This window comes from Staphylococcus sp. AC872 (assembly GCF_979255425.1).
The window spans coordinates 151,359-209,029 of sequence record NZ_CEEDKW010000004.1; the positions used below are offsets into that span (position 1 = coordinate 151,359).

General features: G+C 32.5%; 52 protein-coding genes, 1 tRNA gene and 1 pseudogene (1 of these 54 only partly in view). 42 read left to right on the forward strand and 12 right to left on the reverse strand.

Annotated elements, in window-relative coordinates:
• Nucleotides 1-142: 142 nt before the first annotated feature.
• The 7 genes and pseudogenes from nrdI to ACZ267_RS07980 all read left to right on the forward strand — a co-directional run bounded on the left by nrdI (nt 143) and on the right by ACZ267_RS07980 (nt 7,892).
• Nucleotides 143-541 (forward strand): class Ib ribonucleoside-diphosphate reductase assembly flavoprotein NrdI, encoded by a 399-nt coding sequence (nrdI, locus tag ACZ267_RS07950; protein ID WP_002467572.1) that lies wholly within the window; start codon nt 143-145, stop codon nt 539-541.
• A complete protein-coding gene (gene nrdE, locus ACZ267_RS07955; RefSeq protein ID WP_002467571.1) occupies nt 504-2,609 on the forward strand; it encodes a class 1b ribonucleoside-diphosphate reductase subunit alpha in 2,106 nt (701 codons plus the stop codon). Before nrdI ends, nrdE begins: the two co-directional genes overlap by 38 nt.
• A gap of 244 nt (nt 2,610-2,853) precedes the next feature.
• Nucleotides 2,854-3,828, forward strand: a complete 975-nt coding sequence (gene nrdF, locus ACZ267_RS07960) for a class 1b ribonucleoside-diphosphate reductase subunit beta (RefSeq protein WP_002450939.1) — start codon at nt 2,854-2,856, stop codon at nt 3,826-3,828.
• Between the two features lie 226 nt (nt 3,829-4,054).
• Nucleotides 4,055-5,023 carry an ABC transporter permease gene (locus ACZ267_RS07965; RefSeq protein WP_002467010.1) on the forward strand — a complete coding sequence of 323 codons (969 nt, stop codon included), beginning with the start codon at nt 4,055-4,057 and terminating at the stop codon, nt 5,021-5,023.
• A pseudogene (locus ACZ267_RS07970) lies at nt 5,013-5,976 on the forward strand (iron chelate uptake ABC transporter family permease subunit). The gene ACZ267_RS07965 and the pseudogene ACZ267_RS07970 overlap by 11 nt, the downstream one beginning before the upstream one ends.
• Nucleotides 5,973-6,746 carry an iron ABC transporter ATP-binding protein gene (locus ACZ267_RS07975; protein ID WP_002467009.1) on the forward strand — a complete coding sequence of 258 codons (774 nt, stop codon included), beginning with the start codon at nt 5,973-5,975 and terminating at the stop codon, nt 6,744-6,746. Before ACZ267_RS07970 ends, ACZ267_RS07975 begins: the two are co-directional and overlap by 4 nt.
• Nucleotides 6,747-6,857: 111 nt before the next feature.
• The gene (locus ACZ267_RS07980; protein WP_002467006.1) at nt 6,858-7,892 is read left to right on the forward strand and encodes a ferrated catecholamine ABC transporter substrate-binding lipoprotein SstD; all 1,035 of its coding nucleotides are present in this window, start codon (nt 6,858-6,860) and stop codon (nt 7,890-7,892) included.
• A gap of 57 nt (nt 7,893-7,949) precedes the next feature.
• Here ACZ267_RS07980 and ACZ267_RS07985 read toward each other — a convergent pair whose 3' ends face one another.
• The 3 genes from ACZ267_RS07985 to ACZ267_RS07995 all read right to left on the reverse strand — a co-directional run bounded on the left by ACZ267_RS07985 (nt 7,950) and on the right by ACZ267_RS07995 (nt 9,977).
• Nucleotides 7,950-8,264: a CHY zinc finger protein gene (locus ACZ267_RS07985; protein ID WP_015365279.1), complete on the reverse strand. Its 315-nt coding sequence runs from the start codon at nt 8,262-8,264 to the stop codon at nt 7,950-7,952.
• A 25-nt stretch (nt 8,265-8,289) separates the two neighbouring features.
• Nucleotides 8,290-9,216 (reverse strand): UDP-N-acetylmuramate dehydrogenase, encoded by a 927-nt coding sequence (murB, locus tag ACZ267_RS07990; RefSeq protein ID WP_026088896.1) that lies wholly within the window; start codon nt 9,214-9,216, stop codon nt 8,290-8,292.
• Between the two features lie 233 nt (nt 9,217-9,449).
• A complete protein-coding gene (locus ACZ267_RS07995) occupies nt 9,450-9,977 on the reverse strand; it encodes a GrpB family protein (protein ID WP_002467004.1) in 528 nt (175 codons plus the stop codon).
• 114 nt (nt 9,978-10,091) lie between these two features.
• Between ACZ267_RS07995 and ACZ267_RS08000 the strand changes: the two genes are divergently transcribed.
• The 3 genes from ACZ267_RS08000 (at nt 10,092) to ACZ267_RS08010 (ending at nt 12,942) form a co-directional block, all read left to right on the forward strand.
• Nucleotides 10,092-10,982, forward strand: coding sequence for an EMYY motif lipoprotein (locus tag ACZ267_RS08000; RefSeq protein WP_015365277.1), 891 nt, complete (start codon nt 10,092-10,094; stop codon nt 10,980-10,982).
• 147 nt (nt 10,983-11,129) lie between these two features.
• Entirely contained in the window at nt 11,130-11,450 is a 321-nt protein-coding gene (gene ytxJ, locus ACZ267_RS08005) for a bacillithiol system redox-active protein YtxJ (protein ID WP_002450931.1), read from the forward strand.
• A gap of 367 nt (nt 11,451-11,817) precedes the next feature.
• On the forward strand, nt 11,818-12,942 hold the full coding sequence (locus tag ACZ267_RS08010; RefSeq protein WP_463680306.1) for a glycerate kinase: 1,125 nt from the start codon (nt 11,818-11,820) through the stop codon (nt 12,940-12,942).
• Between the two features lie 64 nt (nt 12,943-13,006).
• On the opposite strand, the gene pepT is transcribed toward ACZ267_RS08010, so the two are convergent.
• The 4 genes from pepT to gdpS form a co-directional block, all read right to left on the reverse strand.
• Entirely contained in the window at nt 13,007-14,236 is a 1,230-nt protein-coding gene (pepT, locus tag ACZ267_RS08015; RefSeq protein ID WP_015365275.1) for a peptidase T, read from the reverse strand.
• A gap of 13 nt (nt 14,237-14,249) precedes the next feature.
• A complete protein-coding gene (locus tag ACZ267_RS08020) occupies nt 14,250-14,744 on the reverse strand; it encodes a threonine/serine exporter family protein (RefSeq protein WP_002450928.1) in 495 nt (164 codons plus the stop codon).
• A gap of 15 nt (nt 14,745-14,759) precedes the next feature.
• Nucleotides 14,760-15,521 carry a threonine/serine exporter family protein gene (locus ACZ267_RS08025; protein ID WP_079449039.1) on the reverse strand — a complete coding sequence of 254 codons (762 nt, stop codon included), beginning with the start codon at nt 15,519-15,521 and terminating at the stop codon, nt 14,760-14,762.
• 290 nt (nt 15,522-15,811) lie between these two features.
• On the reverse strand, nt 15,812-16,882 hold the full coding sequence (gdpS, locus tag ACZ267_RS08030) for a GGDEF domain-containing protein GdpS (RefSeq protein ID WP_002467014.1): 1,071 nt from the start codon (nt 16,880-16,882) through the stop codon (nt 15,812-15,814).
• A gap of 452 nt (nt 16,883-17,334) precedes the next feature.
• Here gdpS and ACZ267_RS08035 point away from each other — a divergent pair, with 452 nt between their 5' ends.
• The gene (locus ACZ267_RS08035) at nt 17,335-18,420 is read left to right on the forward strand and encodes a glycosyltransferase family 4 protein (protein WP_002467467.1); all 1,086 of its coding nucleotides are present in this window, start codon (nt 17,335-17,337) and stop codon (nt 18,418-18,420) included.
• A 74-nt stretch (nt 18,421-18,494) separates the two neighbouring features.
• On the opposite strand, the gene ACZ267_RS08040 is transcribed toward ACZ267_RS08035, so the two are convergent.
• Nucleotides 18,495-19,136 carry a YigZ family protein gene (locus ACZ267_RS08040; protein WP_002467465.1) on the reverse strand — a complete coding sequence of 214 codons (642 nt, stop codon included), beginning with the start codon at nt 19,134-19,136 and terminating at the stop codon, nt 18,495-18,497.
• Between the two features lie 139 nt (nt 19,137-19,275).
• On the opposite strand from ACZ267_RS08040, the gene fakB1 reads away from it, so the two are divergent.
• From fakB1 to whiA, 19 genes are all read left to right on the forward strand, one after another.
• Nucleotides 19,276-20,142 carry a fatty acid kinase binding subunit FakB1 gene (fakB1, locus tag ACZ267_RS08045; RefSeq protein ID WP_002467468.1) on the forward strand — a complete coding sequence of 289 codons (867 nt, stop codon included), beginning with the start codon at nt 19,276-19,278 and terminating at the stop codon, nt 20,140-20,142.
• 16 nt (nt 20,143-20,158) lie between these two features.
• Nucleotides 20,159-21,502, forward strand: coding sequence for a DEAD/DEAH box helicase family protein (locus tag ACZ267_RS08050; RefSeq protein ID WP_463680307.1), 1,344 nt, complete (start codon nt 20,159-20,161; stop codon nt 21,500-21,502).
• Entirely contained in the window at nt 21,502-22,176 is a 675-nt protein-coding gene (locus ACZ267_RS08055) for a ComF family protein (RefSeq protein ID WP_015365273.1), read from the forward strand. The genes ACZ267_RS08050 and ACZ267_RS08055 overlap by 1 nt, the downstream gene beginning before the upstream one ends.
• Before the next feature lie 61 nt (nt 22,177-22,237).
• On the forward strand, nt 22,238-22,813 hold the full coding sequence (gene hpf, locus ACZ267_RS08060) for a ribosome hibernation-promoting factor, HPF/YfiA family (protein WP_002450920.1): 576 nt from the start codon (nt 22,238-22,240) through the stop codon (nt 22,811-22,813).
• A 572-nt stretch (nt 22,814-23,385) separates the two neighbouring features.
• Nucleotides 23,386-25,920, forward strand: coding sequence for a preprotein translocase subunit SecA (gene secA, locus ACZ267_RS08065; protein ID WP_079449041.1), 2,535 nt, complete (start codon nt 23,386-23,388; stop codon nt 25,918-25,920).
• A gap of 282 nt (nt 25,921-26,202) precedes the next feature.
• A protein-coding gene (gene prfB / locus ACZ267_RS08070) for a peptide chain release factor 2 (RefSeq protein WP_102949347.1) occupies nt 26,203-27,310 on the forward strand; the annotation gives its coding sequence in 2 pieces (ribosomal slippage) (nt 26,203-26,274 and nt 26,276-27,310; 1,107 coding nt in all).
• A gap of 379 nt (nt 27,311-27,689) precedes the next feature.
• On the forward strand, nt 27,690-28,493 hold the full coding sequence (locus ACZ267_RS08075) for a COG3942 and LysM peptidoglycan-binding domain-containing protein (protein ID WP_002465360.1): 804 nt from the start codon (nt 27,690-27,692) through the stop codon (nt 28,491-28,493).
• A 180-nt stretch (nt 28,494-28,673) separates the two neighbouring features.
• Nucleotides 28,674-29,315 (forward strand): YfbR-like 5'-deoxynucleotidase, encoded by a 642-nt coding sequence (locus ACZ267_RS08080; RefSeq protein ID WP_002465357.1) that lies wholly within the window; start codon nt 28,674-28,676, stop codon nt 29,313-29,315.
• A 5-nt stretch (nt 29,316-29,320) separates the two neighbouring features.
• Nucleotides 29,321-29,548, forward strand: a complete 228-nt coding sequence (locus tag ACZ267_RS08085) for a CsbA family protein (protein WP_002450915.1) — start codon at nt 29,321-29,323, stop codon at nt 29,546-29,548.
• Between the two features lie 331 nt (nt 29,549-29,879).
• Nucleotides 29,880-31,865 carry an excinuclease ABC subunit UvrB gene (uvrB, locus tag ACZ267_RS08090; protein ID WP_002465354.1) on the forward strand — a complete coding sequence of 662 codons (1,986 nt, stop codon included), beginning with the start codon at nt 29,880-29,882 and terminating at the stop codon, nt 31,863-31,865.
• 7 nt (nt 31,866-31,872) lie between these two features.
• On the forward strand, nt 31,873-34,719 hold the full coding sequence (gene uvrA, locus ACZ267_RS08095) for an excinuclease ABC subunit UvrA (protein WP_019235823.1): 2,847 nt from the start codon (nt 31,873-31,875) through the stop codon (nt 34,717-34,719).
• Between the two features lie 284 nt (nt 34,720-35,003).
• The gene (gene hprK / locus ACZ267_RS08100; RefSeq protein WP_015365270.1) at nt 35,004-35,936 is read left to right on the forward strand and encodes an HPr(Ser) kinase/phosphatase; all 933 of its coding nucleotides are present in this window, start codon (nt 35,004-35,006) and stop codon (nt 35,934-35,936) included.
• Nucleotides 35,937-35,943: 7 nt separating this feature from the next.
• Nucleotides 35,944-36,771, forward strand: coding sequence for a prolipoprotein diacylglyceryl transferase (gene lgt / locus ACZ267_RS08105; protein WP_015365269.1), 828 nt, complete (start codon nt 35,944-35,946; stop codon nt 36,769-36,771).
• Nucleotides 36,772-36,787: 16 nt separating this feature from the next.
• Nucleotides 36,788-37,270, forward strand: coding sequence for an acyltransferase (locus ACZ267_RS08110; RefSeq protein ID WP_002465356.1), 483 nt, complete (start codon nt 36,788-36,790; stop codon nt 37,268-37,270).
• A gap of 18 nt (nt 37,271-37,288) precedes the next feature.
• Nucleotides 37,289-38,728 carry a tetratricopeptide repeat protein gene (locus ACZ267_RS08115; protein ID WP_015365268.1) on the forward strand — a complete coding sequence of 480 codons (1,440 nt, stop codon included), beginning with the start codon at nt 37,289-37,291 and terminating at the stop codon, nt 38,726-38,728.
• Between the two features lie 64 nt (nt 38,729-38,792).
• Nucleotides 38,793-39,734 (forward strand): thioredoxin-disulfide reductase, encoded by a 942-nt coding sequence (gene trxB / locus ACZ267_RS08120; protein ID WP_002450908.1) that lies wholly within the window; start codon nt 38,793-38,795, stop codon nt 39,732-39,734.
• Between the two features lie 181 nt (nt 39,735-39,915).
• Complete coding sequence (gene rapZ, locus ACZ267_RS08125; protein ID WP_463680308.1) at nt 39,916-40,827, forward strand: RNase adapter RapZ; 912 nt, start codon at nt 39,916-39,918, stop codon at nt 40,825-40,827.
• Nucleotides 40,824-41,822 carry a gluconeogenesis factor YvcK family protein gene (locus ACZ267_RS08130; RefSeq protein ID WP_002466714.1) on the forward strand — a complete coding sequence of 333 codons (999 nt, stop codon included), beginning with the start codon at nt 40,824-40,826 and terminating at the stop codon, nt 41,820-41,822. Before rapZ ends, ACZ267_RS08130 begins: the two co-directional genes overlap by 4 nt.
• Nucleotides 41,823-41,963: 141 nt before the next feature.
• Nucleotides 41,964-42,908, forward strand: a complete 945-nt coding sequence (whiA, locus tag ACZ267_RS08135; protein WP_002466716.1) for a DNA-binding protein WhiA — start codon at nt 41,964-41,966, stop codon at nt 42,906-42,908.
• Nucleotides 42,909-43,088: 180 nt separating this feature from the next.
• On the opposite strand, the gene ACZ267_RS08140 is transcribed toward whiA, so the two are convergent.
• Nucleotides 43,089-43,160: transfer RNA gene (locus ACZ267_RS08140), tRNA-Arg, on the reverse strand.
• Between the two features lie 189 nt (nt 43,161-43,349).
• Here ACZ267_RS08140 and clpP point away from each other — a divergent pair.
• The gene (gene clpP / locus ACZ267_RS08145; protein WP_002466718.1) at nt 43,350-43,940 is read left to right on the forward strand and encodes an ATP-dependent Clp endopeptidase proteolytic subunit ClpP; all 591 of its coding nucleotides are present in this window, start codon (nt 43,350-43,352) and stop codon (nt 43,938-43,940) included.
• A 108-nt stretch (nt 43,941-44,048) separates the two neighbouring features.
• Here the strand turns inward: clpP and ACZ267_RS08150 are convergent, their stop codons facing one another.
• Both ACZ267_RS08150 and ACZ267_RS08155 read right to left on the reverse strand, forming a co-directional pair.
• Nucleotides 44,049-44,237: a hypothetical protein gene (locus ACZ267_RS08150; protein ID WP_015365266.1), complete on the reverse strand. Its 189-nt coding sequence runs from the start codon at nt 44,235-44,237 to the stop codon at nt 44,049-44,051.
• A gap of 19 nt (nt 44,238-44,256) precedes the next feature.
• A complete protein-coding gene (locus ACZ267_RS08155; RefSeq protein ID WP_002466713.1) occupies nt 44,257-45,156 on the reverse strand; it encodes a TIGR01777 family oxidoreductase in 900 nt (299 codons plus the stop codon).
• Between the two features lie 792 nt (nt 45,157-45,948).
• On the opposite strand from ACZ267_RS08155, the gene ACZ267_RS08160 reads away from it, so the two are divergent.
• On the forward strand, nt 45,949-46,632 hold the full coding sequence (locus ACZ267_RS08160) for a DUF4887 domain-containing protein (protein WP_002466709.1): 684 nt from the start codon (nt 45,949-45,951) through the stop codon (nt 46,630-46,632).
• Between the two features lie 118 nt (nt 46,633-46,750).
• On the opposite strand, the gene ACZ267_RS08165 is transcribed toward ACZ267_RS08160, so the two are convergent.
• On the reverse strand, nt 46,751-46,972 hold the full coding sequence (locus tag ACZ267_RS08165) for a hypothetical protein (RefSeq protein ID WP_002466717.1): 222 nt from the start codon (nt 46,970-46,972) through the stop codon (nt 46,751-46,753).
• 422 nt (nt 46,973-47,394) lie between these two features.
• On the opposite strand from ACZ267_RS08165, the gene ACZ267_RS08170 reads away from it, so the two are divergent.
• From ACZ267_RS08170 to rnr, 10 genes are all read left to right on the forward strand, one after another.
• Nucleotides 47,395-48,408, forward strand: coding sequence for a sugar-binding transcriptional regulator (locus ACZ267_RS08170; protein ID WP_002466710.1), 1,014 nt, complete (start codon nt 47,395-47,397; stop codon nt 48,406-48,408).
• A 52-nt stretch (nt 48,409-48,460) separates the two neighbouring features.
• Nucleotides 48,461-49,468, forward strand: a complete 1,008-nt coding sequence (gene gap, locus ACZ267_RS08175) for a type I glyceraldehyde-3-phosphate dehydrogenase (RefSeq protein ID WP_002450898.1) — start codon at nt 48,461-48,463, stop codon at nt 49,466-49,468.
• Between the two features lie 134 nt (nt 49,469-49,602).
• On the forward strand, nt 49,603-50,793 hold the full coding sequence (locus ACZ267_RS08180) for a phosphoglycerate kinase (RefSeq protein WP_031463920.1): 1,191 nt from the start codon (nt 49,603-49,605) through the stop codon (nt 50,791-50,793).
• A 102-nt stretch (nt 50,794-50,895) separates the two neighbouring features.
• Nucleotides 50,896-51,657: a triose-phosphate isomerase gene (gene tpiA / locus ACZ267_RS08185; protein ID WP_015365264.1), complete on the forward strand. Its 762-nt coding sequence runs from the start codon at nt 50,896-50,898 to the stop codon at nt 51,655-51,657.
• 2 nt (nt 51,658-51,659) lie between these two features.
• The gene (gene gpmI, locus ACZ267_RS08190) at nt 51,660-53,177 is read left to right on the forward strand and encodes a 2,3-bisphosphoglycerate-independent phosphoglycerate mutase (RefSeq protein ID WP_058714625.1); all 1,518 of its coding nucleotides are present in this window, start codon (nt 51,660-51,662) and stop codon (nt 53,175-53,177) included.
• Nucleotides 53,178-53,318: 141 nt separating this feature from the next.
• The gene (gene eno, locus ACZ267_RS08195) at nt 53,319-54,623 is read left to right on the forward strand and encodes a surface-displayed alpha-enolase (RefSeq protein ID WP_002450894.1); all 1,305 of its coding nucleotides are present in this window, start codon (nt 53,319-53,321) and stop codon (nt 54,621-54,623) included.
• Nucleotides 54,624-54,840: 217 nt separating this feature from the next.
• Nucleotides 54,841-55,299: a hypothetical protein gene (locus ACZ267_RS08200; RefSeq protein ID WP_002450893.1), complete on the forward strand. Its 459-nt coding sequence runs from the start codon at nt 54,841-54,843 to the stop codon at nt 55,297-55,299.
• A gap of 68 nt (nt 55,300-55,367) precedes the next feature.
• Complete coding sequence (gene secG / locus ACZ267_RS08205; RefSeq protein ID WP_002450892.1) at nt 55,368-55,601, forward strand: preprotein translocase subunit SecG; 234 nt, start codon at nt 55,368-55,370, stop codon at nt 55,599-55,601.
• Between the two features lie 134 nt (nt 55,602-55,735).
• Nucleotides 55,736-56,476: an alpha/beta hydrolase gene (locus ACZ267_RS08210; protein ID WP_015365262.1), complete on the forward strand. Its 741-nt coding sequence runs from the start codon at nt 55,736-55,738 to the stop codon at nt 56,474-56,476.
• 33 nt (nt 56,477-56,509) lie between these two features.
• On the forward strand, nt 56,510-57,671 hold the 5' portion of the coding sequence (rnr, locus tag ACZ267_RS08215; RefSeq protein WP_079449043.1) for a ribonuclease R. The gene runs 1,214 nt beyond the window's last position; the window shows 1,162 of its 2,376 coding nt (coding positions 1-1,162); the start codon lies at nt 56,510-56,512; its stop codon lies beyond the right edge, outside the window.

Sequence of the window (57,671 nt, forward strand, 5' to 3'; positions counted from 1 at the left end):
GATAAGGTCATATAGTTTTTATAAACTTTTCTTTTAGTGACTCATTTCATTCTACAACACTATATTTTGTAGGAAGCTTTCCTGTTATGATGGGAGAACTTCTTTTTTAATTGTTTAAAGATTGGTGAAAGAAGGCGATCCAATGAAAGTAGTATATTTCTCATTTTCAGGTAATGTACGCAGATTTATTAAACGTGCTGAAATCGAAAATGTAATGGAAATTACATCAGATAATTGTACGGATCCTATTAATGAACCATATATTTTAGTTACTGGAACAATAGGTTTTGGTGAAGTACCACAACAAGTACAATCATTTCTAGATGTAAATCATTCATATCTTAGAGCGGTAGCTGCCAGTGGTAATAGAAACTGGGGTCAAAATTTTGCTAAAGCAGGGCGCTCTATTTCTGAAGACTATAATGTACCGTTGTTAATGAAGTTTGAAGTGCAAGGCACTAATAAAGACGTTATCGAATTTAAAAACAAGGTGGGTAATTTTAATGAAAACTATGGACGAGAAGAAGTACAATCACATTGAATTAAATAATGAAGTTACAAAACGAAAAGATAATGGTTTTTTCAATTTAGAAAAAGACCAAGAAGCGCTCAAAGTATATTTGGAAGAAATCCACGACAAAACGATTTATTTCGATAGCGAAATTGAACGTTTACACTATCTTGTAGACAATAACTTCTACTTCAATGTATTTGCAAAATATAGTGATTCAGACTTAGTAGAAATCACAGAATATGCCAAGTCAATAAACTTCCAATTTGCTAGTTATATGTCTGCAAGTAAATTTTATAAAGACTATGCACTTAAAACGAATGATAAACAACAATATTTAGAAGATTATAATCAACACGTTGCCATCGTTTCAATGTACTTAGCTAATGGCGACAAAGATCAAGCGAAACAATTTATTTCAGCCATGGTAGAACAACGTTACCAACCTGCAACACCGACATTTTTAAATGCCGGAAGAGCAAGACGTGGTGAACTAGTTTCATGCTTCTTATTAGAAGTAGATGATAGTTTAAATTCTATCAACTTTATTGATTCAACCGCGAAACAATTAAGTAAAATTGGTGGCGGCGTAGCAATTAATTTATCTAAATTACGTGCACGTGGTGAAGCAATTAAAGGTATTAAAGGTGTAGCTAAAGGTGTACTACCTGTTGCTAAATCACTCGAAGGTGGATTTAGTTATGCAGATCAATTAGGCCAAAGACCTGGTGCAGGTGCTGTATATTTAAATATTTTCCACTATGATGTTGAAGAGTTTTTAGATACTAAAAAAGTAAATGCAGATGAAGATTTACGTTTATCAACTATTTCAACTGGATTAATCGTGCCTTCTAAATTCTTTGACCTAGCAAAAGAAGGTAAAGACTTCTACATGTTTGCACCACACACAGTAAAACAAGAGTACGGTGTGACTTTAGATGATATTGATTTAGAAAAATATTATGATGACATGGTTGCAAACCCTAATGTAGAGAAAAAGAAAAAAGATGCACGTGAAATGTTAAATACCATTGCTCAAACACAATTACAATCTGGTTATCCATATTTAATGTTCAAAGATAATGCGAATAAAGTTCATGCTAATTCAGATATTGGTCAAATTAAAATGAGTAATTTATGTACTGAAATTTTCCAATTACAAGAAACATCTATTATAAATGACTATGGTACAGAAGATGAAATTAAACGAGATATTTCATGTAACTTGGGATCATTGAATATTGTGAATGTCATGGAATCTCAAAAATTTAGAGATTCAGTTCATACAGGTATGGATGCATTAACCGTTGTTAGTGATGAAGCGAATATTCAAAACGCACCTGGTGTAAAAAAAGCTAATAGTGAGTTACATTCTGTAGGACTTGGTGTAATGAATTTACATGGTTATTTAGCCAAAAATAAAATTGGTTATGAGTCAGAAGAAGCTAAAGATTTCGCTAATATTTTCTTTATGATGATGAACTATTATTCAATTGAACGTTCAATGCAAATTGCTAAAGAACGTGGAGAAAAATACCTTGATTTTGATAAATCAGATTATGCAAATGGAAAATATTTCGAATTCTATACTTCACAAGAATTTGAACCACAATTTGAAAAAGTACGCGAATTATTCAAAGGTTTTGAAATTCCAACAGCAGAAGATTGGAAAGCATTACAAAAAGATGTAGAGCAATATGGACTATACCATGCATATCGTTTAGCAATTGCACCAACACAAAGTATTTCTTATGTGCAAAATGCAACAAGCTCAGTAATGCCTATCGTTGATCAAATTGAGCGCCGTACTTATGGTAATGCTGAAACATTTTATCCAATGCCATTTTTATCACCTGAAACAATGTGGTATTATAAATCAGCATTTAATACAGACCAAATGAAATTAATTGATTTAGTTTCAACAATTCAAACGCATGTTGACCAAGGTATTTCAACAATTTTATATGTCAATTCAGAAATTTCTACACGTGAACTTTCTCGATTATATGTATATGCACATCATAAAGGTTTAAAATCTTTATATTACACACGTAATAAATTATTAAGTGTAGAAGAATGTACAAGTTGTGCAATTTAAAACGATAAATAAACATGATACATTAGATATTAAGTATTATTTTTGAAGTGGATTATAGAATATTAATATATAGAAAAGGTTGGGACACTACGTTGACTAGAGTGAGGATAATTAGTTTTCATCAAAGTATTCAACGTAGATGTTCTAACCTTGAAATACATAACCTTAATAAGGATTTTGGTAGTTTAATTAATTATCTATGGCTATCTATCATCTTAATTAAAGGATAGGAGGATTATTATTCATGAAGGCCGTCAATTGGAATACCCAAGAAGATATGACAAATATGTTTTGGCGTCAAAATATCTCTCAAATGTGGGTAGAAACAGAATTTAAAGTATCAAAAGATATAGCAAGTTGGAAAACTTTATCTGAAGCCGAAAAAAATACATTTAAAAAGGCATTAGCTGGTTTAACAGGTTTAGATACGCATCAAGCAGATGATGGTATGCCATTAATCATGCTTCACACAACTGATTTAAGAAAAAAAGCCGTTTATTCGTTTATGGCAATGATGGAACAAATTCATGCTAAAAGTTATTCTCATATTTTTACTACATTATTACCATCTAGTGAAACGAACTATTTATTAGATACATGGGTAATTGAAGAGCCTCATTTAAAATACAAATCAGACAAAATTATCGAAAACTACCATAAATTATGGGGTAAAGAAGCCTCAATTTTTGACCAGTATATTGCTAGAGTATCAAGTGTTTTCTTAGAAACATTCTTATTCTATTCTGGATTCTATTATCCTCTTTATTTAGCTGGTCAAGGCAAGATGACGACATCTGGCGAAATTATTCGTAAAATATTATTAGATGAATCAATACATGGTGTGTTTACAGGTCTAGATGCACAAAGTTTAAGAAATGAACTTTCGGAAAGTGAAAAACAACGTGCGGATCAAGAAATGTATAAATTGTTAAAAGAACTTTATGATAACGAAGTTTCATATACACATCTTTTATACGATGATATTGGTTTAGCTGAAGATGTGCTTAATTATGTTAAATACAATGGCAATAAAGCATTATCAAATCTTGGCTTTGAGCCATATTTTGAAGAACGTGAATTCAATCCAATTATTGAAAATGCTTTAGATACAACAACTAAAAACCATGATTTCTTCTCTGTAAAAGGTGATGGTTATACATTAGCTTTAAATGTTGAAGCATTACGAGATGAAGATTTCATATTTGATGATGAAAAATAATATAGATTTAGCCCTAATTTTACTTTATTTGTGTAGACACAATTAAAGCGAAATTAGGGTTTTTTTTATGTCAGATGAATTTAAAACATAAAAATAATCTTATTTATAACAATATTTATAGATAACCTATTGAAAATGACAAGGAAATTCTGTAACATTTTAATTGATAACGATTATCATTATCGTAAAATCGTTACCAAGGATAACTATTCAAGGAGAAAGTGTTATGAAGTTTTTATTAAAGGGATATGTTTTACTCATCTTTCTCGTTGTGTTTACGATTCTCTCTCTATTTGTCGGTGTTAGCCAAATATCTATTTCCGATATTTTCCATCTTACCGATGATCAATTAAATATCATTTTATCGAGTCGTATTCCTCGAACAGTTAGTATTCTCATATCAGGTAGTACGCTGGCAATAGCCGGTTTAATCATGCAACAAATGATGCAAAATAAATTTGTGAGTCCAACAACAGCTGGCACAATGGAATGGGCTAAGTTGGGGATTCTTTTATCACTCATATTATTCCCCAAAGGCCACATACTTATTAAATTAATATTTGCTGTTATTTGTAGCATTGGAGGTACATATTTCTTCGTGAAATTAGTACAACTAATTAAAGTGAAAGATGTCATTTTCATACCGTTATTAGGTATTATGCTTGGAGGTATTGTTTCAAGTTTTACAACATTTATCGCATTGAGAACTAATGCAGTACAAAGTATTGGAAATTGGCTAAATGGAAATTTTGCTATTATTACAAGTGGTCGTTATGAAGTTCTATATTTAAGCATACCGTTTTTATTAATTATATATATATTTGCTAATCATTTTACGATTGCTGGAATGGGCAAAGATTTTAGCCATAACTTAGGTGTGAATTATGAAAAAATTATTAATATCGCATTGTTTATAACTGCAACTATCACTGCACTTGTGGTCGTTACTGTTGGGACTTTACCATTCCTAGGACTCATTGTTCCTAATATCATCTCAATATACCGTGGAGACCATTTAAAACATGCCTTGCCGCATACGATGATGTTAGGCGCTATATTTGTGCTTATTTCAGATATTGTAGGACGTTTAATTGTTTATCCATATGAAATTAACATAGGTCTAACTATAGGTGTGTTTGGAACAATTATATTCCTTATCTTATTGATGAAAGGTAGGGAGAATTATGCTAACTAATCTTAATAAAAAACTCTTTTTACTAGGGTTAATTACATTAATGATAGCGATTTTGTACTTAATTTTAGGCATTGATTTTGAAATATTTGATTATCAAATTCAAAGTCGTTTAAGAAAATTTATCTTAATTATTTTAGTGGGTGGTGCAATCGGTACGTCGGTTGTTATTTTTCAATCGATTACAACTAATCGCTTATTAACGCCTTCCATTATCGGTTTAGATTCAGTCTATTTATTTGTAAAAATATTACCAGTTTTTTTATTAGGTACACAATCTACAATCGTTAATAACGTGTACATTAATTTTATGATTACGTTAATCACGATGGTGTTATTTGCTTTAATTCTATTTCAAGTTTTATTTAAAATGGGTCATTTTTCAGTCTATTTCATCTTATTGGTTGGTGTAATACTTGGTACATTTTTTAGAAGTATTACGGGTTTTATCCAATTAGTGATGGATCCAGAGTCATTTTTAGCTGTTCAAAATACCATGTTCGCTAATTTTGATGCTTCTAATTCTAAACTTGTTGGATTTTCATCTATTTTATTAACCATTTTAATAGTCATAACTTTTGCACTATTACCGTATTTGGATGTGTTATTGCTAGGAAGAGCACAAGCCATCAATTTAGGTGTGAATTATGAAAAAATAACGAGATTAATGCTTATTCTTGTCGCTATTTTAGTGTCTATTTCGACAGCATTAGTTGGTCCAATTACATTTTTAGGATTACTTACTGTCAATTTAGCTCATGAATTCATGAAAACGTATGAACATAAATATATTTTACCTGCCACAATATGTTTTAGCTGGATATGTTTATTTATTTATTGCTCAATGGTTGGTTGAACATCTTTTTGAAGCGACTACAGAAGTAAGTATTATCATTGATCTCATAGGTGGTAGTTACTTTATTTACTTATTAGTTAAAGGGAGAAATGTAAATTGATCCAAATACAAAATTTAAATAAATCAATTCAAAAGAAGTCAATATTAAAAGATATTAATGTCAACATTGAAAAAGGGAAAATAACCTCTTTGATAGGGCCTAATGGTGCAGGAAAAAGTACTTTGCTATCTGCAATTACAAAATTAATGAGTATTGATAGTGGTACAGTCAAAATTGAAGATAAAGACATGTTGCTTTATAAGACGGATGAACTTGCTCAAAAGATTTCAATATTAAAACAAACTAATCATACTGATATGAATATTACAGTAGAGCAATTAGTGAATTTTGGACGATTTCCATATTGTAAAGGCCATCTTAAAAAAGAAGATAAAGCGCAAGTTAGATATGCTTTAGATTTATTACAGTTAAATGAAATTAAAGATAGGAATATTAAAACATTGTCCGGTGGTCAACGTCAGAGAGCATATATCGCTATGACAATTGCACAAAATACAGAATACATTTTGTTAGATGAGCCATTAAATAATTTAGACATGAAGCATTCAGTTCAAATCATGCAGACATTACGTTCATTAGCTCAGAAATTAAATAAAACAATCGTTATTGTATTACACGATATTAATTTTGCGTCATGTTATTCAGATTACATTATTGCATTAAAACATGGCGAACTAGTACGTGCAGGAAAAAATGTGGACGTATTACAAACTGAGGTATTAAGAGAATTATATGAAATGGATGTCAAAGTAGAATCGGTTAATGGACAACGTATATGTTTATATTACGATGAACAAATACTTTCATAAAGTGAACGTTACAACCATTAAGGGAGTGATGCTTATCGTGAATGAATAATTGAGAAATAAGTACCCGTTACTCAGTCAATCGTGAAAATTTACAAAAGGAGTTACTACATAATGAAAAAATCAATTTTAGTCTTAATATTATCTATAGTTTTTATATTAGCAGCATGTGGTAATCAATCTAATAATAGTCAATCAGATTCCAAATCAGAGAAAAATGAATCAAAAGATACTGTTAAAATAGAAAATAACTATGAAGCACAGGGTAAAGAAAAAGATGGCAGTGATGCTAAAAAGGTTAAAGAAACGGTCGAAGTTCCTAAAAACCCTAAAAATGCTGTCGTTTTAGATTATGGTGTATTAAATGATATGAAAGAAATGGGTCTTTCAAGTAAAGTTAAAGCATTACCAAAAGGCGAAGGTGGAAAATCCCTACCGGATTTCTTAGAAGATTTTAAATCAGATAAATATATAAACACTGGTAATTTAAAACAAGTTAATTTTGATAAAGTGGCTAAAGCAAAACCAGAAGTGATTTTCATTTCAGGTAGAACAGCTAATCAGAAAAATTTAGATGAATTTAAAAAAGCTGCACCAAAAGCAAAAATCGTATATATGGGTGCGGATAATAAAAATGTTATCAATTCTATGAAAGACAATACTGAAAAATTAGGTAAAATCTACGACAAGGAAGACAAAGCTAAAGATTTAACTAAAAAATTAGATAACAAAGTAGAAGCAATGAAAGATAAAACTTCTAAATTTGATCAGAAAGCCATGTATCTATTAGTCAATGAAGGTGAATTATCTACATTTGGTCCAGGTTCAAGATTTGGTGGATTAGTATTTGATACATTAGGATTTAAACCGGTTGATAAAGATGTAAGTAAAGGGCCACATGGTCAGAATGTTAATAATGAATATATTAACAAGAATAACCCTGATGTGATTTTAGCTATGGATAGAGGACAAATTGTGGCAAATAATGCAACAGCTAAGAAGACATTAAACAATAAAGTATTGAAAAATGTTAAAGCTGTAAAAGACCATAAAATTTATGAACTTGATCCAAAACTTTGGTATTTCTCATCTGGTTCAACAACTACAACAATGAAACAAATTGATGAATTAGAAAAAGTAGTAAAATAAATAAAGAAAGCGCTAAAGGCATTAAATCATATGCTTTTAGCGCTTTTACTTTATATATTAAATTTCAAAATATAGATGGTAATGAAATTTGCATCTATGATTGAAGTGTGATTGACATCTTGGACAAGATTCTACCATCATGTATTCATTGATTGACATCTGATGTTTACAAACACCGCACATAACGACTCGTTGGTCGAATTCATCTACACTCCAACGTTGAATAGGGTGTGCTTCATGTTCATTATGACACTGATAACAAGGATAATATTTATCACAACATTTAAATTTAATAGCGATAATATCTAAAAAGGAGTGATAATGTATGCACCTTGTTTCATTATCAATCATTGAACCATAGACCTTAGTCATTGAAACAAACCTCCGATATTAATCATTAATCAGCGTCTGGATGTTCGCCAATGATACGTACTTCAGTGTTTAACTCTACATCAAATTTATCTTTAACTGTTTGTTGTACAAAATGGATTAAGTCTTCATAGTCTGTCGCAGTACCATTATCCACGTTGACCATAAATCCAGCATGTTTAGTAGAAACTTCTACACCACCAATACGATGGCCTTGTAGATCAGAATCTTGAATCAATTTACCCGCGAAGTGACCTGGTGGTCTTTGGAAAACACTACCGCATGAAGGATACTCAAGAGGTTGCTTAGATTCACGACGTTCAGTTAAGTCATCCATTTTCGCTTGAATCTCTTTTAAATTGCCTGGTTCTAGTGTGAAGGCTGCTTCTAAAACGACCAGATGTTTTTTCTGTACAATACTATTTCTATAATCTAGTTCTAATTCTTGCGTAGTTAATTTGATTAAATCTCCATTTTCATTAACGCATAACGCATAATCAATACAATCCTTAACTTCACCACCATAAGCACCGGCGTTCATGAATACGGCACCACCGATAGATCCAGGAATACCACATGCAAATTCTAATCCTGTGAGTGCATAATCTCTTGCAACACGTGAGACATCAATAATAGCTGCACCACTGCCAGCAATAATGGCATCATCTGACACTTCGATATGTTTAAGTGATAACAAGCTTAATACGATACCTCTAATACCGCCTTCCCGGATAATAATATTCGAACCATTTCCTAGATATGTGACAGGAATATTATGTTGGTTTGCATATTTTACAATGGCTTGTACTTCTTCATTTTTAGTAGGTGATAGGTAAAAATCTGCTTTACCACCAGTTTCAGTATAAGTATATTTTTTTAGGGGTTCATCTACTTCGATAATGTCGTTTGGAATAATTTCTTGCAAACCTTTTAAAATGTCGTTTTTATTCACTATCCGTACGTCCTTTCTATAATCAATGCTAACAATTTTATTATATCAATTTTAGTTGTTATTTGCGAAATATGAAGATATTTAACACTAAGATAATTGATTCCTGATGTATATAATGCATTGTTCTTTTAATTCTAAATATATGTTATATAATTAGAATGCATAATTCATTTAATTTCGATTTACAACGTAGAGATTGATACTAGAACTAACTTTATTAATGTCTTTATACATATTTATCCTTGGTGACTATATTGTTTATAAATTTTTTCGAAAATAGATTGTTTTTGATTTTCGTATTGTCTTATTGAATCAATATGCTGCAATAGTTGTCCTTTTTTAGTGGCAAATTGATTAGCGATATCCTGATGATGACTTAATATGTCATCGACTTTTTGATATTGTTCAAATAAAGGTGTATCTAACTGAATGATATGTAAGCGTACTTCTTGCTTTAAGTCTTTAAGATTATTAAACTTAGCCATCATGACTTTCTTTTTATAAGAATGATGTAGACGATAAAATCCAGCATAATTTAATCGTTTTTCGTCTAGAGCCGTAATATCATGTAAATTATCTACGCCTATAAGTATGTCAAGAATAGGTTCTGTATCATAATTGAAATGTCGAGTACCACCAATATGTTGCGTATATTTAACCGGTGAATCTAGTAAGTTGAATAATAATGTACGCGTTTCTTGATACAGCGTGTCGAAATAGTCATTATTTTGATATTTAATAAGGGGTTGAACATGACCGTACATAGTTTTTCTCCTTTATGTTGAATTAATAAGGTATAAAGTCTGAGATACTATAACATAATTCATTTTCTTAATAAATACGTTTTTATATAATGTTCTATGGTAAGGGGTGCAAATATGAAAAAAATAGTAATTATCCCAATGATATTTTTACTTATTGTTGCTTTAACAGCATGTAGTAATAAAACAGATTCTGATTTAAGCCATTTCGAAAGTAAATTAGATGAAGTTAATAATAAACAAGATAAGCTTGAAAAAGTGATGGATGAGATCAATCTAAAAGAATTGGATCATTTAAGTAAGACAGATACAACTGATAAAAATAGAAAGGAATTTATTCAACTTCAAGATGATATAAATAAACAATTGATCCCTGCATTTAAAGAATATGAAAAATCAGCGAAGCAATTACCTGCTGAAACACATGATGTAAAAGTGTTAAAAGCAAAATACCTTAAAACAGTAAAAACAAAGAAAAAGTCGATATATGATGTGAAAAAATTTGTGGATTTATGTAACGATTCAATCAAAGATAATGAAGATATTTTAGATTACACAAAGTTATTTGAAAAAAATCGTTCACAAGTTGAAAAGAAAATCAAAAATGCATCGAACCAAGAAGATGCTAATCAGTTAACTTCAAAATTGGAAAGTAATAATAAAGATTTAAAAGAGACAGCTCAAAAGCATCTAGATACATCATCAAGTAATGCGAAATCAGCGAAGAAAGCAATCAAAAATTATATTTCTCCATTAATTGAAAAACAAATTAAAGATATCAATCAAACGAATATATCAGATAAAAATGTTAATGATGCACGTAAAAATGCGATTGAGATGTACTATAGTTTGCAAAATTACTATGACACTCGTATCGATACAATAGAAGTTGGCGAAAAAATTTCTAAAATTAATGTCGATAAGTTACCAAAAGAGGGTAAAGATATAGATAGGAAAGATAAGGCGTTTAATTCGGAATTAAAAAAGGTTAAACAAAAAAACGATTAATTTTGATTAGAATTAAATAAATTAAAAAACCATGGTTAACATTGCTAAGTAAAATGTGTATAATTGTACCCACTGATATAATTTTCGGGATATGAATATCACGCATATGCTCAGAAAATGTGATAAATACTTTTAGAGGTGAATAGAATGGCTATAAAGCTGAGTTCGATTGACCAGTTTGAACAAGTGTTAGAAGAAAATAAATATGTTTTTGTTTTAAAACATAGCGAAACTTGTCCAATTTCTGCAAATGCGTATGATCAGTTTAATAAATTTTTATATGAACGCGATATGGACGGTTACTATTTAATAGTACAACAGGAGCGCAAATTATCGGACTACATTGCTGAAAAGACAAATGTCAAACATGAATCACCACAAGCATTTTACTTTATAGATGGTGAAATGAAATGGAATGCGTCACACAGTGACATCAATGTTTCGTCATTAGCGCAAGCAGAAGAATAATGAATAACTAACAAATGAATAAAGAACATAAATGTTATATCACTTATTTTATGTTCAATTAAATGAGGAAAGTCATTTTATTACGCTATTCGTAATAAAATGGCTTTTTTAATAGTGATTGTAAAAAGGAGAAGTTAATCGTTTATGCTTTAATTGAGAATAGTATATAATAGACCAATATTCATATTACTCATAGTTTAATAAAGATTATGATAGTGTTTATCATGAAATCATGCACATTCACATGTATAATATGTTAGTGTACAACACAAATAGATTATTGAATATGTAAAAAATGTAAGATTAATAATAAAAGTTAAATTGTATTGAAAGCACAATATTATATAAAAACAAGGTGGTTAAGACAATGAAAGTTTTAGTAGCCATGGACGAATTTAATGGCATTATTTCAAGCTATCAAGCAAATAGATATGTCGAAGAAGCGGTTGCTAGTCAAATTGAAAAGGCCGATATTGTTCAAGTTCCATTATTTAATGGACGACATGAATTAATGGATTCAGTCTTTTTATGGCAGTCGGGAAGTAAGTATCGAGTTGCTGCCCATGATGCAGACATGAATGAAGTAGAAGCAATTTATGGTCAAACAGATAGTGGTATGACCATTATTGAAGGTAATTTATTCTTAAATGGACAAAAACCTATCCAAGAAAGAACGAGTTATGGTTTAGGCGAAATACTACATGCTGCGTTAGATAATGATGCTAAACATATTATCATCTCCCTTGGTGGTATCGGAAGTTTCGATGGCGGTGCAGGAATGCTTCAAGCCTTAGGTGCAAAGTTCTATGATGATGAGGCAAATCTTGTTGATGTGACTAAGGGTGCGCATGTTATTAAATATATTCGACGTTTAGATTTTTCTGGTATCCATCCGAAGTTAGCTGAAGCAAATATTCAAGTAATGTCAGATTTTTCAAGTCGTTTATATGGTAAACAAAGTGAAATCATGCAAATGTATCCAATGTTAGGTATGACACAAAATGAAGCGGCAGAAATTGACAATTTAGTTTGGTACTTTAGTGAATTATTCAAGAGTGAATTACGAGTAACGATTGGTCCTATCGAGCGTGGTGGTGCTGGTGGCGGAATAGCTGCAGTTTTAAAAGGTTTATATCAAGCGGAAATCTTAACAAGTCATGAACTTGTGGATCAAATTACACACCTGGAAGATTTAGTTCAACAAGCAGATTTAATTATATTTGGTGAAGGTTTAAATGAACGTGATCAATTATTAGAAACGACGACATTGCGTATTGCAGATTTAACAGAAAAACACTATAAGACATCTATAGCGATTTGTGCTACAGATGATAAATTCGATTTGTTTGAAGGTAAGGGCGTAACGGCTATGTTCAATACATTCATAGATATGCCTGAATCATATACAGACTTTAAAATGGGTCTACAAATCAGACATTATACAGTTCAAGCATTAAAATTATTGAAAACACAATTCGATGTGAATAAATAATGATAGAATAATAAAAATAACACCCCTAAGTGTCTTATATTAGACACTTAGGGGTGTTGATATATTATTGATTTGATTTTGCAACTTCTTCAGTGATACCCACCATAACTTGTACGGCTTTTTCCATAACATCGATTGAGGCATACTCAAAAGGACCATGGAAATTGCCACAACCAGTAAAGATATTAGGTGTAGGTAATCCCATAAATGATAGTTGTGATCCATCAGTTCCACCACGAATAGGTTCCGTATTAGGCTCGATACCTAAACGATTAAATACTTTTGTAGGGATATCTATAATATGCTGATGAGGTTTGATTTTTTCAGCCATATTATAATATTGGTCTTCAACGTCGACTTTGACTGGATAATCTTCAAAATGTGAATTGATATCATCACGTATTTCCATAAAACGTTTTTTACGTAAATCAAATTGCTTTTTATCATGGTCTCTAATGATATATTGTAATGTAGCTTTTTCAACATTACCTTCAAAATTCATTAAATGATAAAAACCTTCATAACCTTCTGTACGTTCAGGAACTTCACTAGGAGGTAATAAACTATTAAATTGTTGTCCAAGTGAAATGGCATTAATCATCGCATTTTTAGCTGATCCAGGATGTACATTAACACCATGACATGTTACTTTTGCTGCAGCAGCATTAAAGCTTTCAAATTGTAATTCGCCTAATTGGCTACCATCCATAGTATAAGCGAAATCAGCATTGAAACGTTTAACATCAAATTTGTGAGGTCCTCTTCCTATTTCTTCGTCTGGCGTAAAGCCTACACGAATTTTACCATGTTTAATTTCAGGATGTTCAAGTAAGTAGTTAAGCCCTTCCATAATTTCTACTACACCTGCTTTGTCATCAGCGCCTAGTAATGAAGTACCATCAGTAATCATCAATGTATCGCCAATGACTTGTTTAAGCTCAGGAAAGACTTTAGGATCTAGAATTCTATCTGTTTTACCTAACTTAAGTGGATTACCGTCATATTTTTCAATGATTTGTGGGTTAACATTAGTAGCATTAAAATCAGGTGATGTATCAACATGAGCTAAGAAACCAACCGTTGGCACGTCATATTCCACATTACTGTCTAATGTAGCAAAAAGGTAACCATTGCTATCCATATCTGTTTCGAGTCCTAATGCTTTAAGCTCACTTTCTAATAGGTTTAATAAATCCCATTGTTTTGTCGTAGATGGTGTCGTATTTGAATTTGGATCTGATTGTGTATCTATTTTGACGTATCTCGTTAATCTATCGATAATTTGTTCTTTCATGTTAGACATCCCCTTAAACTCGATTATTCATATTATAAGATTTTCTATATGATTTACCTTTAATTTTACCATAATACTGCTTGATACGTGTGTAGAGATAATAGATGATTTCTGCTACAAGAATACCAAAAGATATCGCGCCAGATATTAAGGTAACCTCTAAAAAAGTATTTACAGCACTAGTATAGTTATTTGATACTAAAAAGCGTGTTGCTTCATACGCAGCACCACCTGGTACAAGTGGAATGATTCCAGGTACGATAAATATAATAACAGGTCTTTTATAGCGTCTACTCATCGTATGACTGAGTAAGCCTAAAATTAAACTTCCCAAAAATGTAGCGCCAACTTTTCCAAATTGCATATCAACGGTAAATTGATAAATTGTCCACGCAACTGCACCGACAAAACCACACGCTAATAATAATCGACGGGGTGCGTTAAATATGATGGAGAAAAGGACTGTGGAAATGAAACTTATTGTGAAGTGAAATAAATAAAATAACAATATGAACAGCCTCTCTTAAAAAATTAGTAATACTATAGCAACGCCAGCGCCAATAGCAAATGCAGTTAGCGCCGCTTCTACACCTCTAGACATACCTGCTAATAACTCTCCAGCTAGTAAATCACGAATCGCATTGGTAATTAAAATACCAGGTACAAGAGGCATTACGCTCGCAATGGTAATAATGTTCTGATTTGTTGCCAATCCAAGTTTCGAACAGGCAGAAGCTATTGTGATTACGACTGCAGCAGCAACAAATTCTGAGAAAAATTTAATTTGAATATATCGTTGAACAAGGCTAAACGTTAAAAACGCTGATCCTCCAGCTAGTATGGCAATCCAACAATCTGATGCTACGCCACCAAACATAAATAGGAAAAAACCACATGCAATCGCTGCTGCAAATAAATTAATTAAAAATGAATATTGCAACGATGCACTTCTAAGGTGGATTAATTCAGATTTTGCTTCATCAATAGTAAGTTGATTGCTAGAAATTTTACGAGACAAACTGTTGGTTAAAGCTATTTTTTCTAAATCTGTCGTACGTTCTCTAATACGAATTAATCGAGTACTAGTACGATCATTAAGAGAGAAGATAATAGCGGTTGAAGTTACAAAACTATATGTATCATGTAAGCCATAGCTATGTGCAATTCTATTCATGGTATCTTCAACACGATATGTTTCAGCACCAGCTTCTAGTAAAATCCTACCAGCAATCAACACGACATCAATCACTTTATTCTCATCAATGATAGTGATTGAATCTGACATGAATAACCACCTCCTAATTAATTTAATGATATGAATAATTGAAGTTTACAACTTGAGCTAACAACTTTCAATAGAGTAAGTCATATTGAAAAGATTATGTAATGAAGGAGATAGGTGAAAACGGTGGTAAACATTTATTTTAAATCTAAAATAAATAAGGCTATGGTGGATAAGAAATGCGTTTATAAAATAAAAAAGGAAGAGACGTGAAAGATTCAAACGTCGATAAATAAATTAACGAAATTACAAATCCTTTTGTCTCTACCTCTGATAGTGTATTCAATATTTGATTATAGTTTAATAATAGGATTAAACATGACTTTATTTCTACCTTCGCTTTTAGCCACATGTACCATATCATCTGCATCTTTAAAGACGCGTCTTTGTGATTTGCGATCATCTTGTGTTAAATAACCGACACCTATAGACACTGAAAGTTTTATGACTTCCTTATTAGGTAGATGGAATGATGACTTCTCTACACCTTGACGAATATTTTCGGCAAGTTTGACACTTTGATCCAATGTATAGTCATTAATTACAACAGAGAACTCTTCGCCACCATTTCTAAAAATAAGAAATTGTTTAGGGACATAATTTTTAAGTAATTGAGACATTTGTTTTAATACAGCATCTCCTGCTTGGTGCGTATATGTATCATTTACATCTTTAAAGCCATCAATGTCAATAAGTAACAAGCCTAAGCTTTCATTATGTGTCTCAGTATATTTAGATAACTGATTCAAATGTCTATCGAATTCTTTAACATTCCCAAGACCAGTTAAATAATCATATTTATCTTCATTTTCATAGCGATTAACGAGTGAGAAGAAATGCCAAATATCTACAAATGTAATTGCAGAGGCAATTGTGATAATGAATGACACAGGAATTAAAATTGCAATTTCAATTAAATCATAGATTGGGCTCACTAATGCAAGTATAAATAAAATGATAATACTGATTGTATTTAATATAAGTAACGATATAATATCGTTTTGTTTTAAAAACGGACCTACTGCACTGACCACACCCGCTATAACGACTAAAGTGATACCGTATATAATAGAGTTGTTAAAAATAAGTATGTCAACTAATGATACGACGACAGCTGAAGCTAATGTGTAAACCATGTTGGTGTAACGTCCTAAGAATAATAAAGGTACAAACGTTAAATGAACTAAGTATTCTAAACGGAAGGGAATGGGATATGCTGCTAATAAAAGTGCAACAAGCGTCATTAAAACAGTGACGTATCCTTTAGAAAAGACCATTCTTTTATTTTCAGAGTATTGCAGTCTATGAAACAAATATATGCCTGCAACCATGACTGAAATATTATATATAATTGCTTCAAACATAGTTTTACCGACTCCTTTATTGACCATTAGCTATTGTAAGTGAAAACTTACAATTTGTCATTAGTTAGACTAAAAAATTTATCACATAAAATAGTGATTAATGTTAAAATGTTAACTTAAGTGATATGATGAAAAAAAGTTTCGTCATGTGAGAGTATAAAAATCGATGTAGATATATATGAAGAAAGAATGTTGTTATAAATTTGGGATATCTTATTTTAGATTAACTACTATTATACAGTTGATTTAATAATAAGGAAAGATGATAGCAACTGATGTTATTGCGATAGAATTGAAGATTGATAGTAGTCGTTATTAAAGAGGAAAATCATACAAAATAACCGACGCACGTTTAAATATTAACTATAAATATAGGAAGAGAAATAGTTGGATTTCTTAAAACTTACCCTTTAAATGATAGAAACTAACTTAATTTTGATGAAGGTGAACTGATGTATACATTATTACTCATTGCATTTACTATGATAGTCAGTTTAATAATAACACCCATTATTATTGCGATGTCTAAAAAATTAAATTTAGTAGATAAACCCAATTTTCGTAAGGTGCATACAAAGCCGATTTCAGTCATGGGTGGCACAGTTATTTTATTCTCATTTTTAATTGGAATGTGGTTAGGCCATCCTATTGAAAGAGAAGTGAAACCATTAGTTATCGGAGCAATATTGATGTATGCCGTTGGTTTAATCGATGATATATTTGATCTTAAACCATATATCAAATTAGCTGGGCAAATCGTAGCAGCTTTAGTGGTCGCATTTTATGGTATTACCATTGATTTTATTTCATTACCAATGGGACCAACGATACATTTTGGAATTTTAAGTATTCCAATTACAGTGATTTGGATTGTAGCTATTACAAATGCTATTAATTTAATTGATGGATTAGATGGCTTAGCATCTGGTGTATCTGCGATTGCATTAATGACAATTGCATTTATCGCTATCTTACAAGCGAATATCTTTATTATAATGATTTGTTGTGTGTTAATCGGATCTTTATTAGGATTTTTATTCTATAACTCACACCCAGCTAAAATATTTCTTGGTGATAGTGGAGCCCTAATGATTGGTTTTATTATTGGATTTGTTTCATTGCTAGGTTTTAAAAACATTACATTTATTGCATTATTTTTCCCTATTGTTATTTTAGCAGTACCATTTATTGATACTATTTTTGCAATGATTCGACGAATGAAAAAAGGGCAACATATTATGCAAGCGGATAAATCTCATTTACATCATAAGTTATTAGAACTTGGTTATACACATAGACAAACCGTCTTACTCATATATTCCATTGCTATCTTATTCAGTCTATCTAGTATTATTCTGTATCTATCTCAACCTCTAGGTGCATTAATGATGTTCATTTTAATTATTTTAACGATTGAACTCATTGTTGAATTTACAGGATTAATTGACGATAATTATAGACCGATTTTAAACCTAATTACAAAAAAAGGTGATCATCCACATCCTCAACATCAATATGAAGAGGAAGACAATCACTAAACATCATAAAAGCTATCTAAAACAGAGTCCCGATTTCATCGTTATTTAGACTCTAACTTTAGATAGCTTATTTTTTAATCTGTTGTAATATCGAAGGGTAACATTTTAATTTCTTCAGTATTTAGCTCATAATTGCCAGCTGTCGTTCTATTTAAAAACTCGATAAAATCATCGTACTCAGTTTCAACTACATCTATTTGGTAGCTAACTTTGTCAGTATAGAATTGATTTCTAAGCATAAAGCTAGTGGAACCTAATTCATATTCAAATTTGCCAGTTTGATCATAATTCAAGGTAACGGTGGTTGGAATAGCAGCTCTTAACTCCACACGTCCAATATCATAAATAACATCACGTACTGCACCACTATATGCTCTTATGAGGCCGCCACCACCTAATTTGATACCGCCAAAATAGCGTGTAACAACGACGCACACATCATGTAGTTCTAACTTTTTTAATATTTCCAACATAGGGACGCCAGCAGTACCACTTGGTTCTCCATCGTCATTTGCTTTTTGAATATTCATTTCTGGCCCTACAGTGTATGCAGAACAGTTGTGTGTTGCATCTTTATGTTGTGATTTCACCTCATTTATGAATGCCTTTGCTTCATCCTCTGAAGCTACAGGTTTAATATGTGAAATAAAACGCGATTTATTGATTGTATTTTCAATAGTATGTTCTTCTTTAATAGTAATGATTGGTTTTGTCATTTTTTCACCTTCATCTTCGCTCTGTTTTCATATTTGTATTATACACTCTGTAAATACTTAAAATAAATTGTTTAATTAAGATTTTCTTTTTTAATAAAATATTGTATTATTACTATGAGTATAATTGAGGAGGACTACTATGAAGATTGCTGTAATGACTGATTCTACTAGCTATCTATCTCAAGATTTAATTGATAAATATAATATCCCAGTTGCACCGTTAAGTGTAACTTTTGATGATGGTGTAAGCTATACTGAAGATGTAAATGTTGATATTGACCATTTTTATAATAAAATGGCTTCTTCAGCAACGATACCTACGACAAGTCAACCGGCTGTAGGTGAATGGATTCAAAGATACGAAAAATTAAGAGAAGATGGTTACACAGATGTGATAGTTGTATTCTTATCTAGTGGAATTAGTGGGAGTTATCAATCTGGGAAGCAAGCTGGAGAGTTAGTTGAAGGCATTAATGTCTATGCATTTGATAGTAAGCTTGCGGCTATGATGGAAGGTTGTTACGTATTACGTGCAATAGAAATGGTAGAACAAGGTTATAAACCAGATGATATCATAGCAGAGTTAACTGATATGAGAGAACATACAGGTGCTTATTTAATTGTAGATGACTTAAAAAATTTACAAAAAAGCGGACGTATTACAGGTGCTCAAGCTTGGGTAGGTACATTGTTAAAAATGAAACCAGTACTTAAATTTGATGATGGTAAAATAGTACCAGAAGAAAAAGTACGTACTAAGAAGAGAGCGCTAAAAGCACTAGAAGATAAAGTCTTAAATCAAGTTAAAGATTATAATGATGTGACAATTTACGTGATTAATGGCGATAAAACAGAGGATGGTAAAGCCTTATTAGAATCTGTCAAAGCCAATGCGTCATCACATTACCAAGTAGCATATTCTGAATTCGGACCAGTGATTGCCGCGCACTTAGGATCTGGTGGGTTAGGTTTAGGCTACACTGCACGACAAATTAGACTTAATTAGAAGATTTAGAGGGCATATGGAATTGTTGAATGACAATTCGGTATGTCTTTTTTTATTGGAGGGAACATCAATATTACATTTTGGAAAGTTAATTCATTCAGAAATGAATATCACTACGGAACAAGTGGCACATGTTACTAAAGGCGTTGTATTTAAAAATAACCGTTGGCATTGTGTTCAATGTGAAACAGACGATGCTAAATATTTTCATCGCTATTTTTCAAATTTTATAAATAAAGACATTATATATTGTAGAAAATGTATACAACTTGGTCGTATGGATCATTTGACTGATTATAGAATAACTAAGAGTCATCAAAAGGCTACGCTATGTGAATATCACCTTGAATTTGCGCTTTCAGACCAACAAAGGTATGCCTCTCAACAAATTGTAAATGCAATTAAGGCACGACGAAAATTATTGTTATATGCAGTTACTGGGGCTGGTAAGACTGAAATGATTTTCGAAGGCATTAAGTTTGCTAGAAATCAAGGCGACAATATTGCGATTGTATCACCACGTGTTGATGTTGTAGTAGAAATTAGCCAACGGATTAAAAATGCATTTTTTCAGGAAGATATAGATGTATTGCATCAAAGTAGTAAACAAGAGTTCAACGGACACTTTATCATTTCAACGATTCATCAGCTATATCGATATAAAAACCACTTTGATGCTATTATTATTGATGAAGTAGATGCATTTCCATTATCAATGGATGACGACTTATTTAAAGTGATTCAAACAGCTTCCAAACAGAGTGCATGTCATATTTATATGACAGCTACGCCGCCGAAGAAACTATTATCGACGATAAGTAAAGATAATGTGATTAAATTACCTGCACGATTCCACCGACAACCACTTCCGGTACCCAATTTTCAATATTTAAAGTTTAATCCTAAGAAAGTTCAATATAAATTATTAAATTTTTTATCCCAACAAATACAACGTCAACGATATACTTTAGTATTTTTTAATCACATTGATTGCATGATTAAAGCTTTTAAGACGTATCAAGCTCAAATACCGAATTTAATATATATTCACAGTGAAGATGAGCAACGCTTTGAAAAAGTACAATCTTTAAGGGCAGGTAATCATGTTGTTGTTTTTACCACTACTATTCTTGAACGAGGTTTTACTATGGAAAAGTTGGATGTCGTAGTAATTGATGCTGACCAGTTTTCTAAAGAAGCATTAATACAGATTGCAGGTCGTGTAGGGAGAAAGAAGCAAGCGCCAAACGGGCATGTGATTTATTATCATAATGGTGTGTCACTATCGATGATGTTAGCAAGAAAAGATATTGAAAAAATGAATCAACTTGGGAAACAAAAAGGATGGTTAGACATATAATGGAAAGATGTCTACAATGCTTGAATCCTATAAATGAACCTTTTACTATCATTAATTTTTATAGAAACCCTAATGTTTTATGTGAGACTTGCGTCGGAAAATGGAATCAAGTAAAAATCCATGATGCTATAAAGCGTTGTAAAAAGTGTTTGAAAGTAATGACACAAGATGAACAAATTTGTGAAGATTGTCAATTTTTGAATGAGCGATTTAACATTCAATATCAATTAAAATGTGATTTTATTTATGAAGGTATTATGAAAGAAACGATTCATCAATATAAATTTTTGAAAGATCATTATTTATGCAAAATTCTTGCTGAGGTAATCAATATACCAGAAGGTAAATTTGACTACGTAATCCCTATACCATCCCCAGATGAACGTAATATTGAAAGAACATTTAATCCAGTTGAAGAAGTTTTAAAGATGAAAGGTGTTGATTATAAAAATGTATTAGGTACAGAATTTAGACCGAAACAAGCAGGTTTAAATAAAATTAAACGAATAAAAGAGACAAATCCCTTTTTTATAAGGAAAAATATTGAGTTAGATGGTAAGGAAATATTACTTGTTGATGATATTTATACAACGGGGTTAACGATTAATCGTGCAATGTGTAAATTATCCACATTAAATGTCAGAAAATTCAATGTGTTTGCGTTTGCAAGATAAGGATGACGTGGTAAAATATAATTAAGCATTACCAATATAAGAGGTTAAAGGAGAGATTACTATGATTAGATTTGAAATTCATGGAGATAACCTCACTATCACAGATGCAATTCGCAACTATATTGAGGAAAAAATTGGTAAGTTAGAACGTTACTTTAATAATGTACCGAATGCGGTTGCACACGTTAAAGTTAAAACTTATTCAAATTCAACTACAAAAGTTGAAGTAACAATTCCTCTTAAAGATGTCACTTTAAGAGCAGAAGAAAGACATGATGATTTATATGCTGGTGTTGATTTAATTACTAATAAACTTGAACGTCAAGTTAGAAAGTATAAAACACGTGTAAATCGTAAGCACCGTGACCGTGGTGATCAAGAAGTGTTTGTAGCAGAAGTTCAAGAAGCACCACCAGAAGAAATTAGCGGTGCAGAAGAAAATAATGATAATGATATCGAAATTATTCGTTCTAAACAATTCAGTTTAAAACCTATGGATTCTGAAGAAGCGGTATTACAAATGAATCTTTTAGGACATGACTTCTTTATCTTTACAGATCGTGAAACTGACGGTACTAGTATCGTTTATCGTCGTAAAGATGGAAAATATGGTTTAATTGAAACAACTGAACAATAAGGGTCAATGTGAACCATAAATATATGTAAGAAATGAATTCAGTTTAATAATTGAATAGGGTTAATTTGGGAGTGAGATGATTGTTATTCGTATGTGAATACTTCATCTTGCTCCCTTTTTATATATAATATTAAGGGGTTATTCTTAATAATGAGTTGAGTAAAGGGATTTAAAAGAATGATGTATGGATGTTTGAATTCGTAGACGCAATGATTATACTGTGCTAATCTTAATTGAAAATAACGGAAAAGAAATACTGTATAATAAATTTCGCAATTTATGCGAAGTTTATTTATTTGAGACGAGAAATAATACATTGTATCATGTTAGAATTAACTTGTTGACAATTCATTAGATTTAATTATGTTATAGATTGGAAAGACACAAAGGCATTTTGATTGAATTACCATGTAAAATAACTTAAAGTGTGTAAGCTATGATTGCCAATATGTTTATATTATGAACAAAGGGAATAACGTATACTAATGAGTATTTAAGTATGATTCTAAAGGTATAAATGGTAAGATTAATTGTTGAAAGCCAAGCAGTTTTTAGCTAAAGGAGCGAACAGAATGGGATTTTTATCAAAAATTGTTGACGGCAATAAAAAAGAAACGAAAAAGTTAGGTAAGTTAGCTGATAAAGTACTCGCATTAGAGGAAGATACAGCACTTTTAACTGATGAAGAAATTCGAAATAAAACTAAGAAATTTCAAGAAGAACTTGCTGAAATTGAAGATGTTAAAAAACAAAATGATTACTTAGATAAAATTTTACCTGAAGCGTATGCACTTGTACGTGAAGGTTCTAAACGCGTTTTTAATATGATTCCATATAAAGTACAAGTTATGGGTGGTATCGCTATTCATCATGGTGATATCGCTGAAATGAGAACAGGTGAAGGTAAAACGTTAACAGCAACAATGCCTACATATTTAAATGCATTAGCAGGGCGAGGCGTTCACGTTATTACAGTCAATGAATATTTATCTAGTGTTCAAAGTGAAGAAATGGCAGAACTATACGAATTTCTAGGTTTATCTGTAGGTCTAAACTTAAATAGTAAAACCACAACTGAAAAACGTGAAGCGTATGCACAAGATATCACATATAGTACGAATAACGAACTAGGATTCGACTATTTGAGAGATAACATGGTGAACTATGCAGAAGAGCGTGTTATGAGACCATTACATTTTGCCATTATTGATGAGGTAGACTCTATTTTAATTGATGAAGCAAGAACACCGCTTATTATTTCAGGTGAAGCAGAAAAATCTACATCACTTTATACACAAGCTAATGTTTTCGCTAAAATGCTAAAATTAGATGATGATTATAAATACGATGAAAAAACAAAATCTGTGAACTTAACAGAACAAGGTGCAGATAAAGCAGAGCGCATGTTTAAGATTGATAATCTTTATGATGTTCAAAACGTAGAAATTATTAGTCATATCAATACGGCATTAAGAGCGCATGTGACTTTACAACGAGATGTTGACTACATGGTTGTAGATGGCGAAGTACTTATCGTTGACCAATTTACTGGTCGTACAATGCCTGGTAGACGTTTCTCTGAAGGTTTACACCAAGCGATCGAAGCTAAAGAAGGCGAACAAATTCAAAATGAATCTAAAACAATGGCTTCTATCACCTTCCAAAACTATTTCAGAATGTACAATAAGTTAGCAGGTATGACAGGTACTGCTAAAACAGAGGAAGAAGAGTTCCGAAATATTTATAATATGACAGTAACTCAAATCCCGACTAATAAACCTGTACAACGAGTTGATAAATCTGACTTAATTTACATTAGTCAAAAAGGGAAATTTGATGCCGTTGTTGAAGATGTAGTTGAAAAGCATAAAAAAGGACAACCTGTATTATTAGGTACAGTAGCCGTAGAAACATCTGAATATATTTCTAATTTATTAAAAAAACGTGGCGTAAGACATGATGTATTAAACGCTAAAAACCATGAACGAGAAGCGGAAATTGTTGCAAATGCTGGTCAAAAAGGATCAGTTACCATTGCTACAAACATGGCTGGTCGTGGTACAGATATCAAATTAGGTGAAGGCGTTGAAGAAATCGGTGGTTTAGCTGTTATTGGTACAGAACGTCATGAATCACGTCGTATTGATGACCAATTACGTGGTCGTTCAGGTCGTCAAGGTGATAATGGGGATAGTCGCTTCTATTTATCATTACAAGATGAATTAATGGTACGTTTCGGTTCAGAAAGACTACAAAAAATGATGGGCCGATTAGGTATGGATGATTCTACACCAATTGAATCTAAAATGGTTTCAAGAGCAGTAGAATCAGCGCAAAAACGTGTTGAAGGTAACAACTTTGATGCACGTAAACGTATCTTAGAATATGACGAAGTACTACGTAAACAACGTGAAATTATCTATAATGAACGTAACGATATCATTGATAACGATGATAGTTCACAAGTTGTAGATGCCATGTTACGTTCAACATTACAACGTGGAATCAATTATCATATCAATGAAGAGGATGATAACTTAGATTATCAACCATTCATCAACTATATAAATGATGTCTTCTTACAAGAAGGAGAATTGAAAGAGTCAGAAATTAAAGGTAAAGATTCAGAAGATATCTTTGAAGTAGTATGGTCTAAAATTGAAAAAGCTTATGCTAAACAAAAAGAAACGCTTGGCGATCAAATGAATGAATTCGAAAGAATGATTTTATTACGTTCTATTGATAGTCATTGGACAGATCATATAGATACAATGGATCAATTACGTCAAGGTATCCATTTACGTTCATATGCACAACAAAATCCATTACGTGATTATCAAAATGAAGGTCACGAGTTATTTGATATGATGATGCAAAATATCGAAGAAGATACTTGTAAGTTTATATTAAAATCAGTGGTACAAGTTGAAGATGATATTGAACGTGAAAAAACAACAGACTTCGGTGAAGCAAAACATGTATCAGCCGAAGATGGCAAAGAAAAAGTGAAACCACAACCGATTGTTAAAGGTGAAGACATCGGTCGTAATGATCCATGTCCTTGCGGTAGCGGTAAGAAATATAAAAACTGTCATGGACAAGCATAGTTGCACCTAAATAAGTAATATATAGTTGAAGCCTGAGACAAAGTTGTCTTGGGCTTCTTTATTGTATATTTGATTGATTGAGAAAATAATTCAACAGCAATAATTAAGTTATGAGGCTTTAATTTTAATACAACAATCGTACTTATACTGTCATTCAGTTTGTTTATGATAGAATATAAACATATAATATGATGAATGTAGTGTAGTAATATTTAAGAATTTGATAAAGTAAATCAAATTGAAATAAAATCATAGATAAACAAATGAAATAGGAGAGACATTATGGAATTATCAGAAATTAAAAGAAATATAGATGCGTACAAAGACAATTTAAATCAAATTAGGGGGTCTCTTTGACTTAGAAAATAAAGAGACTAACATCCAAGAGTATGAAGAAATGATGACAGAGCCCAATTTTTGGGATGATCAAAATAGAGCACAAGATATCATCGATAAAAATAATGCTTTAAAGTCAATGGTAAATGGTTATTATGAATTAGAAGAAACCGTGGAAGATATGTCTGCAACAGTTGAATTGTTGCAAGAAGAATTTGACGAAGATATGAAGCAAGAGTTAGAAAATAATGTCATTGAATTTAAATCAGAGATTGACCACTTTGAATTACAATTATTATTAGATGGTCCTTACGATGCGAATAATGCGATTTTAGAATTACATCCTGGTGCAGGCGGTACTGAATCACAGGATTGGGTAAGTATGTTATTAAGAATGTATCAACGATATTGTGAACAAAGTGGATTTAAAGTTGAAACCGTGGATTATTTACCTGGCGATGAAGCGGGTGTTAAAAGTGTGACATTATTAATCAAAGGGCATAATGCATATGGTTATTTAAAAGCAGAAAAAGGTGTGCATCGATTAGTTCGAATTTCACCATTTGATTCATCTGGCCGTCGCCATACATCATTTGCGTCTTGTGATGTTATTCCTGATTTTGATAATGATGAGATTGAAATTGAAATCAATTCTGATGATATTACAGTTGATACCTTCAGAGCATCTGGCGCTGGTGGACAACATATTAATAAAACGGAATCAGCAATCAGAATTACGCATCATCCTACAGGTATTGTAGTTAATAACCAAAATGAACGTTCACAAATTAAAAACCGTGAAGCAGCAATGAAAATGTTGAAATCTAAATTGTACCAACTTAAATTAGAAGAACAAGAACGTGAAATGGCAGAAATACGTGGTGAGCAAAAAGAAATAGGTTGGGGAAGTCAAATTAGATCTTACGTATTCCATCCTTATTCAATGGTTAAAGATCATAGAACAAATGAAGAAACCGGTAAAGTGGATGCTGTAATGGATGGTGACATAGGTCCGTTTATTGAAGCGTATTTAAGACATCAAATGGATAAATAAATTGAAGAATAAGAGAAGGAGCGTTTGAGGCATATAATTGTCTCAAGTGCTTCTTTTTTATTAGCTGTAGTAGTTTCAAAGTACTACCATTTAAATAAAAATAAGAATGAATTATTTTGAAAATTTTAAAGTCAACAAAATCAATGTAAAAAATCTCTTGTAATATTACTCAGTTGATCATTATGACAAAGTCAAACTAACAATGAATCGCTCTAAAGTAGCTGATATATATGTATTTGTGATGATATATAAGATGACGCTTGAAATGATTGTGTATAAAAAATATATTACATCAATTTAACATTAACCTTTATAAAATAATATTGTGTTATATTAAATTCAACAAATTAGAATACACAACAAAGGAATGACATATTTAATGAAGAAGACGTTTTTATTATCATTATCATCAGTAGCAGCGTGTATCGCATTCAGCAATGTTGCAGATGCTCAAGAAGAAACCGCTGTATCTAATGTGAATACATCTGAAAACATAGCATCAGTTGAAACTGAAAATGCTAGTCAATATATCGTCAAACCTGGTGACACATTATACCAAATCGCTTTAAATCATAATATTACTTTAGATGAATTATATAGCCTTAATCCTGGGGTTACACCTTTAATTTTTCCGGGGGATATCATTACTGTTTCTCCATATGAAACACAATATCAAGTCAACAATACCACTTATAATTCAAGCAATTATAATGTTGGAGAACCAACATCAGCAGCAAGTCAACAATATGTAGATGTTACAAGTGAAACGGCATCACAACCATCTGTTACAACGAATCAATCATATAGTAATGAGGCTGGTGCTAGTTTGTATTCTGTAAGTAATTCTGGCAATTTATATAATTATGGCAACTGCACATATTATGCATTCAATCGTCGTGCAGAGTTAGGTAAACCAATTGGAAGTTTATGGGGGGATGCTGGTAGTTGGGCAGTAAATGCTAGAAATGCTGGTTTCACAGTGAATAATATTCCAGTTGCAGGTGCAGTTTTCCAATCTAATCCTGGTACAAATGGTTCGGGTGGCTATGGCCATGTAGGCGTCGTTGAAAGCGTAAATAGTAATGGTACAGTTACAGTTTCTGAAATGAACTGGAACGGTGGATTTAATGTAAAATCTTACAGAACAATTACAAATCCAGGTAGCTATAACTACATTCATTAAATTTGAATACACACTAAAGTTATATAGCAGTAACGTAATTTATATTATTACGTTGCTGCTTATTTAATATTAATCAACTAAGTTGAAATCGCCATTAAGATATTACTTTTAATCATGATTTTGATTGGTATAATGAAACTAAGTATCATCTATGATTAAATAAGAAGGAGGCATCACGGAATGGGCATACATCAATATTACAAAAGACTCTCTGACATGGAAAAGCTTATTAGGTTGCCTGGTAAATTTAAATATTTTGAGCATAATGTGGCTGCACACTCGTTTAAGGTAACAAAAATTGCTCAGTATCTTGGCACTGTTGAAGAATATAATGGAAATGTTATAGATTGGAAGAGCTTATATGAAAAAGCACTAAACCACGATTTTGCAGAGGTATTTACAGGTGATATTAAAACGCCAGTAAAGTATGCAAGTAGAGAATTGAAAATGCTTTTTTCACAAGTTGAAGAAGAAATGGTAGAAAATTTTATTAAAGAAGAAATCCCTGAGCAATACCGTGACATATATAGACAAAGGCTACAAGAAGGTAAAGATGATTCATTAGAAGGACAAGTACTTGCTGTTGCGGATAAAATTGATTTACTATATGAAACATTTGGTGAAATCCAAAAACGTAACCCAGAACCTTTGTTTTTTGAAATATATGAAATGAGTTTAGAAACAATTATGCAATTCGATCATTTAGCTTCTGTTCAAGATTTTATTGATAATGTAATTCCTGAAATGCTAACTGAAAACTTCATTCCTAGAACAGAATTACGAGAAACTACGATGACAATACTTAATAAAAGAAACAGGTGAAATAAATGATTTGGTATGCATGTGCTGCATTTTTTCCTTGTATTTTAATAGTACTTTTTAGTGTCGTAACTAAAAACAAATGGATTGGTACCTCTGTTACTTTAATATTAATTGCGACCTCAATATATAAAGGCTTTTTCCATAGTGAATGGATTATATTTATTGATGTTGTATCATTATTAGCGGGTTATTTAATCATAGATCAACTAGAATTCCATAAGAGAGAAGAATAAAACTCAATTAATAAACAAACGGATTGAAAATAAAGTGTATAAAACAAGCATAGTTTGCTAAGCTATGTTTGTTTTTATTTATCTTATAATATAAAAATGTTAGCGAACAAATGTTTGTATTTTATGTTCGAGATTTGTTAAAATAGAAAATAAATTCAGTGCTAATATTTACGTTAACGATATCATCAAAATGATGTATGACAAGAGGTAAACTAGGGAAAGTAATAAGTAAATAACGTATTTAGTGACGATATTCTTTAGAAAAAAATGAGTTCACTAATCTCGAGTGATAGAAGTTGAGTTGTAAACAATACAGGAGGCGTATGTAGTAATGGTTGAACATTATCCATTCAAATTAAATTCAGAGTTCGATCCTCAAGGTGATCAACCTGAAGCAATAAAGAAAATTGTTAAAGGTGTTAAAGAAGGTAAGAGACACCAAACACTACTTGGTGCAACCGGAACAGGTAAAACATTTACGATGAGTAATGTAATACAACAAGTAGGTAAACCAACCTTGATTATTGCACATAACAAAACATTGGCTGGACAATTATATAGTGAATTTAAAGAATTTTTCCCGGAAAATAGAGTGGAATATTTCGTGAGTTACTACGATTACTATCAGCCAGAAGCTTACGTACCATCGACAGATACATTTATTGAAAAAGATGCGTCTATTAATGATGAAATTGACCAATTAAGACACTCAGCAACGAGCGCATTGTTTGAGAGAGATGATGTTATTATCATAGCAAGTGTGAGTTGTATTTATGGTTTGGGTAATCCAGAAGAATATAAAGATTTGGTTGTCAGTGTGCGTGTGGGCATGGAAATGGAACGTAGCGAATTACTAAGAAAACTAGTTGATGTGCAATATACTAGAAATGATATAGACTTCCAACGTGGTACATTTAGAGTACGAGGCGATGTGGTTGAAATATTCCCTGCTTCAAGAGAAGAAATGTGTATTCGAGTAGAATTTTTCGGTGATGAAGTCGATCGTATTAGAGAAGTGAATTATTTAACAGGCGAAGTTATAAGAGAACGTGAACATTTTGCAATTTTCCCAGCATCCCACTTCGTTACGCGTGAAGAAAAGATGAAAGTTGCAATCGAGAGAATTGAAAAAGAATTAGAAGAACGTTTAAAAGAGTTAAGAGATGAAAATAAACTTTTAGAAGCACAGAGATTAGAACAAAGAACTAATTATGACTTAGAAATGATGCGTGAGATGGGGTTCTGCTCAGGTATTGAAAACTACTCTGTACATTTAACGTTAAGACCACTAGGTTCTACCCCATATACATTGCTTGATTACTTTGGCGATGATTGGTTAATCATGATTGATGAATCACACGTGACACTACCTCAAGTAAGGGGGATGTATAACGGTGATAGAGCACGTAAGCAAGTTTTAGTTGATCATGGATTCAGATTGCCAAGTGCTTTAGACAACAGACCTTTAAAATTTGAAGAGTTTGAAGAAAAAACAAATCAATTAGTCTATGTATCTGCCACACCAGGACCTTATGAAATAGAACATACCGATGAAATGGTAGAGCAGATTATTCGACCTACTGGATTGTTAGATCCAAAAATTGATGTACGTCCAACAGAAAATCAAATTGATGACTTGTTGAGTGAAATTCAAGATAGAATTGATAAAAATGAAAGAGTACTGGTTACTACTTTAACTAAAAAAATGAGTGAAGATTTAACAACATATATGAAAGAAGCAGGAATTAAAGTTAATTATCTTCATTCGGAAATCAAAACTCTCGAGAGAATAGAAATCATAAGAGACTTACGTATGGGTACCTATGATGCAATTGTTGGAATTAACTTGTTAAGAGAGGGGATAGATATTCCCGAAGTTTCATTGGTTGTTATCTTAGATGCAGATAAAGAAGGATTTTTACGTTCCAATCGTTCTTTAATTCAAACAATTGGACGTGCAGCACGAAATGATCGTGGTGAAGTTATTATGTACGCTGATAAGATTACAGATTCAATGAGATATGCCATTGATGAAACGCAGAGACGTCGTGATATACAAATGGCTCATAATGAAAAACACGGTATTACACCTCAAACAATTAATAAGAAAATTCATGATGTCATCAGCGCAACCGTCGAAAGTGATGATACAAATGAAAATAAACAAATAGAAGTTCCTAAGAAAATGACGAAGAAAGAACGTCAAAAAACGATAGAAAACATAGAAAAAGAAATGAAAAAAGCAGCTAAAGATTTAGACTTTGAGAAAGCAACAGAGTTAAGAGATATGTTATTCGAATTAAAATCAGAAGGGTGACATTTAAATGAGAGAACCATCCATAGTAGTGAAAGGTGCAAGAGCACATAATTTAAAAGGTGTTGATATAGAATTACCTAAAGACAAGTTGATAGTGATGACAGGACTTTCTGGTTCAGGTAAATCCTCTTTAGCTTTTGATACCATTTATGCCGAAGGTCAAAGAAGATATGTAGAATCATTAAGTGCTTATGCACGTCAATTTTTAGGTCAAATGGATAAACCGGATGTTGACACAATTGAAGGCTTATCACCAGCGATTTCAATTGATCAAAAAACAACAAGTAAGAACCCACGTTCTACAGTTGCCACAGTGACTGAAATATATGACTATATTAGGTTGCTATATGCACGTGTAGGAAAACCATATTGTCCTAATCATCATATTGAGATAGAATCACAGACTGTTCAACAAATGGTGGATAGAATTTTAGAATTAGAAACTCGAACTAAAATTCAATTGTTAGCACCAGTTGTTTCCCACCGTAAAGGTAGTCATGAAAAATTAATTGAAGATATAAGTAAAAAAGGGTATGTTCGCTTGCGAGTTGACGGTGAAATTGTTGATGTGAACGAAGTACCGGAATTAGATAAAAATAAAAACCACACTATTGAAGTTGTTGTTGATAGATTAGTCGTTAAAGATGGTATTGAAACAAGATTAGCAGATTCTATAGAAACGGCACTTGAACTTGCAGAAGGAAGTTTAACGGTAGATATAATTGATGGGGAAGAATTAAAATTCTCTGAAAATCATGCATGTCCAATTTGTGGATTTTCCATAGGTGAATTAGAACCACGTATGTTTAGTTTTAATAGTCCTTTTGGAGCGTGTCCTACATGTGATGGTTTAGGGCAACGATTAACAGTTGATATGGACTTAGTTATTCCTGACCCCAATAAAACCCTAAATGAAGGCGCAATTGAACCGTGGGAGCCTACAAGTTCAGATTTTTATCCAACATTATTAAAACGTGTATGTGAAGTCTATAAAATTAATATGGATAAACCATATAAAAAACTTACCGATAGACAAAAGAATATATTAATGCACGGCTCAGGAGATAAGGAAATTGAATTTACATTTAATCAACGATTCGGCGGCGGACAAAGAAAACGAAAAATGATATTTGAAGGTGTAGTTAACAACATCAATCGTCGTTATCATGAATCCCCATCTGAGTATACGAGAGAGATGATGAGACGATATATGACTGAGTTGCCATGTGAGACATGTCATGGTCAGCGTTTAAGTAAAGAGGCACTTTCAGTTTATGTTGCGGGATTAAATATTGGTGAAGTTGTTGAATACTCAATTAAAGAAGCTTTAAATTATTATCAAAATATCGAACTTTCAGAACAAGACAAAGCGATTGCGAACCAAATTCTTAAGGAAATCATTTCACGTTTAACATTCTTATATAATGTAGGGCTAGAATATCTGACATTGAACCGTGCGTCTGGTACATTATCTGGAGGTGAAGCACAACGTATTCGTTTAGCAACTCAAATTGGTTCTCGTCTAACTGGCGTTCTTTATGTACTTGACGAACCATCTATAGGTTTACATCAACGTGATAATGATCGCTTGATTAATACACTTAAAGAGATGAGAGACTTAGGCAATACGCTTATTGTTGTAGAACATGATGATGATACTATGCGCGCAGCTGATTATTTAGTAGATGTCGGACCTGGCGCAGGTAACCATGGTGGCGAAATTGTCGCTCAAGGTACACCTAAACAAGTAATGAAAAATAAGCACTCCCTAACAGGACAGTATTTAAGTGGTAAAAAGAAAATTGATGTTCCAGAGCACAGACGTGAAGTGACTAATAAAAAAATTAGCATCAAGGGTGCTAAAAGCAATAACTTGAAAAACGTGGATGTAGATATTCCACTTTCACTAATGACTGTAGTGACGGGTGTTTCAGGATCTGGTAAAAGTTCATTAGTGAACGAAGTATTATATAAATCTCTAGCACAAAAAATCAACAAATCTAAAGTAAAGCCAGGAGACTATGAGTCAATTAAAGGTATTGACCAATTAGATAAAATTATAGATATTGACCAATCACCAATTGGTAGAACACCTCGTTCAAATCCAGCAACATATACAGGGGTATTTGATGACATACGTGATGTGTTTGCTCAAACCAATGAAGCTAAGATTCGAGGCTATCAAAAAGGACGTTTCAGTTTTAACGTTAAAGGTGGTCGTTGTGAAGCATGTAAAGGCGATGGCATTATTAAAATAGAAATGCATTTCTTACCTGATGTTTATGTCCCTTGCGAAGTTTGTGATGGCAAACGTTATAACAGAGAAACACTAGAAGTTACTTATAAAGGTAAAAATATTGCTGATGTACTAGAAATGACAGCAGAAGATGCGACCCATTTCTTTGAAAATATACCTAAGATTAAACGTAAACTTCAAACATTGGTAGATGTCGGATTAGGTTATGTTACTTTAGGACAACAAGCTACTACTTTATCCGGTGGTGAAGCGCAACGTGTGAAACTGGCTTCTGAATTGCATAAACGTTCAACAGGACGTTCAATTTATATTCTGGATGAACCAACAACGGGTTTACATGTTGATGATATTAGTCGATTATTAAAAGTTTTAAACCGACTTGTCGAAAATGGGGACACAGTTGTCATTATTGAACATAATTTAGATGTTATTAAAACAGCTGATCACATTATTGATTTAGGTCCAGAAGGTGGCGATGGTGGCGGTACAATTGTTGCTACAGGAACGCCTGAAGATATTGCCAATGTCGATAGTTCATACACAGGTCAATATTTGAAAACAGTTTTAGAACGAGATAGAAATGAAGATGAATCATAATAAAATGATGTTATAATTTATATTAAGGTGATTTCAGAGTATACTGGAATCATCTTTTTTAAAAGATTTTTTCATACAATACATATCTAAATAAAATGTAGATACCGCTTTATTGATTATAAGCGATAAACAAACAAAGATCTAACGTTGATTTTGCATTTGTAAAACATGACTATTTTCTAAACATTGAGTTAATATAACTTTTTAATATAGATAGTAGTTTGATTTTTGATATGATTAAAGAAAGTGAATTTGTAGTAACAATTCAATATAGAGGTGAACGCATGTTAACAACTGAAAGATTAGTTGAAGTATTAAATTTAGAATTAATAGCTGGTGAAGAAGGGTTGAATAAACCCATTAAGAATACAGATATCTCTCGCCCTGGTTTAGAGATGGCCGGATATTTTTCTCATTATGCTTCAGATCGAATTCAATTATTAGGCACTACCGAGTTATCATTTTACAATTTATTACCTGATGATGAGCGACAAGGTAGAATGAGAAAGTTATGTCGACCAGACACACCTGCGATTATTGTAACGCGAGGTTTAGAACCACCTAATGAACTTGTTGAAGCTGCAAAAGAGCTTAACACGCCACTCATTGTTGCTAAAGATGCTACGACAAGCCTAATGAGTCGTTTAACAACGTTTTTAGAACATGAACTAGCAAAGACAACATCATTACATGGCGTACTTGTTGATGTTTATGGTGTAGGTGTACTTATCACAGGTGATTCAGGTATTGGTAAAAGTGAAACAGCTTTAGAATTAGTTAAAAGAGGGCACAGACTTGTTGCAGATGACAATGTTGAAATTAGAGAAATTACAAAAGATGAATTAATTGGTAAACCTCCAAAATTGATTGAGCATTTATTAGAGATTCGTGGTCTAGGTATTATTAATGTAATGACATTATTTGGTGCTGGTTCAATTTTGACTGAAAAGCAAATCCGCTTGAATATTAATCTGGAGAATTGGAATAAAGAAAAATTGTATGACCGTGTGGGTCTAAATGAAGAAACATTACGTATCTTAGATACAGAAATCACTAAAAAAACTATTCCAGTAAGACCTGGACGAAATGTTGCAGTGATTATCGAAGTTGCCGCAATGAACTATCGTTTAAATATCATGGGTATCAATACAGCAGAAGAATTTAGCGAACGCCTGAATGACGAAATTGTTCGCAACAGTCATAAAGGTGAGGAGTAGTTAGATGATGAATTTAACGTTAAGTTATATTGATCCTATTGCATTTCATTTGGGCCCATTACAAATAAGATGGTACGGCATTATAATTGCTTGTGGCATTTTATTAGGTTATTTTGTAGCACAAGAAGCATTAAAGAGAGTAGGGTTACATAAGGATACACTAGTAGATGTTATCTTCTACTGTGCAATATTTGGTTTCATAGTGGCACGTATTTATTTCGTTATCTTCCAATGGCCTTACTACATGCAGAATCCAGGTGAAATACCAAAAATTTGGCATGGTGGTATAGCCATTCATGGTGGATTAATTGGTGGTTTTATAACTGGTATTATAGTTTGTAAAATGAAAAATTTAAATCCATTTCAAATTGGAGATATTGTTGCACCAAGTATTATTTTGGCTCAAGGTATAGGCCGTTGGGGTAACTTTATGAATCATGAGGCGCACGGTGGGATAGTATCAAAATCGTTCTTAGAACAGTTGCACTTACCTCAATTTATTATTGATAATATGTATATTGATGGTCATTATTATCATCCAACATTTTTATATGAGTCAGTGTGGGACGTTTTAGGATTTATTATTTTAGTTACAGTTAGAAAGCATTTAAAATTAGGCGAAACATTTTTCTTATATTTAATTTGGTATTCGATTGGTCGTTTCTTTGTAGAGGGGCTTAGAACTGATAGTTTAATGCTAACAAGTCATATTAGAGTGGCTCAGTTAGTATCTGTGATTTTAATTATTATCAGTGTGGCAATAATGTTATATAGACGCTTCAAATACCAACCACCCACATACAAGAATGCTGGACCATTAAGTTGGCCTAAATAGAAGGTGTAATTAAAATATGAGAAAATTAAAACCTCATCGTGAATATCAAATAACTCATACGAATCCATTGTGGCATATTTATCGTTTAGTCAAATTTCCTAAAGTATTAAGACAAACGATTATTATCGAGGTTTGTCGGTACATGCCAAACTTAAAATTGAAAAGTAATATGTATCGTCAATTATTAGGGATGAACATTGGAAAGCATTCTGTATTCGCGTTTAAAGTAGTGCCAGATTTGTTTTATCCAGAGCTAATAACAGTTGGCAACAATAGTGTGATTGGTTATAATACTACAATATTAACGCATGAAATTTTAGTAGATGAATTTAAATATGGAAAGGTAACGATTGGCAGTCATACATTAATTGGTGCCAATGTCACTATACTTCCAGGTGTCACTATTGGAGATCATGTAAAAATTGGTGCAGGAACAGTTGTATCTAAAGATGTACCGAGTAATTCGGTCGCTTTTGGTAACCCTATACAAATAAAATGAATATGGAGGTGACAATCTTTGGCAGATAAAAATAATAAAATTATTTCAATGGCTTTTGATGAACCGTTTTATCGCAAAATGGCAGCACAAAAGTGGAAGCAACAAGACTTTAAAAAAGCAGCTGATTATTATAGTAAAGTGCTAGAATTGTCACCTGAAGATTTTGATATTCAATTAAACTATGCTCAATGTTTAGTTAAACTAGGTTTTGGTAGTCGTGCGGAACATTTATTTTATGAAAATATTATTAATGATAGACGCGTGGCTGATAGTTTTTATGAATTGAGTCAGTTGAACATTGAATTGAATGAACCAAACAAGGCATTCTTGTTTGGTATTAATTATGTATTAATTACAGATGATCAAGACTTTCGTGATGAACTAGAAGAAACGTTCGATGTATCGTATTCTAATGAACATCAAATAGAAGTAGAGGCACAACTTTTTGCAGTACAATTATTGTTCCAATTTTTATTTTCACAAGGTCGTTTAGAGCAAGCAAAATCATATATATTAAATCAAGAAGAAGCAATACAAAATCATCGCGTCATTAAAAATTTATTAGCAATGTGTTATTTATATCTAAGTAAATATGATATTGCTAAGGAAATGTTTGAAGACCTATTAAATGAAGATAATTCAGATGTCCATGCACTTTGTCATTATACTTTATTACTTTATAATACGAACGAAAGAGACAAGTATAAACGTTATTTGAATATATTAAGTAAAGTTGTACCAATGAACGATGATGAAAGCTTTAAATTAGGCATTGTATTAAGTTATTTGAAACAATATCATGCCTCGCAAAAGCTACTGCTTCCACTGTATAAAAAAGGGAAGTTTGCTTCGATACAAATGTTTAATGCCTTAAGTTATAATTATTATTACCTAGGAAATAAAGATGAGAGTATCCAATTTTGGAATAAACTATTACAAATTTCTAAAGTAGATGTAGGATTTCCCCCTTGGGTTATAGAGGAAAGCAAACATGTCTTTGATCAACGAATCTTACCATTATTAATGGATGATGATAGTCACTATAGATTGTATGGTATCTTCCTTTTAAATCAATTGAATGGTAAAGAAATATTGATAACAGAAGATATATGGGCCGTATTAGAAACATTAAATGATTATGAAAAATTATATTTAACATATTTAGTTCAAGGTTTAACGCTGAATAAATTGGACTTCATTCATCGTGGTATGCAAAAACTGTATCAATTCGACCAATTTCGAAATGATACATCATTATTTGTTCAATGGATAGATCAAGCTGAATCAATTATTGCTGATCAAGCAGATTTAACTGAAGTTGAAAGATATTTAGGTGCATATTTATATTTGTATTACCAACAAACAAATCAGAAGTTGACTAAGAAGCAAATCAAAGAATGGTTTGATATTAGTCATTACAAATTAGATAAAACGATAACTTATATTTTGAGCATATAAATTTATGAAATACTTATTTTGATATATAATGCGTTTAATGATTATTTAGTAGGAGGGCAAGTAAATGACTGAAGTAGATTTTGATGTAGCAATTATAGGTGCAGGCCCTGCTGGTATGACGGCTGCAGTTTATGCATCACGTGCCAATTTAAACACAGTTATGATTGAACGTGGTATGCCAGGTGGCCAAATGGCAAATACAGAAGAAGTAGAGAATTTTCCAGGATTTGAAATGATTACTGGACCAGACTTATCTACTAAAATGTTTGAACATGCCAAAAAATTCGGTGCTACGTATCAATATGGTGATATTAAATCAATCGAAGATAAAGGCGATTATAAAGTCGTTAACTTAGGAAATAAAGAAATTACAGCACACGCAGTGATTATTTCAACTGGAGCCGAATATAAAAAAATCGGCGTACCAGGAGAACAAGAATTAGGTGGACGTGGTGTAAGTTATTGTGCTGTATGTGACGGTGCATTCTTTAAAAACAAACGTTTATTTGTTATTGGTGGCGGTGACTCAGCTGTTGAAGAAGGTACATTCTTAACAAAATTTGCTGACAAAGTCACTATTGTTCATAGAAGAGATCAATTACGTGCACAAAGTATTTTACAAGACCGTGCATTTAAAAATGATAAAATTGATTTTATTTGGAGTCATACTTTAAAGACAATCAATGACAAAGACGGCAAGGTAGGATCAGTTACTTTGGAATCAACGAAAGATGGTTCTGAAGTCACTTATGATGCAGATGGTGTATTCATTTATATCGGTATGAAACCACTAACAGCACCATTTACTGATTTAGGTATTACAAATGAAAATGGTTATATTGTAACTGAAGCAGATATGAGTACAAACGTACCAGGTATCTATGCTGCTGGTGACGTAAGAGATAAAGGATTACGTCAAATTGTTACAGCAACAGGCGACGGAAGTATTGCAGCTCAAAGTGCAGCAGATTATATTGAAGCTATCAAAGATAAATTAGAAGCATAAATTAAATACCATTTATCACAACAGTAATTTAAGCTAGAGCAATAGGAGGATTATAATGCTAATAATCCGTTTGTTGTTCTAGCTTTTTTCTAAGTCTTAGTAACGTTCCTTTGTGAATTTGAGTGTGGTATGATGAAGCTATTAATGTACAAATTTCAAATAACTGGCGGTGACCAATGAAATGATGAATTCTGAAAAAGAAATGGGAAAAAGTGAACTATTAGTAGTGACTGGTTTGTCAGGTGCTGGTAAGTCTCTAGTCATTCAAAATTTAGAAGATATAGGCTATTTCTGTGTAGATAATTTACCACCTGTGTTATTGCCTAAATTCGTTGAATTAATGGAGCAAGGTAACCCTTCATTACAAAAAGTGGCAATTGCTATAGATTTAAGAGGCAAAGAATTATTTAAATCACTTGTGAAAGAAATAGATTTAATCAAAAGTAGAAATGACGTTATTGTAGATGTCATGTTTTTAGAAGCAACTACAGAAAAACTAATTTCAAGATATAAAGAATCACGACGTGCGCATCCATTAAATGAAAAAGGACAACGTTCATTAATAGAAGCCATTAATGAAGAACGTGGACAGCTTTCACAAATTAGAAGTATCGCTAATTATGTGATTGATACGAGCCAACTTAAACCTAAAGCATTAAAAGAACGAATTGTTAATTATTATAAGAATGATGATTTTGAAACATTTACGATTAACGTAACGAGCTTTGGATTTAAACATGGTATTCAAATGGATGCTGACTTAGTATTTGATGTGCGATTTTTACCTAATCCTTATTATGTAGAAGAGTTGCGACCATTAACTGGATTAAATGAAGAAGTGTATACCTATGTAATGAAATGGAGAGAAACTGAAATTTTCTTTGATAAATTAACGGATTTATTAAAATTCATGATTCCTGGTTACAAAAAAGAAGGTAAATCTCAATTAGTCATAGCTATTGGATGTACTGGTGGCCAACATCGTTCAGTAGCTTTAAGTAAACGTTTGGGTGAATATCTAAACGAGGTTTTTGATTATAACGTTTATGTTCATCACAGAGATGCACATATCGAAAGTGGCGAGCATCAATGAGAAGAATGAAAGTAGTATTAATCGGCGGAGGAACTGGTTTATCAGTATTAGCTAGAGGTTTAAGAGAATTTCCAATTGATATTACCGCTATTGTCACGGTCGCAGACGATGGTGGTAGTACAGGTAAAATTCGAAATGAAATGGATATTCCAGCTCCCGGAGATATTAGAAATGTTATTGCAGCGCTTAGTGACTCGGAATCAGTATTAACACAATTATTCCAATATCGATTTGAAGAAAATCAAATCAGTGGACATTCATTAGGTAATTTATTAATCGCTGGTATGACCAACATTACGAATGATTTTGGACATGCAATTAAAGAATTAAGTAAAGTATTAAATATTAAAGGTAAAGTAATCCCATCAACCAATTCAAGTGTGCAATTAAATGCCATTATGGAAGATGGAGACATTGTTTACGGTGAATCTAAAATACCTAAAATGCAGAAAAAGATAGACAAAGTCTTTTTAGAACCGGATGATGTTGAACCAATGGAAGAAGCAGTGGAAGCGTTAGAAGAAGCAGACTTAATCGTTTTAGGCCCAGGTTCGTTATATACGAGTGTCATTTCTAACTTATGTGTGAAAGGTATATCACATGCACTATTAAATTCATCTGCGCCTAAACTATATGTATCTAATGTAATGACACAGCCAGGTGAAACTGATGGTTATGATGTGAAAGAACATATTAATGCATTACATCGACAAGCAGGACAATCATTTGTCGATTACGTCATTTGCTGTACTGATCAATTTAATGATAATGTTTTACAAAAATATAGAGAAAAACATTCAGAACCGGTTGACGTTAACGTTGATGAATTAAAACAGGACGGTATTAAAGTGATTACTGCATCTAATCTAGTTGAAATATCAGATGAACATTTAGTAAGACACAATACCAAAGTATTATCTACTTTGATATATGAAGTCGCACTTGAATTAATTAGTACAATTCAATTTGATCCTAACAGCAAACGTCAGCAGTAGTCATGATGAGAGGATATGAGAGTTAGAATTTATTTAAGTCTGTAAATTCAATGAATGAAAAATAATTTAAATGAGATTAATTTAGAAAAAAGTCATTGCGAAAGAATCATGTAGGCGATGATAGGAAGGAATGAGTGTTCTATGAGCTTTGCATCAGATATGAAAAATGAATTAACTCGTATAGATGTAGATGAAGCTAATGCGAAAGCAGAGCTCAGTGCATTAATTCGTATGAATGGGGCACTTAGTTTGTCCAATCAACAGTTTGTGATAAATGTTCAAACTGAAAATGCCACAACTGCTAGAAGAATCTATTCACTGATTAAGCGTATCTTTAATGTTGAAGTAGAAATATTAGTACGTAAAAAAATGAAATTGAAGAAAAATAATATTTACATTTGTCGTACAAAGATGAAAGCACGAGAGATTCTTGATGAATTAGGAATTTTAAAAGAAGGCGTATTTACACATGAAATTGATCCAGAGATGATTCAAGATGATGAAATGAGACGAAGTTACTTGCGTGGCGCATTTTTAGCAGGGGGTTCTGTCAATAACCCTGAAACATCTTCATATCATTTAGAAATCTTTTCTCAATTTGAGAATCATTCTGAAGGATTAACTAAGTTGATGAATAGTTACGAATTAAATGCAAAACATCTTGAACGTAAAAAGGGTAGTATCGTTTATTTAAAAGAAGCGGAAAAAATATCTGACTTTTTAAGTTTAATTGGTGGATATCAAGCACTACTCAAATTTGAAGACGTACGTATTGTACGTGATATGAGAAATTCCGTTAATCGATTAGTAAACTGTGAAACAGCCAATTTAAATAAAACTGTGAGCGCAGCTATGAAACAAGTTGAAAGTATTCAATTAATTGACCAAGAAATTGGTTTAGATAATTTGCCAGATCGTTTACGTGAAGTCGCGAAATTACGTGTTGAACATCAAGAAATTTCTTTAAAAGAATTAGGTGAAATGATTTCCACAGGACCTATTTCTAAATCAGGTATGAACCATCGATTAAGAAAATTAAACGAATTAGCAGATAAAATCCGAAACGGCGAGAAGATTGAATTATAAAAAACTATCCCAATGGTATGAGATTCAGAAAAATATATCATATTGAAATGATAAAATAAAAGCCATGTCTCATTGATAGAACACATTGTGTAATCATGTATTCTAAATTTGAAGATCATGGCTTTCTTCTGTTAATTTGAATCACTACATAAGCAGTCTTTGTATTTAACCATATATGAGCCCCCTCGAAGGGAATCGAACCCCTATTCTAAGAACCGGAATCTTATGTGTTATCCATTACACTACAAGGGGAAAATAGATAAAGCTTATTTCTGTACTAAATGATATAAAATCAGTACAATCAAAAATAGTTATTTCTAGTGTACAAAAGTAATTCACTTAACGTCAATTAGCAATTAAACTAAAAGAACTTTATTTTTGACCATTTTTGACTTTTAGGTTAAAATATGAAGTAACAGTTATTACAAGGAGGAAATATAGATGAATTTAATTCCTACAGTTATTGAAACAACAAATCGTGGTGAACGTGCGTATGACATTTATTCACGATTATTAAAAGACCGTATTATTATGTTAGGTTCACAAATTGATGATAACGTTGCTAACTCAATTGTATCTCAATTATTATTCTTACAAGCCCAAGACTCTGAAAAAGATATTTACTTATATATCAATTCACCAGGGGGAAGCGTGACAGCTGGCTTTGCTATCTATGATACAATTCAACATATCAAACCAGATGTTCAAACAATTTGTATTGGTATGGCTGCGTCAATGGGTTCATTCTTATTAGCAGCAGGTGCAAAAGGTAAACGTTATGCTTTACCAAACGCTGAAGTAATGATTCACCAACCATTAGGTGGTGCACAAGGTCAAGCAACTGAAATCGAGATTGCTGCCAACCATATTTTAAAAACTCGTGAAAAATTAAATCGTATTTTTTCTGAAAGAACAGGTCAATCTATTGAAAAAATCCAACAAGATACTGATCGTGACAATTTCTTAACAGCTGAAGAAGCTAAAGCATATGGTTTAGTTGATGAAGTTATGGAACCAGAAGGTAAACAATAATATTTCTATTTAATTAGACATATTAATCGAAGTTCAATAAAAAGAAGTCAGGACCGTCATTTAAGGTCCTGACTTCTTTTTTATTTAAATTGATTTGCTTGAAATTAACTATTTTAACTTATGTCTCAATCCATTAATTGAAATATACGAGACTATAAGACCAATAATGATAAATAGGACAGAGAGTAATATCATAATTATTGTTTGATCAAATACTAAGACACCATTCAAAATACAGATTAGGCCTGCTATTATCATTAAAATGTATGTGAGTTTGTCATTTTGATTGTTTTCCATTGTTGTTGTACCTCTTAATTTAATTTCTGATTAAATCATCTAGTGCATTTTTAAGATTATTATACATGAAATTAAATCCTAGTGCTTCGAGTTTATTTGGTAATACCTTTTGTGTATCTAAAACAACGGTAGACATTTCACCAAGTACTAGTCTCATTGCAAAGCTTGGAACCCATGTTTCATGAGGTTTATGCATTGCACGAGCTAACGTATAACCGAATAAATTCTGACGTTCAGGTATTGGTGCAGTTAAGTTAAATGGGCCTTTGGCTTTGTCATTACCAATTGTAAATAATATTGCACGTGTTAAATCATCAATGTGAATCCATGAATACCATTGGAAACCAGATCCTAATTTACCACCGACATAAAATTGATAAGGTAATTTCATTGTTTGTAATGCGCCACCATCATTAGATAAAATCATTCCAAAGCGACCTAAAACGACTCTTGTTCCAAATGCTTCGAATTGCTTAGCAAATCTTTCCCATTGATAAACAATATCTGATAAAAAGTCAAACGGTAATGTTTTAAAAAGTTCTGTATAACTATGATGATAATTAGGTGGGTAATATCCCATAGCACTAGCATTAAATAATACTTCTGGCTTCTTTTCTCTTTCTTTAAATAATTCAAAAAGGGCTTGTGTAGATTGAATTCTGCTTAACATTAATGTTTGTTTGTAGTCTTTAGTCCAACGTTTATTAAGTGTTGCACCAGCTAGATTAATAACGATATCGATATCAGGCACTTTACTTTCCCAACCGTGTTTAGACCAATTCACATATGAAATCTGAGAATCGTTCGATTGTTCATCATGTCGAGTCAAAATAGTAATATGAGCGTTTGATTTCTTAATTTCATTCACTAAGTGTGAACCTACCATGCCAGTTCCACCAGTAATTAAATATTGTTTCATTATCTCACCTCAATAAAAAATTCTAACCTTATTAATAGTTAGTAGTGATTCTTATTATTCAAAATTTATCCAATTTTTAGCCAACAATATGTCAAATACTTTTTTATATTCGTATTTAAAAAAATTTCTGTTAAGTTATAATTGACTTGTACCTTCGGAAATTAATTAAACATCTCTTAATTAGTATGAGTATACCCCATAATATACTAGCGAAGGTAAATTTTGACTCCCTTTAGTAGTGGGCCCATGCGAGCAACGTATGGGTCTTTTTTTCTCTCTTTATTATTATTTTAAATGATTTTTACATCTTTTTACAGAAATAAACTTAATAAAAAATTGTGTGCATATTTATAATAGAAAAAATCATTTAATTGTTAAATGTTATTTTAAAGAAAAAACCAAATGAAAGTGAAAAGTATCAAAAAAACGATGATATAAAACCAGCTATTACTTAAGATGGGAGATTTATTTTGATGTTGATCATTACTTATCAACATCTTTTTTAATGTAATTTTGTGGTTATCATTAGTATGACTCTCTAAGTGATCTTCAATCATTTTCTTCATTATTATCACAAACCGTTCCTATTAAATTTATATTAAAAAAGTTTAAAATGGATGTTTCTTCTTCATTATGATGTTATCATAAATGAGATGAGATTAAGTAAATAGTAATTTGCTAATTCTATCGAAATTCTAAATATAAATTTTTGATGAATAAAACATAACGACAACTTAAGATATAAATTTATTTATAATAATATGATATTCCATGTTTAAAGTGAGGGAGAATATGTCAAAGCAAGATTTTAATGAGTACGACAATCAAGGTAAAAAAGGTATGAGTGGCATTGCGAAAATTATTAGTATCATTATCGTATTATTGCTACTAGGTGGTTTAACATTTGCTATATTTTCATTTGTAGATCATTCAAAGAAAGCTAATGAACGATTAAATAATGAGACGAAGCAAGAACAAAAAGATAAAAAAGACAAAGACGACAAAGATAAAAAAGAAAAATCGTCTGACAAAAAGTCTAATGAAAAGCAAAATACACAACAGCAACCATCACAACAACAGACGAGACAACAACCAACAACACAGCAACAACCTTCTACGCAACAACCCAAATCACAACAGCCTAAGACACAACAAAAACCAAAAGTAGATAATAAAACTAAAGAAGCACCAACTAAAGAAAAACCAAGTAAGCAAGAAAAGCCAAGCACTCAAGAGAAACCAAGTACCCAAGAAAAACCAAGCACGCAAGAGAAACCTAGCACACAACAAAAGCCAAGTACTCAAGAGAAACCAAGTTCACAACCTAAACCAAGTACTCAAGAAAAGCCAAGTGCCCAACAATCAACACAGAATAACTCAAATAATAATACGCAACGTAGTGCATCACAACAATCCAACAATAGTCAAAGTTCACAAAGTCAAAATAGTTCGTCTAACAATAAATCTGATGAATAAAAAATAAAAGGCCGATAAGGTATTTCGTACAATTGCGATTTGCAAGTTAATGTACTGACCTTATCGGCTTTTCTATTTTTAAAAGTAAGTAAATTCAGTACTGTGCCTCAAATACCATTTAAAATAACCAATAAATGAACATTGTGATTATAAGAGAAATGAGCATTAGTGTAGAGCAACCAATAGAACATCCACATCCCGTGTGTGTACATCCATATGTATAAACTTGATGATTGGATTTGTTATCGTCATAGCGATTTTGATGAAAATGTTCATCATCTTTATAACGTGGATCAGTTGGATCAATAACTTCTATTTTATTTTCCTCATCAGTACTCAAAATAAATTAAACCTTCTTTCAAAAAGAGTTGTCCTTATATTGATTATAAATGAAAAGCACAATGTTATAAAAGAATTGTTGCTTTATAAAGAGATGGTTAACTCGTAACATAAAGGGTAATATTATCAATGTGTAGAATAATATTTATCAATTTAATAGCGTACAACTAAAAGTTGATGAATAGCTTAAAATATCATGAATAAGTGATTGAATTCACGTAACCATACCTAAAGTAAATGAAATCGCTTTACACAATATTTGGAAAATTTTGAGCGGATTTACTTGCATTTTAATTCGCATAATAGTACTATTGCAATTGTAAAGAGGTTAGATTTTGTCCCACGTGGGACTTCAAACGTCAATCCTCTATGATTCAAGCAATATTGACTCATCCTTTAGAAATATACAAGGAGGAAAGAGTAGTGAAAGATTTGATCGAAATTCAACAACAACTTATTCCAGATTTGGTCGAAAAGATGTATCGTCGTTTTTCAATCTTAGCTACTATTTCTCAAAATGAGCCAGTTGGACGACGTAGTTTAAGTGAACATATGGATTTGACGGAAAGAGTTCTACGTTCTGAAACAGATTTGTTAAAAAAACAAGAACTAATCAAAGTTAAATCAACAGGAATGGAAATCACTGAAAAGGGTAAAGAGGTAATCAATCAATTAAATGATTATTTCAATCATTATTCAGATGATCACAAAATGGCTAACGCTATTAAAGAAAAGTACAACATAAAAGAAGTTCATGTTGTCCCTGGTGATTCAGACGAGAAACAATCAGTTAAAAGAGAAATGGGCAGACAGGCTGGCCAGTTATTAGAAAGTAGTTTATACGAAGATGCAATTGTGTCAGTAACTGGTGGTTCAACAATGGCTTATGTAAGTGAATCTATTCATTTACTACCATTTAATGTGTTTTTCGTACCTGCTCGTGGTGGTCTTGGTGAAAATATGGTATATCAAGCAAATACGATTGCATCAAGTATGGCACAACAAGCGGGTGGTTATTACACAACATTATATGTGCCTGATAACGTAAGTGAATCTACATATAATACATTAATGTTAGAACCTTCAGTCAGTCATACATTGGATAAAATTAAACAAGCGAATGTAACGATACATGGTATTGGTGATGCGCTGAAGATGGCGCATCGACGACAGTCACATAAAGATGTGATTGATAAGCTTCAACATCACCAAGCCGTGGGTGAAGCATTTGGTTATTATTTTGATGCTCAAGGTCATGTCGTCCACAAAGTAAAGACAATAGGATTACAATTAGAAGATCTTGAGTCCAAAGACTTTATCTATGCAGTGGCAGGTGGACAATCTAAGGGTGAAGCAATTAAAGCTTACTTAACCATTGCCCCTGACAACACAGTGTTAATCACTGATGAAGCTGCGGCGAAAGTAATATTAAATTAGGAATAAAAAGTTCAAAGCTTTTTAAATATCATTATTAAAGGAGGCCATTATAATGGCAGTAAAAGTAGCAATTAATGGTTTTGGTAGAATTGGTCGTTTAGCATTTAGAAGAATTCAAGACGTAGAAGGTTTAGAAGTAGTTGCAGTAAACGACTTAACTGATGACGATATGTTAGCACACTTATTAAAATATGACACTATGCAAGGTCGCTTCACTGGTGAAGTAGAAGTTATCGACGGTGGATTCCGTGTTAACGGTAAAGAAGTTAAATCATTCGATGAACCAGATGCAAGCAAATTACCTTGGAAAGACTTAGATATCGACGTAGTATTAGAATGTACTGGTTTCTATACTGACAAAGATAAAGCACAAGCTCATGTTGACGCAGGTGCTAAAAAAGTATTAATCTCAGCTCCAGCAACTGGTGACTTAAAAACAATCGTTTACAACACTAACCACGATGAATTAGATGGTTCTGAAACAGTAGTATCAGGTGCATCATGTACTACTAACTCATTAGCTCCTGTAGCTAAAGTGTTAAGTGATGAGTTCGGTTTAGTTGAAGGTTTAATGACAACTATCCACGCTTACACTGGTGACCAAAATACTCAAGATGCTCCACACAGAAAAGGCGACAAACGTCGTGCTCGTGCTGCAGCAGAAAACATCATCCCTAACTCAACTGGTGCTGCTAAAGCAATCGGTAAAGTAATTCCTGAAATCGACGGAAAATTAGACGGTGGTGCACAACGTGTTCCAGTTGCAACTGGTTCATTAACTGAATTAACAGTAGTATTAGAAAAAGACGTAACAGTTGAACAAGTTAACGAAGCAATGAAACAAGCTTCTGACGAATCATTCGGTTACACTGAAGACGAAATCGTATCTTCTGATGTAGTTGGTATGACTTACGGTTCATTATTCGATGCAACTCAAACTCGTGTAATGGCTGTTGGTGGTCGTCAATTAGTTAAAGTAGCTGCTTGGTACGACAATGAAATGTCATACACTGCTCAATTAGTACGTACTTTAAACAAATTAGCTGAGTTATCTAAATAATTAAAGCATAGTTAATTTAACTAGTGCTCTTAACTGTTAAATTTTATAATAAAGCTTATGAGTAAGCGGGGAGCACAAACGCTTCTCCGCTTATTTTTTAATATATGTTTTCCTAATTAAAGGAGGAAATGAAAATGGCTAAAAAAATAGTTTCTGATTTAGAACTTAAAGACAAAACGGTATTAGTTCGTGCGGACTTCAACGTACCATTAAAAGACGGTGAAATCACAAACGATAACCGTATTGTTCAAGCATTACCAACAATCAAATACATCATCGAACAAGGTGGTAAAGTTGTCTTATTCTCACACTTAGGTAAAGTGAAAGAAGAAAGCGACAAAGAATCATTAACTTTAAAACCTGTTGCAGATGACTTATCTAAAAAATTGGATAAAGACGTTGTATTTGTACCTGAAACTCGTGGCGAAAAATTAGAATCTGCAATCAAAGATCTTAAAGCTGGTGATGTATTATTAGTACAAAATACTCGTTTTGAAGATTTAGATGGTAAAAAAGAATCTAAAAATGACCCAGAATTAGGTAAATACTGGGCTTCATTAGGTGACGTATTTGTAAATGATGCATTCGGTACTGCTCACCGTGAACATGCTTCTAACGTAGGTATTTCTACTCATTTAGAAACTGCAGCTGGTTTCTTAATGGAAAAAGAAATTAAATTCATTGGTGGCGTAGTAAATGATCCACACAAACCAGTGGTAGCAATCCTTGGTGGTGCTAAAGTTTCTGATAAAATCGGTGTAATCAAAAACTTATTAAACATTGCTGATAAAATCCTTATCGGTGGTGGAATGGCTTATACATTCCTTAAAGCACAAGGTAAAGAAATTGGATTATCTTTATTAGAAGAAGACAAAATTGACTTTGCTAAAGAATTACTAGAAAGCAATGGAGACCAAATTGTATTACCTGTTGACGCTAAAGTAGCAAAAGAATTCTCAAATGATGCAGAAATCACTGAAGTATCAATTGATGATATTCCAAAAGACCAAGAAGCAATGGATGTTGGTCCTAAAACTGTTGAATTATTTAACAAAGAATTACAAGGTGCGCATACATTAGTATGGAATGGACCTATGGGTGTATTCGAATTTAGTAACTTTGCTCAAGGTACTATCGGTGTATGTGAGTCAATCGCTAACTTAAAAGATGCCGTGACAATTATCGGTGGTGGTGATTCTGCAGCAGCAGCAATCTCACTAGGATTCGAAGATAACTTCACTCACATTTCTACTGGTGGCGGTGCATCATTAGAATACTTAGAAGGTAAAGAATTACCTGGTATTAAAGCAATCAACAATAAATAATATCTATAAAATGTTGTGTTTTTCTCAGATATATTCGGGAAAACGAATGTTGAAAGATATATAGTATACCAATAAACATTAAAATATTAAGGAGTGTATTGAATGAGAACACCAATTATCGCAGGTAACTGGAAAATGAACAAAACAGTTCAAGAAGCTAAAGATTTCGTTAATGAATTATCAACATTACCTGATCCTAAAGAAGTTGAATCAGTAATTTGTGCACCAACAATTCAATTAGATGCATTAATCACAGCAGTTAAAGATGGTAAAGCTAAAGGCTTACAAATCGGTGCTCAAAATGCATATTTTGAAGATAATGGTGCTTTCACAGGAGAAACTTCTCCAGTAGCATTAGCTGATTTAGGCGTGAAATATGTTGTCATCGGACACTCTGAACGTCGTGACTTATTCCACGAAACAGACGAAGAAGTTAATAAAAAAGCGCACGCTATCTTCAATCACGGCATGACACCAATCATTTGTGTTGGTGAATCAGATGAAGAACGTGAAAGTGGTAAAGCTAATGAAGTTGTAGGTAACCAAGTTAAGAAAGCTGTTGAAGGTTTATCAAATGACCAACTTAAACAAGTTGTGATTGCATATGAACCAATTTGGGCTATCGGTACTGGTAAATCATCTACATCTGAAGATGCTAATGAAATGTGTGCACATGTTCGTAAAACAATTGCAGACTTATCAAGCCAAGATGTAGCTGATGCAACTCGTATTCAATATGGTGGTAGTGTTAAACCTAACAACATCAAAGAATATATGGCTCAATCAGATATCGACGGCGCATTAGTAGGCGGCGCTTCATTAAAAGTAGAAGATTTTGAACAATTGTTAGAAGGTGCAAAATAATTATGGCAAAACAACCAACTGCCTTAATCATTTTAGATGGTTTTGCAAATCGTGAAAGTGAACACGGTAACGCTGTAAAATTAGCAAACAAACCTAATTTTGATCGTTACTACAATAAATATCCAACTACTCAAATAGAGGCAAGTGGATTAGATGTTGGTCTTCCTGAAGGCCAAATGGGTAACTCTGAAGTAGGACACATGAATATTGGTGCTGGACGTATTGTTTATCAAAGTTTAACTCGTATTAACAAATCAATCGAAGACGGAGACTTCTTCGAAAATGATGTGTTAAATAACGCAGTAAAACATGTGAAAGACAACAATTCTGCATTACATGTATTCGGTTTACTATCAGATGGCGGTGTTCACAGTCATTATAAACACTTATTTGCTATTTTAGAATTAGCTAAAAAGCAAGGTGTTGAAAAAGTATATATACATGCATTTTTAGATGGACGTGACGTTGATCAAAAATCTGCAATTAAATATATCGAAGAAACAGAAGCTAAATTTAAAGAATTAGGTGTAGGCCAATTTGCTTCAGTATCTGGACGTTATTATGCAATGGACCGTGATAAACGTTGGGATCGTGAAGAAAAAGCTTACAACGCAATTCGTAATTTTGAAGGTCCTACATTCGCTACTGCTAAAGAAGGTGTAGAAGCGAACTATGATAAAGATTTAACAGATGAGTTTGTTGAACCATTTATCGTTGAAGGACAAAATGATGGCGTTAATGACGGAGATGCAGTTATTTTCTATAACTTCCGTCCAGACAGAGCTGCACAATTATCAGAAGTATTCACTAATAAAGCATTTGAAGGTTTCAAAGTAGAACGAGTTAATGACTTATTCTATGCTACATTTACAAAATACAACGATGACGTTGATGCTGAAGTTGTATTTGAAAAAGTAGATCTTAAAAATACAATTGGTGAAGTTGCTCAAGATAATAATCTTACACAATTACGTATTGCTGAGACTGAAAAATTCCCTCATGTCACTTACTTCATGAGTGGTGGTCGTAATGCTGAATTTGAAGGTGAACGTAGACGTTTAATCGATTCACCTAAAGTTGCAACTTATGACTTAAAACCAGAAATGAGCGCATATGAAGTAAAAGATGCCTTATTAGAAGAATTAGACAAAGGTGATTTAGATTTAATCTTATTAAACTTTGCTAATCCTGACATGGTTGGTCACAGTGGTATGTTAGAGCCAACAATCAAAGCTATCGAAGCTGTTGATGAATGTTTAGGTGAAGTTGTAGATAAAATTATCGATATGGGTGGTCATGCGATTATCACTGCAGACCATGGTAACTCTGACCAAGTCTTAACAGATGATGATCAACCAATGACTACACATACAACTAACCCAGTTCCAGTTATTGTTACAAAAGAAGGCGTAACTTTAAGAGAAACTGGTCGCTTAGGTGACTTAGCACCAACATTATTAGATTTATTAAATGTTCAACAACCTGAAGATATGACAGGTGAATCTTTAATTAATCATTAATTTATAGAAAATGTGTTTCAAATAAGGAATTAAGTTCCCTTGTTTGTTAACTTTTCGTTAACAACATGTATTATCATTTTATTAATTAAATAAATAAAGCTATAATAGCTTTAAATCATATATTTAAAGGAGAAATTAAACATGCCAATTATTACAGATGTTTACGCTCGCGAAGTCTTAGACTCACGTGGTAACCCAACAGTTGAGGTAGAAGTATTAACTGAAAGTGGCGCTTTCGGCCGTGCATTAGTACCATCAGGTGCTTCTACAGGTGAACACGAAGCAGTAGAATTACGTGACGGTGACAAATCACGTTACTTAGGTAAAGGTGTTACTAAAGCTGTTGAAAACGTAAATGAAATCATCGCACCAGAAATCGTTGAAGGTGAATTCTCAGTATTAGATCAAGTATCTATCGACAAAATGATGATTCAATTAGACGGTACTTCAAATAAAGGTAAATTAGGTGCTAACGCTATTTTAGGTGTATCAATTGCCGTAGCTAGAGCAGCAGCTGACTTATTAGGTCAACCTTTATACAAATACTTAGGTGGATTTAACGGTAAACAATTACCAGTTCCAATGATGAACATCGTTAACGGTGGTTCTCACTCAGATGCGCCAATCGCATTCCAAGAGTTCATGATTTTACCAGTAGGTGCTGAATCATTCAAAGAATCATTACGTTGGGGCGCTGAAATCTTCCATAACTTAAAATCAATTTTAAGTAAACGTGGATTAGAAACTGCAGTAGGTGACGAAGGTGGTTTCGCTCCTAAATTTGAAGGTACAGAAGATGCTGTAGAAACAATTATCCAAGCTATCGAAGCTGCTGGTTACAAACCAGGTGAAGAAGTATTCTTAGGATTTGACTGTGCTTCATCAGAATTCTACGAAAATGGTGTTTATGACTACACTAAATTCGAAGGTGAACATGGTGCTAAACGTAGCGCAGCTGAACAAGTTGACTACTTAGAACAATTAATTAACAAATACCCAATCATCACTATTGAAGACGGTATGGACGAAAACGACTGGGAAGGTTGGAAACAACTTACAGAACGTATCGGTGATAAAGTACAATTAGTTGGTGACGATTTATTCGTAACTAACACTGAAATCTTATCTAAAGGTATCGAACAAGGTATTGGTAACTCAATCTTAATCAAAGTTAACCAAATCGGTACTTTAACTGAAACATTCGATGCAATCGAAATGGCTCAAAAAGCTGGTTACACAGCAGTAGTTTCTCACCGTTCAGGTGAAACAGAAGATACAACAATTTCTGATATCGCTGTTGCTACAAACGCTGGTCAAATCAAAACTGGTTCATTATCAAGAACTGACCGTATTGCTAAATACAATCAATTATTACGTATTGAAGATGAATTATACGAAACTGCTAAATTTGATGGTATTAAATCATTCTACAATTTAGACAAATAAGTTTTGTTTTATCTTTAAAATTATTGAGTTCACGCTAAAAGTCTAGGATGTGCATCCTAGAAATATAACCCGTTACAGAGTTGAGGCTGTAACGGGTTTTTTATATGTTCATGCTATTGTGTCTAATCAATAAAATGTATATCAATAAGTATGATTTAACTTATATATACAAACTGGTATAATAATGTAAGTATTCAATTATAAAAGGAGAACGACAATGGCTGAAACAACAAAAAGAGAAGTCGTTACAGGTAATGTAATAGCTATCAGTTCACTTATATTTTTCATATTGTTAATCATTCATAATTTTATCGTGTTAGATGCTACAACTGTCAAAACACTGTTATCACTAGCAGGTCAAAAGACAACGACTAATTCAGTAAATCAAGTATTAAACAGTTTTAGATTTGACGGTGTCATGTATTTATTAGCTTATTTATCAGGTGTCATTGCATATTGGAATCGCCATCCTTATTTATGGTGGTTTATGTTTGCAGTATATATTTCGAATGCTTTCTTTACACTCGTCAATTTATACATGGTTGTACAAGCGATACTAGATGTTAAAAGTGTGATTGCCATATTACCAATTTTAATTGTAGTGATTGGTTCACTTATTTTAGCAGCTTATATGTTAGTCGTATCAATTAAGCGTAAAAGTACGTTCAATCGATAGAAGATTGATAAACAATACGAATGTGTGTTATAATTCGATTCGTATATAATGAATGGAGGACAATTTTTATGCATACATTTTTCGTCGTATTATTAATTATAGATTGTATTGCATTAGTGACTGTTGTATTACTCCAAGAAGGAAAAAGTAATGGACTTTCAGGTGCTATCAGTGGCGGCGCAGAACAGTTATTTGGTAAACAAAAACAACGTGGCGTCGATTTATTCTTGCATAGATTAACAATAATTTTATCTGTAATATTCTTTTTACTTATGATTGGCATAAGTTATCTTGGTTTATAAGGTCCGACGATGTTCATGTCGGGCTTTTTTATTTATAATAAAGAGAAAATGAATGGTAGAGATATTGACTAATAAAGGGAAGTCGTTTGATATAAAAATGGTTTATGAATACTTTTGGAAGAGGGATGAACATCATGCAAATTAAACTACCTAAGCCTTTCTTTTTCGAAGAGGGCAAGCGTGCAGTATTGTTATTACATGGATTTACAGGTAATTCTTCAGATGTAAGACAATTAGGCCGTTTCTTACAGAAAAAGGGCTATACATCTTATGCGCCACAATATGAGGGACATGCTGCACCACCTGAAGAGATATTAAAATCAAGTCCATACGTATGGTTTAAAGATGTCTTAGATGGCTATCAATATTTAGTTGATCAAGGATATGATGAAATCGCAGTTGCGGGATTATCATTAGGTGGCGTTTTTGCTCTAAAATTAAGCTTAAACAGAGATGTTAAGGGTATTATAACTATGTGCGCTCCTATGGATGATAAGTCATCGAGCACAATTTACGACGGGTTTTTAGAATATGCTAGAAATTTCAAGAAATATGAGGGTAAAGATCAAGCGACCATTGATCAAGAAATGGAACATTTCCATCCAACTGAAACACTTGAAGAATTAAGTGCTACAATGAAAGGCGTTAAAGATCAAGTGGATGAAGTGATGGACCCAATATTAGTTGTTCAAGCAGAACAAGATAAAATGATTGATCCTCAATCAGCAAATTATATATATGAAACTGTAGAATCTGATGATAAAGATATTAAATGGTATGCGAACTCAGGACATGTAATCACAATCGATAAAGAAAAAGAACAAGTCTTTGAGGATATATACGAATTTTTAGAATCATTAGATTGGTCAGAATAAAAATAAACAAGATAATTAGAAAGGAGGGGCATAATGAATTTAAAACAATCCATCGAAGAAATGATTAAACAACCTGACTACGAACCCATGTCAGTATCAGATTTTCAAGATGCGTTAGGTTTAAATAGTGCCGACTCATTCAGAGATTTAATAAAGGTGCTTGTTGAACTAGAACAAACTGGTTTGATTGAACGTACGAAGACAGATAGATATCAACGAAAGCAATCTAGTAAGTCAAAGTCGAAATTAGTAAGAGGAACGTTAAGTCAGAATAAAAAAGGATTTGCGTTCTTAAGACCAGAAGAAGAGGGTGTAGATGACATCTTCATCCCGCCAACAAAAATCAATAGAGCCTTAGATGGAGATACCGTCATTGTAGAAGTTCACAAAGGTAGAGGCGACTTTAAAGGCAAGACAGAAGGGGAAGTCAAATCCATCGAAAAACACTCTGTCACTCAAGTAGTAGGTACTTATAGTGAAGCGAAACATTTCGGGTTTGTCATTCCAGATGATAAACGTATTATGCAGGATATCTTTATTCCTAAGGGTCAAAGCTTAGGTGCAGTAGATGGTCATAAAGTATTAGTGCAAATCACTAAATATGCTGATGGTACAGATAACCCGGAAGGCCACATTTCAGCAATACTAGGCCATAAAAACGATCCTGGTGTAGATATTTTATCTATCATTTATCAACATGGTATTGAAATAGAATTCCCAGATAATGTACTTAAAGAAGCTGAAGATGTTCCTGATGAAATTGAACCTTCTGAAATCGAAGGACGTCATGATTTAAGAGACGAATTAACGATTACAATTGATGGCGCAGATGCTAAAGACTTAGATGACGCCATTAGCGTTAAAAAATTAAAAAATGGTAATACGGAATTAACTGTAAGTATTGCAGATGTTAGTTATTATGTAACTGAAGATTCAGCTTTAGATAAAGAGGCTTATGATAGAGCTACAAGCGTGTACTTAGTAGACAGAGTTATTCCAATGATTCCGCATAGATTAAGTAATGGTATTTGTTCATTAAATCCTGAAGTTGATCGTTTAACGTTAAGTTGTCGTATGGAAATCAATGCACGTGGTGAAGTAGTGAACCATGACATTTTTGATAGTGTCATCCATTCAAACTACAGAATGACTTATGATGCGGTTAACCAAATTATTACTGAACAAAATCCAGATG

Excerpts from the sequence above, each read along its gene's own strand:
- nrdF (WP_002450939.1), top strand. The coding sequence starts at position 2,854 with ATGAAGGCCGTCAATTGGAATACCCAAGAAGATATGACAAATATGTTT.
- secA (WP_079449041.1), top strand. The coding sequence starts at position 23,386 with ATGGGATTTTTATCAAAAATTGTTGACGGCAATAAAAAAGAAACGAAA.
- ACZ267_RS08110 (WP_002465356.1), top strand. The coding sequence starts at position 36,788 with ATGAGAAAATTAAAACCTCATCGTGAATATCAAATAACTCATACGAAT.
- ACZ267_RS07980 (WP_002467006.1), top strand. The coding sequence starts at position 6,858 with ATGAAAAAATCAATTTTAGTCTTAATATTATCTATAGTTTTTATATTA.
- ACZ267_RS08010 (WP_463680306.1), top strand. The coding sequence starts at position 11,818 with ATGAAAGTTTTAGTAGCCATGGACGAATTTAATGGCATTATTTCAAGC.
- hpf (WP_002450920.1), top strand. The coding sequence starts at position 22,238 with ATGATTAGATTTGAAATTCATGGAGATAACCTCACTATCACAGATGCA.
- ACZ267_RS08080 (WP_002465357.1), top strand. The coding sequence starts at position 28,674 with ATGGGCATACATCAATATTACAAAAGACTCTCTGACATGGAAAAGCTT.
- gpmI (WP_058714625.1), top strand. The coding sequence starts at position 51,660 with ATGGCAAAACAACCAACTGCCTTAATCATTTTAGATGGTTTTGCAAAT.
- ACZ267_RS07985 (WP_015365279.1), bottom strand. The coding sequence starts at position 8,264 with ATGACTAAGGTCTATGGTTCAATGATTGATAATGAAACAAGGTGCATA.
- ACZ267_RS08180 (WP_031463920.1), top strand. The coding sequence starts at position 49,603 with ATGGCTAAAAAAATAGTTTCTGATTTAGAACTTAAAGACAAAACGGTA.
- ACZ267_RS08150 (WP_015365266.1), bottom strand. The coding sequence starts at position 44,237 with ATGGAAAACAATCAAAATGACAAACTCACATACATTTTAATGATAATA.
- ACZ267_RS08055 (WP_015365273.1), top strand. The coding sequence starts at position 21,502 with ATGGAAAGATGTCTACAATGCTTGAATCCTATAAATGAACCTTTTACT.
- lgt (WP_015365269.1), top strand. The coding sequence starts at position 35,944 with ATGAATTTAACGTTAAGTTATATTGATCCTATTGCATTTCATTTGGGC.
- pepT (WP_015365275.1), bottom strand. The coding sequence starts at position 14,236 with ATGAAAGAACAAATTATCGATAGATTAACGAGATACGTCAAAATAGAT.
- nrdE (WP_002467571.1), top strand. The coding sequence starts at position 504 with ATGAAAACTATGGACGAGAAGAAGTACAATCACATTGAATTAAATAAT.
- ACZ267_RS08200 (WP_002450893.1), top strand. The coding sequence starts at position 54,841 with ATGGCTGAAACAACAAAAAGAGAAGTCGTTACAGGTAATGTAATAGCT.
- ACZ267_RS08160 (WP_002466709.1), top strand. The coding sequence starts at position 45,949 with ATGTCAAAGCAAGATTTTAATGAGTACGACAATCAAGGTAAAAAAGGT.
- ACZ267_RS08155 (WP_002466713.1), bottom strand. The coding sequence starts at position 45,156 with ATGAAACAATATTTAATTACTGGTGGAACTGGCATGGTAGGTTCACAC.
- ACZ267_RS08000 (WP_015365277.1), top strand. The coding sequence starts at position 10,092 with ATGAAAAAAATAGTAATTATCCCAATGATATTTTTACTTATTGTTGCT.
- ytxJ (WP_002450931.1), top strand. The coding sequence starts at position 11,130 with ATGGCTATAAAGCTGAGTTCGATTGACCAGTTTGAACAAGTGTTAGAA.
- ACZ267_RS08130 (WP_002466714.1), top strand. The coding sequence starts at position 40,824 with ATGAGAAGAATGAAAGTAGTATTAATCGGCGGAGGAACTGGTTTATCA.
- ACZ267_RS08085 (WP_002450915.1), top strand. The coding sequence starts at position 29,321 with ATGATTTGGTATGCATGTGCTGCATTTTTTCCTTGTATTTTAATAGTA.
- uvrB (WP_002465354.1), top strand. The coding sequence starts at position 29,880 with ATGGTTGAACATTATCCATTCAAATTAAATTCAGAGTTCGATCCTCAA.
- ACZ267_RS08210 (WP_015365262.1), top strand. The coding sequence starts at position 55,736 with ATGCAAATTAAACTACCTAAGCCTTTCTTTTTCGAAGAGGGCAAGCGT.
- clpP (WP_002466718.1), top strand. The coding sequence starts at position 43,350 with ATGAATTTAATTCCTACAGTTATTGAAACAACAAATCGTGGTGAACGT.
- gdpS (WP_002467014.1), bottom strand. The coding sequence starts at position 16,882 with ATGTTTGAAGCAATTATATATAATATTTCAGTCATGGTTGCAGGCATA.
- tpiA (WP_015365264.1), top strand. The coding sequence starts at position 50,896 with ATGAGAACACCAATTATCGCAGGTAACTGGAAAATGAACAAAACAGTT.
- ACZ267_RS08050 (WP_463680307.1), top strand. The coding sequence starts at position 20,159 with ATGGAATTGTTGAATGACAATTCGGTATGTCTTTTTTTATTGGAGGGA.
- trxB (WP_002450908.1), top strand. The coding sequence starts at position 38,793 with ATGACTGAAGTAGATTTTGATGTAGCAATTATAGGTGCAGGCCCTGCT.
- nrdI (WP_002467572.1), top strand. The coding sequence starts at position 143 with ATGAAAGTAGTATATTTCTCATTTTCAGGTAATGTACGCAGATTTATT.
- fakB1 (WP_002467468.1), top strand. The coding sequence starts at position 19,276 with ATGAAGATTGCTGTAATGACTGATTCTACTAGCTATCTATCTCAAGAT.
- gap (WP_002450898.1), top strand. The coding sequence starts at position 48,461 with ATGGCAGTAAAAGTAGCAATTAATGGTTTTGGTAGAATTGGTCGTTTA.
- secG (WP_002450892.1), top strand. The coding sequence starts at position 55,368 with ATGCATACATTTTTCGTCGTATTATTAATTATAGATTGTATTGCATTA.
- hprK (WP_015365270.1), top strand. The coding sequence starts at position 35,004 with ATGTTAACAACTGAAAGATTAGTTGAAGTATTAAATTTAGAATTAATA.
- ACZ267_RS08075 (WP_002465360.1), top strand. The coding sequence starts at position 27,690 with ATGAAGAAGACGTTTTTATTATCATTATCATCAGTAGCAGCGTGTATC.
- eno (WP_002450894.1), top strand. The coding sequence starts at position 53,319 with ATGCCAATTATTACAGATGTTTACGCTCGCGAAGTCTTAGACTCACGT.
- rapZ (WP_463680308.1), top strand. The coding sequence starts at position 39,916 with ATGATGAATTCTGAAAAAGAAATGGGAAAAAGTGAACTATTAGTAGTG.
- ACZ267_RS08035 (WP_002467467.1), top strand. The coding sequence starts at position 17,335 with ATGTATACATTATTACTCATTGCATTTACTATGATAGTCAGTTTAATA.
- ACZ267_RS08025 (WP_079449039.1), bottom strand. The coding sequence starts at position 15,521 with ATGTCAGATTCAATCACTATCATTGATGAGAATAAAGTGATTGATGTC.
- uvrA (WP_019235823.1), top strand. The coding sequence starts at position 31,873 with ATGAGAGAACCATCCATAGTAGTGAAAGGTGCAAGAGCACATAATTTA.
- ACZ267_RS07965 (WP_002467010.1), top strand. The coding sequence starts at position 4,055 with ATGAAGTTTTTATTAAAGGGATATGTTTTACTCATCTTTCTCGTTGTG.
- ACZ267_RS08040 (WP_002467465.1), bottom strand. The coding sequence starts at position 19,136 with ATGACAAAACCAATCATTACTATTAAAGAAGAACATACTATTGAAAAT.
- ACZ267_RS07995 (WP_002467004.1), bottom strand. The coding sequence starts at position 9,977 with ATGTACGGTCATGTTCAACCCCTTATTAAATATCAAAATAATGACTAT.
- whiA (WP_002466716.1), top strand. The coding sequence starts at position 41,964 with ATGAGCTTTGCATCAGATATGAAAAATGAATTAACTCGTATAGATGTA.